This window comes from Micromonospora sp. A3M-1-15 (genome assembly GCF_024213425.1).
In the GTDB taxonomy this organism is placed as follows: Bacteria; Actinomycetota; Actinomycetes; order Mycobacteriales; family Micromonosporaceae; genus Micromonospora; species Micromonospora chersina.
Genome location: NZ_JANAVK010000002.1, coordinates 353,685 through 409,153 on the forward strand (window position 1 = coordinate 353,685; position 55,469 = coordinate 409,153).

A 55,469-nucleotide genomic window follows, 5' to 3' on the forward strand; every position below is an offset into this window, starting at 1 on the left:
CCCTGGGCCGGGGCGCCGAGCGGCACGCCCGCGCCTTCTCCTGGCACCGCACCGCCTCCGGCCTGCTCACCGTCTACGGCGAGGCGATCGCCGACCACCGTGCCCGGCTGGCCCGCCGGCTCGGTGACCCCGCGCTCACCTGCTCCTGGTGAGCGCCCGTGGCCCGGCGGCCTCCGGTGGGCGGCCGTAAAGTGGGTGCGATGAGCCGCAGGAGTGAGGTCGCCGCGCTGATCGAGGCCGTGTGCGCGGAGCGCGAGCTGGAGTGGGAGTCCACCGGCGAGACGTCGTACGCGGTGACCCTGCCGGGGACGCACAAGCTCAAGACGATCTGCAACCTCATCGTGGGCGAGCACGCGCTGCGGGTCGAGGCGTTCGTGATGCGCCAGCCCGACGAGCGTCGCGAGGAACTCTGGGCCTGGCTGCTCCAGCGCAACGCCCGGATGTACGGGGTGTCGTTCTCCATCGACGCCGTCGGTGACGTCTACCTGACCGGGCGGGTCAACCTGGCCGGGGTGGACTCCGACGAGCTGGACCGCCTCCTCGGGTCCGTGCTGACCTACGCCGACGAGTCGTTCGACAGCATGCTGGAGATCGGCTTCGGCACCGCGATCCGCCGCGAGTGGGAGTGGCGGGTCAAGCGGGGCGAGTCGACGGCCAACCTGGCGGCGTTCGCCCACCTCTTCGAGCCCTCGACCCCGGCCGGGTCGGCCGCTGGAGGTTCGGACCCGTCCTGAGGGGTATGCCGCACCGCGCGGTGCGGCGAATCGGGACCCACCGCGGGCCGAGGACGGACTGTCGAGGAGCGTGTCCCATGGCTCAGCGCAACAGCTCAAGTCGCGGCACGACTGCGACGAGAACCAAACGCCAGCCCGGCAACCAGACGGCGAACACGCCGGGCATCTCCGAATCCGAGATCTCGCGGATGAAGGTCGACGACATCCGGGGCCAGTTGCGCCGGCGCGGGGTCTCCGGGCTCTCCGCCATGCGCAAGCCCGACCTGGTGAAGACCCTGGTCCGGAAGCTGCGGTCCGAGCAGGGCGGTGCGGCCCGGAAGAGCACCGGCCCGGCCGGCCGGCCGTCGGCGACGAAGAAGACGGCGGCGGCGAAGAAGACGACCGCGGCGCGCAGGACCGCGCCGTCGCGGGCCAAGGCCGCGCCGTCCGCGAAGGCCACCGGCGCCCGGGCGAAGGCGGCCCCGGCGAAGAAGGCGGCGGCCGGGCGGGCCAAGGCGGCCCCGGCGAAGAAGACGGCGGCCGCCCGGGCGAAGGCCGCGCCCGCGAAGAAGGCCGCGAAGACCGCGCCCGCGAAGAAGACCGCGAAGGCGGCGCCGGCGAGGAAGGCCGCGGGCGTCCGGGCGAAGGCGGCGCCGACGAGGAAGGCCGCGGGCACCCGGGCGAAGGCGGCGCCGACGAAGAAGGCGGCCACCGTTCCCGGGCCGGCCCTGGCACGGGCCACGGCCGCGACGGCCACCCAGGTCCGGAGCGGCCGGTCCGCCTCCCGGTCGGTGGGTTCGTCCCAGCAGATCATGTCGCTGGACGACCGTCCGGAACGTCCGGGGCGGAGTTTGGTGACGACCAACCACGAGGTCATCCAGCGGTGGGCCCGGGCGCGCAACGCCAAGCCGGCCACCATCGCCGGCACGGAGCGGGGCGACCGTCCCGGGGTGCTGACGTTCAACATCCCCGGATACCGGGAGAGCAGCCGGATCCGCGAGGTGAGCTGGGACGACTGGTTCCGGACGTTCGACTCGCGCGGGCTGAACCTGATCTACCAGGAGCAGATGCGGGACGGCCGGCAGAGCAACTTCTTCCGGACCGAGAACCCGAATCGCGAGGACGGCTGAGGTTTACGGGAATGGCCGACGGGAACCGGCTGTTGGCCAACGAAGAGACCGGAGCAGGGACAGCCGGGTTTCCGACACGGGTGCTGTGACGGGTAAGACAGCAATCTGGGTTGAATCCGGAATCCGGGCGAACTAACTTTATTGCACCGCGCCACGCTTGGAAACGTTCGGGGGAGCGGCGGATCGATCAGATCCGCGCAAGCGAGGCGCGAGGGATCGGGTGGATCACACCGTTGGGGGACGGTGCCACCCGTGGAACCGGCGGCGCGAGCGGGCGACGCTTACGGGGGTGAGGGTCGCCCGCCGCCGCCGGGTCGTACGGTGCGAGCGCCCATCACGACGGGGGTCGTGGTGGGCGCTCGACGCCGTTCCGGGGACGTTCAGCGCCCCGCCGTCACCGTCTCCGCCCGTTCCGCCGCCGCCCGCAGCGCGGCGACCCGCCGTTCCCGCGGTGGCCCGGCCAGCAGGTGACCGGCCGCCGCGACCAGGCCCAGGGCGCCCACCACGAGCCAGTGCCGTTCGCCGAGGTGCTGGAGGCTGAGCCCGCCCAGCGCCGGCGCCACGAAGGACGCCGCCGGGAAGGTCAGGTAGAACACCGACTGGTAGCGGGCGCGCAGCTCCGGCGGGGCGAGGTCCGCGTTGATCTGCGCGTTCGGTGGCGCGGCGAGCATCTGCCCGACCGTCCACACCACGGCGGCGCCCAGGTAGAGCGTCAGGCCGTCGGCGACGGTCAGCGCGCCGAAGCCGAGCGCCATGAGCCCGGTGGAGACCGCCAGCACGGTCGACTTCCGGTACGGCTCGATGAGCCGGGGCACGAAGAGCTGCCCGACCACGATGAGCGCGCCGCCGAGCGCCACCACCAGCCCGTACGCCGAGGGGCGCAGGCCGTCGGCCCGCATCGCCAGCGGCATGATCGTCGAGGTCTGCATGGTGAGCACGGCCAGCAGGAAGGTCAGCCCCACGAAGGCAAGGAAGGTGCGGTCGGTCAGTGCGGTGTGCAGCCCGGGCCGCCGGCCCGCCACCGCCCGTGGGGTGACCGCCGGGCGGTGGGTCAGGGTCTCCGGGACCTTCAGCGCGATGACCACGGCCGCCGCCAGCGTCGCCGCGGCGTCGACCAGGAACAGCGCGAGGAAGCTCGCCTCGGCGAGCACGCCGGCCAGCAGCGAGGCCACCGCCATGCCGAGGTTGAACGCCCAGAACTGCAGGTTGAACGCGCGGGAGCGGCGTGCCTCGGGCACCACGTCCACGATGGCGGCGACGAACGCCGGGCTGGGCATCGAGTGCACCATCCCGACCAGGGCGGCCAGCACGGCGATCACCGCCAGGTGCCGGCTGAACGCCAGCCCCACCATCAGCCCGGCCGCGCCCAGGTGGGCGGCGAGCAGGGTGGACCGGCGGCCCCACCGGTCGGCCAGCACCCCGCCGAGCAGCGTGCCGGCCGCGCCGCCGGCCCCGTACGCCCCGACCACCAGGCCGGCCAGCGACGCCGAGGCGCCCCGCGCGGCGGTGAGGTAGAGCGACAGGAAGAGCATGGCGAAGGCGCCGGCCCGGTTGATCAGCAGGCCGGACCAGAGGTACCAGAAGGTGGCGGGGAGCCCGCCGGCCGTGTCGTCCCACCAGCGCCGCAGGCCGCGCACCCGTCCTCCATGAAGGTTTGTTAACCGATCCGCCCTGCTGACCGTAGTGGGCCGCCCCGGCGTGCGCCTGGTGGCGCTGGTCACCACCGCCGGAAGGCGTACCTCAGGAGCCGGCGCGGACCGGCTCGGCGGGTGCGGTGGCCGCGGCCTCGGCCGCCTCCGGCACCGGGGTCCGGACCACGGTGACCGGCGTGACCGTGGTGCCCGCGGTGCGGAGCCGGGCCGCGCGCCGCTCCCGGGCCGGGCCGGAGACCAGGTGGGCCACCGCCATCACGGCGCCGACGACGGCGCAGGCGAGCCAGAGGGTCGTGTTGCCGGCGTGCTCCCGCACCAGGCCGCCGAGGACCGGCGCGGTCGCACCGGCGAGCTGCCAGGACAGCGAGAAGGCCCCCTGGTAGCGGCCGCGCAGCGCGGCGGGGGAGAGCTCGGCGATGAGGGTGGCGTTGGACGGCGAGTTGAGCATCTCGCCGACCGTCCAGATCAGCACGGTGAGGCCGTAGAGCCAGGCGGTGTCGGCGAACGCGGTCAGCCCGAAGCCGGCGCCCATCACGAGCGCGGCGAGCGCCAGCACGTGCGAGCGGCTCCGACCCTTGATCAGCTTGGGCACGAAGAGCTGGCCGACCACGATGAGCACCCCGTTGAGCGCGATCACCGAGCCGTAGGTCGCCGGGCTCAGCCCGGAGTCGCCCATGGCGATCGGCAGCATCGAGATGTGCTGGAGGAAGACCAGCGCGCCGAACAGGTTGAGCGCCACGAAGCCCAGGAAGACCCGGTCGGTGAGGATGGTCCGCAGGGCGCCCGCGGGGGCCGCCGCGCCCTTGCTCACCGGTCCGGCGTGCGCCGACCGGGTCTCCCCGACGCGGGTGAAGATGATCAGCGCGGTGACCAGCGTGGTCGCCGCGTCGACCAGGAAGAGCAGCAGGTAGCTGGACTGGGCGGCCACGCCGGCCAGCACGGCGGCGCAGGCGAAGCCCAGGTTGATCGCCCAGTAGTTCAGCGAGAAGGCGCGCAGCCGGTCCTTCTCCGGCACCACGTCGACCATCATGGCGCCGAACGCCGGGCGGGCCGCCTCGGCGAACGTGCCGAGCAGCAGCGCGCCCAGCGCCACCGCCCAGAGCGGCCGGGCCAGGCCGAGCGCGACCATCATGGTGGCGGCGCCGAGGTGCGCGGTGAGCAGGGTGGGCCGGCGTCCCCACCGGTCGGTGAGGGTGCCGCCGATCGTGGTGCCGACCGCGCCGCCGACGCCCCAGAGCCCGATGACCAGGCCGGCCTGCGAGGCCGAGAAGTCACGCTCCTGGGTGAGGTAGATGGCCAGGAAGACCAGGACGAACGAGCCGAGCCGGTTGATCAGGGTGCCGGTCCAGAGGTACCAGAAGGTCCTCGGTAGCCCGCCTGTGGTGTCCCGGAACCAGCCCTGCACCGTCCGCATCCCCGCGCCCCCGTATTGGTAATGACCGAGCTATCCTCAGCGCCTTACAACCTAGTCCCGCCCCGGAACGCCGGTCATCAGCTTTTCCACGTGGTGGTCGTCACGACCCGTCCCCGCGTGTCCGCCGGGCCGGTACGGCAGGATGATCCGCATGACTGCGAGCGAGGGGCCCACCGTCGGGACGCTGGTCCTGCTGCGGCACGGCGAGAGCGACTGGAACGCCAAGAACCTCTTCACCGGCTGGGTCGACGTCGACCTGACGGCCAAGGGCGAGACCGAGGCGCGGCGCGGCGGCGAGCTGCTCCGCGAGCACAACCTGCTGCCCGACGTGGTGCACACGAGCGTGATGCGCCGCGCGATCCGCACCGCCGAGCTGGCGCTGAACGCCGCCGACCGGCACTGGATCGCGGTGCGCCGGTCGTGGCGGCTCAACGAGCGCCACTACGGCGCCCTCCAGGGCAAGAACAAGAAGCAGACCCTGGACGAGTACGGCGAGGAGCAGTTCATGCTCTGGCGCCGGTCGTACGACACGCCGCCGCCGCCGATCGACGACGCGGACGAGTGGTCGCAGGTCGGCGACCCCCGGTACGCGCTGCTGCCGACCGAGCTGATGCCGCGCACGGAGTGCCTCAAGGACGTCGTCGAGCGGATGCTGCCCTACTGGTACGACTCGATCGTGCCGGATGTCCTGGCCGGCCGGACGGTGCTGGTGGCGGCGCACGGCAACTCGCTGCGCGCCCTGGTCAAGCACCTCGACCAGATCTCCGACGAGGCGATCGCCAAGCTGAACATCCCCACCGGCATCCCGCTCCGCTACGACCTGGACCCCGACCTGCGCCCGCAGGTCCTCGGGGGCACCTACCTCGACCCCGAGGCCGCCAAGGAGGCCGCCGCGGCGGTCGCCAACCAGGGCCGCTGACGCCGACGACGGATGGCCCCCGGGTGACCGGGGGCCTTCGTCGTGTCCGGGTCAGCTCGCCGAGGGCGCGGTCTCGCCGGTGATCAGGTAGACCACGTGCTCGCCGGCGTTCACCGCGTGGTCGGCGAAGCGCTCGTAGAAGCGGCCCAGCAGGGTCGCGTCGATGGCGGTCTCCACCCCGTACGGCCAGTCGTCGCCGAGCAGCACGCCGAAGAGGCTCTTGTGCAGGTCGTCCATGGTGTCGTCGTCGCGGTCCAGCTCGGCGGCCAGGTCGGCGTCGGGCTTCGCGAGCACCGAGGCGATCTTCTCGGCCATCCGGTCCGCGATGGCGGCCATGTCCGTGAAGACCGGGCGCAGCTCGGCCGGCACCGCCGGTGACGGGTGCCGGCGCAGCGCCGTCTTGGCGACGTGGTCGGCCAGGTCGCCCATCCGCTCCAGATCGGCGGCCACGTGCAGGGCGGTGATCATGGCGCGCAGGTCGGAGGCGACCGGCGCCTGCCGGGCCAGCAGGTCGCAGACCCGCTCCTCCACGTGCCGGTACAGCTCGTCGATCTCGGCGTCCCGCGCGATCACCGTCTCGGACGCGGCGCGGTCCGCGGTGAGCAGGCCCCGGGTGGCCTGCCGCATGGCCGCCCGCACCCCCTCGGCCATGTCCACCAGCAGCTGGCTGACAATCTGCAGGTCGGCCCGGAACTCGTCGCGCATCGTCACTTCCTGGGGTCGGTGGTCGCCGTCCCGACCGGAGGGGCCGAGGTACGGCGTGAGCAGGTGCGCGACCCACGGTAGGCCGGAGGAACCGGCGTCGAGATGAACGCGGGTTAACGACGCGGGGCCCGCGAGTGAACATTCCCGGAAGTGAGAGTGATTCGTCCCGTTCTGACCGGTCGCCGGGTTAACAATGACCCTACGATCGCCGGGTGGAATGGGCGGTGGCGGTCGTGGTGGCCGTGGCGCTGGCGACCGGGCTGGTCGCCGGCCTCCTGCTGTCCGGACCCGTTCAGCAGTGGCGGCGCCGGTCGGCGCCGCCGGGAGGCCAGACCTCCCGCCGCAGCACAGGGAGGCCCGCGATTCCCGACGACCAGCAGGGCGGGCTCTCCGGGCTCGGCCGCAAGACGGTCGACGCGCTGCGCGCCGGCGTGGTGGTGCTCGACCCGGACGACATGCCGGTGCTCGTGAACCCGGCCGCCCGGGCAATGGGCCTGCTCCGCACCGGTGCCACACCCGGCTCCATCGCCGCGCACCCGTTGATCCGTACCCTCGCGGGGCAGGTCCGGCGCACGGGCGTGCGCCGCGAGATCGAGCTGGACCTCCCGCGGGGCCGCGACAGCGCGGGGGACAACCCGCTCGGCGTGCACCTGCGCGCCATGGGGCTGGGCGCCGGCTACATCTCGATCGAGGCGGCCGACGTCACCGAGTCGCACCGGCTGGCCCGGGTACGGCGGGACTTCGTGGCAAACGTGAGCCACGAGCTGAAGACCCCGATCGGCGCCCTCCAACTCCTCGCCGAGGCGCTGGTCGACGCCACCGAACCGGCCGGCGACGGGCCGGCCGAACTCTCCGAGGACCTGGTCGCCGCCCGGCGGTTCGCCGAGCGGATCCAGCACGAGTCCACCCGGCTCGGCCGGCTGGTGCAGGAACTGCTGGAGCTCACCCGGCTCCAGGGCGCCGAGCCGCAGCCCGCCCCCGAGCCCGTCTCGCTGGACTGGGTGATCGCCGAGGTGGTCGACCGGACCCGCACCGCGGCCACCGCCCGGCACGTGGAGATCGTCGTCGACGGGCAGCGGGGGCTCACCGCGTACGGCAGCGACAGCCAGCTCGCCACCGCGGTCGCGAACCTCGTGGAGAATGCGATCAACTACTCGGCCGAGGACACCACCGTCCGGGTGACCGCACGGGCCACCGACGAGCACGTCGAGATCGCCGTCGCCGACCAGGGCATCGGCATCGCCCCGAACGAGGTCGACCGGATCTTCGAGCGGTTCTACCGGGCCGACCAGGCCCGCTCCCGGGCCACCGGGGGCACCGGCCTGGGCCTGGCCATCGTCAAACACATCGCCAGCAACCATGGCGGTCGGGTGGATGTGTCGAGCACTCTTGGTGGGGGGTCGACGTTCACCCTCCGGCTGCCCGCCCGCCCCCCGGACGACCTGGAGGCGACACTCTCCTCCGCTGAGATCGAGGCCGGCCCGGCCGAGCTCCGGCAGGTCTGACCGACAGGAAAGGAAACACCCCGTTGAGCCGCGTACTGGTGGTGGAGGACGAGGAATCGTTCTCCGACGCCCTGTCCTACATGCTCCGCAAGGAGGGTTTTGAGGTCTCCGTCGCCGCGACGGGCCCCTCCGCCCTCACCGAGTTCGACCGGACCGGCGCCGACATCGTGCTGCTCGACCTGATGTTGCCGGAGATGTCGGGCACCGAGGTCTGCCGGCAGCTCCGGCAGCGGTCCCACGTGCCGATCATCATGGTCACCGCCCGGGACAGTGAGATCGACAAGGTGGTCGGCCTGGAGATCGGCGCCGACGACTACGTCACGAAGCCGTACTCGCCGCGCGAGCTGGTCGCCCGGATCCGGGCGGTGCTGCGGCGGCAGAGCGCCGAGGCAGCCGAGTCGGGCGCGCCGACCCTGGCCGCCGGACCGGTCCGGATGGACATCGAACGGCACGTCGTGACCGTGGACGGCGCCGGCGTGCAGCTCCCGCTCAAGGAGTTCGAGCTGCTGGAGCTGCTGCTCCGCAACGCCGGCCGGGTGCTCACCCGCGGGCAGCTCATCGACCGGGTCTGGGGCGCCGACTACGTGGGCGACACGAAGACCCTGGACGTGCACGTGAAGCGGCTGCGCTCCAAGGTCGAGCCGGAGCCGTCCGCCCCGCGCTACATCGTCACGGTCCGCGGCCTGGGCTACAAGTTCGAGCCGTGACGGGTTCGCGCCGTCCGGCGGTGCGTCGGCCGCCGCTTGTCCGGGCTGCGGCGTTCGTCCGCCCGCGTCAAGCCCGATAACCCCAGGGGGTACGCGGACCGCCGACCCCACCGGGCTTCGCCCGGCTACCGGCGCCGAGCCCCTGGGCCCGGGACCGAATGTCCGCTTCGTGGCGGCCGCGACCCGCTGAGTGGAACGCCATGGTTGTCTCCGGCGCCCGGATACACCCATGCCGTTCCACCGACCGAGGTGAGCTGCGCCGGATGTCCGTTTCCGAGGTGGCAGGCGGCACCCTGGCGGCGGAATGGCCGGCGGGTGGGGGTCGTTGTATCCCCGTGAACGACCGAGGAGGACGGCCCGCCGACGCGGGTGTCCCGGGCCCGGAATGTTGGTGGGCCGCCGGTCGTTGTAGATAGTCCCGGCGCGACGAAGAGGCCCCGCCCCGCACGCCGGATGATCCCCCAAGACTTTCCCCTTGAGTGCCCTGACGGTGCTTGCGCACCGCCGACCCCCATCGGCGTGTGCGCCAACCCCCGAATGGAGCTTCCCCCCATGAACACGATGCTGCGTAAGAGCGTTCTCGGTATTGCTGGTCTGGCCTTCACCGGTGGCATCTTCGCCGGTCCGATCGCCGCCCACGCCGCTGAGCCGGTGCACAGCACGAAGCCGGTCGCGGTGAGCGTGCAGGGCGCCCAGTCGAAGATCGACCTGAACGACGAGCAGACCGCCAACGCCAAGGCGATCATCGCCGCCACGAAGAAGGCCGGCCTGCCGGAGCGGGCCGCGGTCATCTCGATCGCCACGTCGCTGCAGGAGTCGAAGCTGGAGAACCTGGGCCACCTCGGCGACAAGAACGATCACGACTCGCTGGGCCTGTTCCAGCAGCGCCCGTCCAGTGGTTGGGGCACGCCGGAGCAGATCACCGACCCCGAGTACTCCACCCTGGCGTTCCTGAAGGGTCTGAAGCAGGTCGACGGCTGGCAGGACATGCCGCTGACCGAGGCCGCCCAGACCGTGCAGGTCTCGGCCTACCCGGACGCGTACGCGCAGTGGGAGCAGCAGGCCGCCGACATCGTCGCCCACAACTGGAACAGCTGACATCACGACACGAAGGCCGGCACCCCGAACGGGTGCCGGCCTTCGGCGTCTCCGGATCCGGGTGGCGTCAGCGGACGACCTTGATGTTGAACAGGGCGGTGCCGAGCCCGCCGTAGAGGCGCAGCCAGAGCGGGAGCAGCATCTCGGTGCCCCGGGCGGTGGTGATGTCGCCCAGGTCGATCACGTCGGTGTGGCCGAAGCTGGTGAGCAGCTCGCTGACCACCTTCTTGGCCTCCGCGTCGTCGCCGGAGACGAAGACGCTGTGGTCCCCGTCGGCGAGCTGCCGGGGGTGGGTCATCAGGTCGGCGGTGAGGGTGTTGAGCGCCTTCACCACCCGGGTACGCGGGAATGCCCGCTGGATCCGCTCGCCCAACGAGTCGTCGTTGAGCACGGACAGGGTGGGCGGGAGGCCCTTGCTGAAGTCGAGCGGGTTGGCGATGTCGAGCAGGACCTTGCCGGCCAGGTTCTCCTCGCCCGCGGCGGTCAGCGCGGGGAGGGCGCCGTCGCCACTTGTCGCGTTCACCACCAGCTCGGCGTCGGCGGCGGCGTCGGCGTGATTGGCCAGGTCGACGTCGGAGTGGGCGGTGGCCCAGTCGGCCCAGTCGCCCGCCCGGGTGGTCGCCACGTCGCGGGTGCCCACGGTGACGTCGTGCCCCAGCTCGGCCGCGCGCGCGGCGATCGCCCGACCGACCATGCCGGTGCCCAGTACTGCGATGCGCATGTCGAGTCCGTCCTCCGGAGATGGCGCGACGCCGATGCGACGCGCTCGGCGCGACCGAGGCTAACAGACAGGTCTGTCTACCATGATGCCTGAAGGCAAGGAAACGTGGCGAGAGGGCAGACGTACCGGTCTGTAAACTGGGCTGATGGCCCGTACCCCCGCCGGCTCCGCTCGGGAGCGCATCCTGGACACCGCGTTCCGGCTCTTCTACGCGCACGGGCCGCGCGGCGTCGGGGTGGACACGGTGATCGCCGAGTCGGGCGTCGCCAAGGCCACCCTCTACAAGCACTTTCCGAGCAAGGACGATCTGGTGCTGGCGTACCTGGACAAGGTCGACCAGGCCTGGTTCGGCGCGCTGCGAGCCGCCGCCCGGGACGCCGGGGACGCGCCCCGGGAGCAGCTCGTCGGCATGTTCGACGCGCTCGGCGGGGCCTGCCGGCGGGAGGGCTACCACGGCTGCGCGTTCATCAACACCGCCGCCGAGTCACCGGCCGGCAGCCCGGTGCACGCCCGCACGGTCGAGCACAAGAACGTGGTCCGGGCCTGGGTGACCGACCTGGCCCGACGGGCCGGGGCGGCCGATCCCGAGCTGCTGGCCCGCCAGCTCACCCTGCTGCTCGACGGCGGCCTGGCCAGTGGCGTGCTGGACGCCGACCCGGCGGTCGCCGAGGCGGCCAAGCGCACCGCCAGCGCCCTGGTCGACGCCGCCACCGGCTGAACCCGCACCGCCACGCGCTGGTCGAGGCCGCCGCCGGCTGGGGTCCGCACCGCGCGGTCCGACGCCACCGCCGGCTGAGCCGGGTCCGCGCCGAAGACGCGGCCGGCGTCCGCCCATACCGGGTCAGGCCAGCCAGGTGTAGCGGCGCTCGGGGCGGCCGGCCGCGCCGTACTTGAGGGTCACCTCGGCCCGTCCGCTGCCGGCGTAGTGCTCCAGGTAGCGGCGGGCGCTGACCCGGGAGATGCCGACCCGGTCGGCGCACTCGCTGGCCGAGAGCGTCCCCTCGTGCTCGCGGAGGGCGCGCTCCACCAGCTCGGCCGTCTCCGGGCTGAGGCCCCGGGGCAGGGCCGCCGTGGCGGCCGGTGAGCCGCTGCGGGACAGCACCCGGTCCACGTCCGCCTGGTCGGCGACGACGGCCGCGCGCAGCGCGGTGCGGCGGGTGGCGTACTGCTCCAGCCGGGTGCGCAGCTCGTCGAAGCCGAAGGGCTTGAGCAGGTAGTTGACCGCGCCGTAGCGGACCGCCCGGCGGACCGCCTCGGCCTCCCGGGCGGCGCTGATCACGAGCACGTCGCAGTCGTGCCGGGCGGCCCGGATCCGGGTCACCACGTCGAGGCCGAACATGTCGGGCAGGTAGAGGTCGAGCAGGACGAGGTCCGGGCGGAGCCGGTCGACAGCGGCCACCGCCTCCTCGCCGGTGCTGGCGGTGCCGACCACCCGGAAGCCGTCGATCCGCTCGACGAAACCGCGGTGGATCCGGGCCACCATGAAGTCGTCGTCGACGACGAGTACGTCGATCATCGTGCCTCCTGCCACACGTTCGCGGGCACCGACATCCGCGCGGTGAACATCGCGCCCTCGTCGGTGTTGGTCACCGCGACCTCGCCGCCCCGGCGGTGGCAGACCAGCCGGGTCAGCGCCAGGCCGATGCCGCGCTCGCCGCCCTCGGCCGCCTTGGTGGTGAAGCCGTGGGTGAACACCTCCTGCGCCAGCTCCGGCGCCACCCCGGGGCCGGAGTCGCGGACCACGATCTCCACCGAGGCGGCGTCCTGGCGCAGCTCCGCCTCGACCCAGGCGGGCCGGTCGGACGTGTGGCCGGCCACCGCCTCGACCGCGTTGTCCAGCAGGTTGCCGAGCACGGTGGCCACGTCGGCGGACAGCTCGGGAGGCAGCCGGTCGAGTCCGGTCCGTTCCGAGACCCGCAGCTCCACCCGCCGTTCGGCGGCGACCGCCGACTTGGCCATGAGCAGCGCAGCCACGGCCGTGTCGTGGATCCGGCTGGTCACCGTGAGGTCCAGCGAGGCGCGGTGGCGGCTCAGCGCGTCGACGTACCGGACCACCTCGTCGTGCTCGCCGATCTGGATCAGCCCGGAGATGGTGTGCAACTGGTTGGCGAACTCGTGGGTCTGCGCCCGGAGCAGCTCGGTGGTGCTGCGGAACCCGCCGATCTCCTGCTCCAGGCGGGCCAGCTCGGTCCGGTCCCGCAGCGTGGTGACGGAGCCGAGCCGGCGGCCGTCCTTGCGGACCGTCATCCGGTTCATCACCAGCACCCGGCCGCCCCGGACCACCACCTGGTCCCGGGCCTCGGGTCCGCTGCCCGCGCCGGCCAGCACGTCCCGCAGCCGGCCGTTGATCCGCAGCTCGGCGAGGCTGCGGCCGAGGCAGTGTTCGGGCAGGTCGAGCAGCCGCCGGCCGACGGCGTTGACCAGGGTGATCCGGTGCTGCGGGTCCAACGCGATCACCCCTTCGGCGATGCCGTGCAGCAGCGCCTCCCGGTGCTCGGCCAGCCCGGCGATCTCGCGGGGCTCCAGGCCGAGGGTCTGCCGCTTGATCCGTCGGGCCAGCAGCCACGATCCCACCACCCCGAGGGCGCACGCGATGCCCAGGTAGGTGAGCAGGTACGACGACGCGCCGACCAGCCGTTCCGACCAGGTCGGCGACTTCTCCCCGACCACCACCACGCCGAGGTACCGGCCGAGGTTCTTCTTCGTCTTCGGGTCGTCGCCGAGCACCGGCACCTGGGCCGTCAGCTCGCGCGACCCGTCGACGTCCAGCTCGCCGAACCAGCTCCGGCCCTGCGCCACGTCCGGGTCGCCGAGCCGGACCCGGCTGCCCACGAGCGTTGCGTTCGTCGAGGCGACCACCCGGCCCCGGGCGTTCGCGACGGTCACCGAGGTGACGCCGTACTGGTTCTGGATGTTCTGCACCAGCGGGGCGATCGCCTCGCCGGGTGCGGGCTGGTCGAGCTGGTCGCGGAGCAGGGGGCTGCCGCCGAGCCGTTCGCCCAGGGTGGCGACGCGGCGCCCCTCGACGCGGTTGAAGGTCGCCGCGGACTGCGCCAGCGAGACGGCGGCCACCGCCACCAGCACGAGGACGATGATCGCGAGCTGGAGGACCAGCAGCTGCCCGGCGAGCGTACGGCGCCGGGACGTGACCGCGACCACAAAGACCTCAACTTCCGCTGGTGACACAACGCAGACAAGCTGCCCGCGTGGAGGCCACCATCTTGCCGCTGGACTCATTCGAAACGGAAGAGAAACAAGATGGCAACTAGGAGAAACGTGCTGGTCATGGGGGTCGCCGCCGCCACGGCGCTGGCCCTGGCTGCCTGTGGCGCCACCGCCGACAAGAACGAGGGCGGCTCCGGCAACGACGGCAAACCGGTCAGCGGACTGCGGATCATGGTCCCGAACACCCCCGGTGGCGGATACGACACCACGGCCCGGACCGCCGCGAAGGTGATGGAGGACGCCAAGATCGCCACCGGCGTGCAGGTGTTCAACCTGCCCGGCGCGGGCGGCACGGTCGGCCTCCAGCGGACCGTGAACGAGAAGGGCAACGGCAAGCTGGCCATGCAGATGGGCCTCGGCGTGGTCGGTGCCTCGTACACCTCCAAGTCGGCGGCGACGCTGACCCAGACCACCCCGCTGGCCAAGATGATCGAGGAGGCCGGCGCCATCGTGGTGCCGAAGAACTCCCCGTACAAGACCATCAACGACCTGGTCGCGGCGTGGAAGGCCAACCCGAAGGGCCTCGCGGTCGGCGGCGGCTCCTCGCCCGGCGGCCCGGACCACCTGCTGCCCATGCAGCTCGCGAAGACCGTCGGCATCGACCCCAAGCAGGTCAACTTCGTCTCGTACGACGGCGGCGGCGAGCTGCTTCCCGCCGTGCTCGGCGGCAAGGTGGCCTTCGGCGCCAGCGGCTTCGGCGAGTTCCTCGACCAGGTCGAGGCCGGCCAGATCCGGGTCCTCGCGGTGACCAGCGAGGCCCCGATCGAGGCGCTCAAGGACGTGCCGACCCTGAAGTCCGCCGGCATCGACCTGGTCTTCACCAACTGGCGGGGCATCGTGGCGCCGCCCGGCATCAGCGACGCCGACAAGAAGGTCTGGATCGACGTGCTGACGAAGATGCACGACTCCGAGGAGTGGAAGGCCGAGCTGAAGAAGCGCGGCTGGACCGACGCGTTCGTCACTGGTGACGAGTTCGGCACCTTCCTGACCGAGCAGGACAAGGCAGTCGCCGACGTGCTCAAGCAGCTCGGGTTGGCATGAGCGGCATGACGACGCGACCGGACCGGGGCGGCGACCCGCAGCCCCGGCCCCCGGCCGTACCCGCCATCCCGGCGCAGCCGGGCCCGGAGGCCGCCGCAGCCGGACCGCCCCCGGCCGCGTCGACGGCGCCGGCAGCGGAGGAGCCGGCAGCCGCCGACCCGGCGGTGGAGGCCGTAACGGAGCCGGCCCGGCGGCCCGACCGGGCGCAGTACGGCGTGGTGGCGTTTCTCGCCCTGGTCGGCGGGTTCGTCATCTTCGACGCGACGACCCGGATCGGGAGCGCGATCAACACGGCCGACCCGATCGGCCCGAAGCCGGTGCCGATCCTGCTCGGCGTGCTGCTGCTCGTCATCGCGGTGATCTACGCGGTGGACGTGGCCCGCGGCGGCGCCGGCGAGCCGGAGGCCGGCGAGGACGTCGACCTCAGCCTTCCGATCGACTGGCGCACCGTGCTGCTGCTGGTCGGCGCGTTCCTGGTCAACGCCGTGCTCATCGACCGGCTCGGCTGGGTGATCAGCGGGACGATCCTCTTCTGGGGTTCGGCCTACGCGCTCGGCAACCGCCACTACGTGCGCAACCTGCTGATCGCCGTCGCGCTGTCGTTGATCACGTTCTACACCTTCGCCATCGGACTCGGTGTCGACCTGCCCGCCGGCGTGCTGCAAGGGATCCTGTAGATGGACAACTTCGCCAATCTGCTCGACGGGTTCGCCAACGTGCTGACCCCGATGAACCTGCTGTTCGCGCTGATCGGGGTCACCATCGGCACCGCCGTGGGCGTGCTGCCCGGCATCGGCCCGGCCATGACCGTGGCGCTGCTCCTGCCGGTCACCTACGGAATGGAGCCGGCCCAGGCCTTCATCATGTTCGCCGGCATCTTCTACGGCGGCATGTACGGCGGTTCGACCACCTCGATCCTGCTGAACACTCCCGGCGAGTCGTCGTCGGTGGTGACCGCCATCGAGGGCAACAAGATGGCGAAGGCGGGCCGGGCCGCCCAGGCGCTGGCCACCGCCGCGATCGGCTCGTTCGTCGCCGGCACCATCGCCACCGTGCTGCTGGTGGTGGTCACGCCGCCGGTGGTGCAGTTCGCGATCAGCCTCGGCGCACCCGACTACTTCGCGTTGATGCTGCTGGCGTTCGTGTCCGTCACCGCGGTGCTCGGCGCGTCGCGGGTACGCGGCTTCGCCTCGCTGCTGCTCGGCCTGGTGATCGGTGTGATCGGCATCGACCAGTCCGGCCAGCAGCGGCTCACCTTCGGGCTTCCGCAGCTCGCCGACGGCATCGACGTGGTCGTGGTGGCGGTCGGCATCTTCGCCGTGGGCGAGGCGCTCTGGATCGCCGCGCACCTGCGCCGGAAGTCCGGCGAGGTGATCCCGGTCGGCCAGCCGTGGCTCGGGAAGCAGGACTGGAAGCGGTCCTGGAAGCCGTGGCTGCGCGGCACGGCGTTAGGGTTCCCGTTCGGCGCGGTGCCGGCGGGCGGGGCGGAGATCCCCACCTTCCTGTCGTACGTCACCGAGAAGAAGCTGACGAAGCACCCGGAGGAGTTCGGCCGGGGTGCGATCGAGGGCGTCGCCGGGCCGGAGGCAGCGAACAACGCCTCGGCCGCCGGCACGCTGGTGCCGATGCTGGCGATCGGCCTGCCGACCAACGCGACCGCCGCCGTGATGCTTGCCGCTTTCGAGGGGTACGGCATCCAGCCCGGCCCGCTGCTCTTCACGCGGGAGTCCAGCCTGGTCTGGACGCTGATCGCGAGCCTCTTCGTGGGCAACCTGCTGCTGCTGGTGCTCAACCTGCCGCTCGCGCCGGCCTGGGCGCGGCTGCTGCGGATCCCGCGCCCCTACCTCTACGCCGGGATCCTCTTCTTCGCCTCGATGGGCGCGTACGCGGTCAACGCGCAGCCGTTCGACCTGTACCTGCTGCTCGCCCTCGGTCTGCTCGGCTTCGGCATGCGCCGCTTCGGGCTGCCGATCCTGCCGCTGATCGTCGGCGTCATCCTCGGCCCCCGTGCCGAGTTGCAGGGCCGGCGCGCGTTGCAGCTCTCCGGCGGTGAGCTGCACGGCCTGATCGGCGGCTGGGTGTCCTGGCTGATCTACGCCACGATCGCCGTGGTGCTCCTCTGGCCGCTGATCGGCCGGTTCGTGGTGCGTCCGCTGCGCGGAAGGGTGGTGACGGCATGACGGTGCTGGTGGGGTACGTCCCCTCGCCGCTGGGCGAGGCGGCCCTGCGGGCCGCGATCGAGCAGGCCCGGTTCCGCGACGAGCCGGTGCTGGTGGTGAACACCTCGCGCGGCGACGCGTACGTCGACCCGCGGCTGGCCCAGGAGCCGGACCTGGACCGGGTGGTCCGCGAGCTGGTCGCCGCCGGGGTGCCGCACGACGTCCGGCAGCTCATGCGGGGGCGGGACGCGGCGGAGGAGATCGCCGAGATCGCCGAGACGGAGGACGTGTCGCTGGTCGTGATCGGCATCCGGCACCGCACCCCGGTCGGCAAGCTGATCATGGGCTCGACCGCGCAGGAGATCCTGCTCCGGGTGCCCTGCCCGGTGCTCGCCGTGAAGGCCGACTGAGTGCCGCCCGGGGGCTCCGCCGTCCCCGGGTGCGCCCAGACGGGCCTCCTGCTCACGCACACCGTCGCGGTGCAGGCGGTCACGTTCATGCTCCGGCCGGCGTCGGCGTACCGGGCGCTGGAGCTGGACGTGCCGGGTGCCTGGCTCGGCGTGCTCGGGGCCAGCTTCGCCGTCGTACCCCTGGTGCTGGCCGTGCCCTCCGGGCACGCCGTGGACCGGCTCGGCGAGCGCCGCGTCGCGCTCGCCGGGTCGGCCCTGCTGGTCGCCGCCGGCCTCGGGTTCGTGCTGCTCGCCGGCTCGGTGGTCGGCCTGGTCCTGGCCAGCATGGCGCTCGGCACCGCGCACCTCTGCGCGGTGGTCGCCCAGCAGGCGCTGGTCGCCAACCGCACCCCGGCCCACCGGTACGACGCCGCGTTCGGCTACTACACCTTCGCCGCCTCGCTGGGCCAGGCGCTCGGCCCCGGCCTCATCGTGCTCTTCGGCGGGGATCGCACGATCCCCGACACCCGGGCGATCTTCGTCGGCGCCACGGTGGTGGCGCTGCCGCTGCTGGTCGTCGCGCTGTTCCTGCGCCCGTCCGGACACCACCGGCAGGCCGCCGACGGTTCCGCCGCCGGTGGGCTGCGCGACCTGCTCCGCCAGCCCGGCCTGGTCCGCGCCCTCACGGTGAGCTGCGTCGTCCTGGCGGCGGTCGACATCACCCTGGTCTACCTGCCCGCGCTCGGCGCGGAGCGCGGCATCGCCGCCGGTTCGATCGGCATCCTGCTCGGGGCCCGGGCGGTCGCCTCGATGGCGTCCCGGCTGCTGCTCGGCCGGCTCGTGGCGGCCCTGGGCCGGCGGGTCGTGCTGGTCGGCACCGTGGCGCTCTCCGCCGTCGGGCTGGCCCTGCTGCTGCCACCGCTGCCGTTCGCGGTCCTGCTGGTGGTGGTCGCGGTGGCCGGGCTCGGGCTGGGCGCGGGCCAGCCGCTGACCATGTCGTTCCTGGCCGAGGTGGCGCCGCCCGGGCTGCGCGGCCGGGCGATGTCGCTGCGGCTCACCGGCAACCGGCTCGGTCAGGTGCTCATCCCCAGCGCCGCCGGGGCGCTCGCGGCCGGCACCGGCGCGGCCGGCGTCCTCGGCTGCACCGCGGCCGGCCTGGCCGGCGCGGCAGTCGCCGCCACCCGCCTGCACCGCTCACCGCCTCCGACTCCGAATTCCTGAGTGAGAGAAGGACGACCATGGAGAACCCCACCACCGCCGACCTCTACGACCGGCACGGTGACGCCCTCGGCTCGTGCGACACCCAGCTGCGTCAGTTCGGCGGCGTCCGGGCCTTCGCCGGCCCGGCCGTCACGGTGCGCTGTTTCCAGGACAACGCCCTGGTCAAGTCGATCGTGGCCGAACCGGGGGAGGGTCGGGTGCTGGTGGTGGACGGGGGCGGCTCGCTGCACACCGCCCTCATGGGTGACCTCATCGCCGGCACGGCGGCGGAGAACGGCTGGGCCGGCGTGGTGATCAACGGTGCGGTCCGCGACGTCGTGGCCCTCGGCGCCCTGCCGATCGGCATCAAGGCGCTCGGCACGAACCCGCGCAAGAGCGCGAAGACCGGCGCCGGCGAGCGGGACGTGCCGGTGTCGTTCGGCAACTGCGTCTTCACCCCCGGCGCCGAGGTGCACAGCGACGACGACGGCGTCGTCGTGCTGCCCGGCCCAGTCAGATGATCTGCGGGGCGGGCCCTAAGCCTCGGTGGCCGGGTGCGGGGCGACCTGGCCCTGGCGGAGGCGGGCCGCGCAGAGTTCGGCCAGCTTCGCGTACGCGGGGGCGCCGATCAGCGCGGTCAGCTCCGGGCCGTAGGAGATGTACATCGGCTCGGCGCCGACGTGCGCGTCGGTGGAGGAGGTGCACCACCAGTCCAGGTCGTGACCGCCCGCGCCCCAGCCGCGCCGGTCGAACTCGGTGAGCGTGGAGATCAGCACCTTGGTGTTGTCCGGCCGCTTGTGCCAGTCCTGGTCCCGGCGGATCGGCAGCTGCCAGCAGACGTCCGGCTTGTATTCCAGCGGGTGCACCCCGTCGCGCAGCGCCTGGGCGTGCAGCGCGCAGCCGCCCCCGCCGGGGAAGTCGGCGTCGTTGAGGAAGACGCAGGGCGCGTCGACGGCGCGGGTGGCCGTCCGCCGGGCGGGGTTCTTCCCGTCGATCGTGTCGTTCTCGGTCCAGTTCTTGAAGCCCCGGCGGAAGTGCTGCCAGTTCTCCGGGGTGAGCCGCTTGACCGCCGCCCGGACCCGCTTCTCGTCGTCGCCGTCCGTGAAGAACGCGCCGTGTGAGCAGCAGCCGTCCGCGGCGCGGCCCGCGATGATGCCGTGGCAGCCCCGGCCGAAGATGCACGTCCAGCGGGAGAGCAGCCAGGTCAGGTCGGCCCGCACCAGGTGCTTCGCGTCGGCCGGGTCGACGAACTCGATCCACTCCCGCGGGAAGTCCAACCCGACCTCGCGGCTGCGCGGGTCGTCGGGGTCGTCCACCAGCACGTGAAGCTCGATCTGCCCTGTCACCCGGCCCAGCGTACGCGGGGTGACCGCGCCCGGCCGGCGAGCCGACGAAACGGTGTTGGCCCTAGGGTCGTCACCATGCGACTGGGTGTCCTCGACGTCGGCTCCAACACGGTGCACCTCCTGGTGGTCGACGCCCACCACGGCGCCCACCCGTGGCCGGCGCACTCCGAGAAGGTGGTGCTCCGGCTGGCCGAGCAGATCGGCCCGGACGGCGCGCTGACCGACGCGGGCGCCGACGGGCTGGTCAAGGCCGTCGGCATGGCCCGCGCCGCGGCGGACGGTCTGGAGGCCGACGACCTGCTGGCCTTCGCCACCAGCGCGGTCCGCGACGCCACCAACGCCGGCGAGGTGCTGGCCCGGGTCCGGGACGAGTCCGGCGTACGCCTGGAGGTGCTCTCCGGGGCGGACGAGGCGCGGATGACCTTCCTGGCGGTGCGGCGGTGGTTCGGGTGGTCCGCCGGTCGGCTGCTCGTGATGGACATCGGGGGCGGCTCGCTGGAGCTGGCCGCCGGCATCGACGAGGGTCCGGACGTGGCGGTCTCGCTGCCGCTGGGCGCGGGGCGGCTGAGCCGGGACCGGCTCAAGGTCGACCCGGCCGGCGCCGTGCCGCCGTCGGCCGAGGTGGTCGAGGAGCTGCGGGAGTACGTCGACGCCCAGCTCGACCCGGTCGTGGAGCAGCTCACCGCGGTGGGCTGGGAGCGTCCGGTGGCCACCTCGAAGACGTTCCGGATGCTGGCCCGGCTGGCCGGCGCGGCGCCCTCCGGGGCCGGGTTGTGGGCCCGCCGCAGCCTGACCCGCACCGGGCTGCGCCAGGTGCTGGGCTTCATCCGGCACATCCCGCCGGCCCAGCTGCCGGAGCTGGAGGGGGTCAGCGCGCAGCGGGCCCACCAGCTCCTCGCCGGGGCGGTGGTGGCCGAGGCGGTGCTGCGCCGGCTCGACGTGGACTGCCTGGACATCTGCCCCTGGGCGCTGCGCGAGGGGGTCATCCTGCGCCGCCTCGATCAACTCGCGCCGATGTGATCCCGGTCGGCCGTTCTACGTGCTTTGCGCAGGCTCGTCCTGATGCGCGGTGGCGGGTACGGCTACCCTGAGGGGTGTGACTTCCCGCGTTCCGGTGCTCCTGTCCACGTCCTCGGTCTTCCCTGAGCGGACCGCGGCGGCGTTCCAGCTGGCCTCGACGCTCGGTTACGACGGCATCGAGGTGATGGTCTGGACCGACCCGGTCAGCCAGGACCCGGGCGCGCTGCGGGGCCTGTCCGAGCACTACGGCGTCCCGGTCCTGTCGGTGCACGCGCCTTGCCTGCTGGTCACCCAGCGGGTGTGGAGCCCCGACCCGTGGGAGCGGCTGCGCAAGGCCGCGGAGCTGGCCGAGGTCCTGGAGGCGCCCACCGTCGTGGTGCACCCGCCGTTCACCTGGCAGCGCGACTACGCCCGCAACTTCGCCGACGGGCTCGACCGGATCGCCGGCCGGTTCGGCGGGCTGCGCTTCGCCGTGGAGAACATGTACCCGGTGCGGATGGCCGGCCGGCAGTTCGTCCCGTACGTCCCGGGCTGGGACCCGACCGACACCGGCTACGCCGCGTACACGTTGGACCTGTCGCACTGCGCGGCGTCACACACCGACGCCCTGGCCATGGCCGACCGGATGGGGTCCGGCCTGGCCCACGTCCACCTGGGCGACGGCACGGGTGAGGGGCGCGACGAGCACCTGGTGCCGGGGCGGGGCGGCCAGCCCTGCGCCGAGCTGCTCCGCTCGCTGGCCGGCCGGGGCTTCACCGGCTCGGTGGCGGTCGAGGTGACCACCCGGGGCGCGAAGAGCCGCGCGGTCCGCGAGGCGGACCTGCGCGAGTCACTCGCGTTCGCCCGGGCCAACCTGACCGCCCCCTCCCCGGTCGACGCCTGAGCCTCGGCCGGGAGGGACGGGTCAGCTGACCGGGGTGAGCGGTTCCGGCTGGGCCGGCACGGTCACCTGCTCGCCGACGGCGGCCCGCTTGCGGGCCCGGTGCGCGGCCACGTGCGAGCGGGTGGCGCAGCGCTCCGAGCAGAACCGCCGGCAGCAGTTCGACGAGGTGTCCAGGTAGACGTTGCCGCAGCGCTCGTCGGCACAGACGCCGAACCGGGCGCTGCCGTACTCGCAGAGCCAGACCGACAGCCCCCAGACCGCGCCGGCCAGGTACTCGGAGCTGACCGAGGCGCCCCGGCTGGTCACGTGCATGTGCCAGTCGGAGGAGTCGTGGCCGGAGATGCGCGGCTGCACCGGGAACGCCTCCAGCAGCGCGTTCAGCTCCGTCACCGCCTCGGCGTCGCGGCCCGAGGTGCCGTAGTCGAAGATGTCGCGCAGGCGCTTCTGCGCCCGCCGGAAGATCGTCAGGTCCCGTTCGGCGACCTCGTCGCGCATCCACGCGTTGTCGTCCGGGAAGAGGGCCCGCAGGTCGTCGAGGTCGTCCAGGCGGGCGTTGACGAGATCAACACCGGTCCGGGCGTACGCGTCGAAGTTCACGACACCAACGGTAGACGACTCACGGGGCACGCGGCGCGTCGATGTAGTGGGGCAGGAACCGCGCGTAACCGTCCGTGATGAGGCTCTCGCTCTCCCGGACGCCGACGCCGGCCGACTCGCCGTCCACGATCCAGCTGCCCAGCACCATCCGACTGCCCGCGAACTCCGGCAACGCGCGGAACTCCTGGTAGCAGAAACCCTCGTCGCCGTAGATCCCCGGGTTGGTGATCTCGGTGTCGCCGGTCACGATGCGTACCGAGCCGCCCTCCCGGCCGAGCAGCGGCTTGGCCACGTACTCGGCCATCCCGCGCGGCGAGTCCAGGTAGGCGGGCAGCAGGTAGTCGTGCCCCGGGTAGAGCTCCCACAGCACCGCCAGCAGCGCCTTGTTCGACAGCAGCAGCTTCCAGGCCGGCTCGATCCAGGTGGTCGGGGTGCCCGGCTCCAGCGCCGGCGGCCCGTACGGCTCGGCCAGCATCCACTCCCAGGGATAGAGCTTGAAGCAGGTGGTGATCGGCCGGTCGGCGGCGTCGACGAAGCGCCGCCCGTCCCAGCCGACCTGCTGGATCGGCATGAGCGTGACGTCCAGGCCCGCCTGCCGGGCGGTCTCGGCCAGGTAGCCGGCGGTGATCTGGTCCTCGCCCGACTCCTCCTCGGCCGACCACACCACGTGCACCCGCGGGTCGTGCAGGCCGGCGCCGATCTTGGCCCAGGCGCCCACCAGGCGCTCGTGCAGGCTGTTCCACTGGTCCGCGTCCGGCCGGGTGTGCTCCAGCCAGTACCACTGCACGATGCTCGCCTCGACCAGCGCCGTCGGGGTGTCGGCGTTGTACTCCAGCAGCTTCGGCGGCCAGCTTCCGTCGTACCAGAGGTCGAAGCGGCCGTAGAGGGTCGGCGGGGCCTCCCGCAGCGACCGGGCGACCGCCTCGGCGGCCCAGTCCGGGATGCCGAACTCGGCGTACCGGTTGCGGGCCACCACGTGCTCGGCGGCGGCCACCGACATCCGGTGCAGCTCCTCGGTCGCCTCCTCCAGCCGGAGCACCTCGTCCAGCTCGAAGGCGTACGCGGCGGTCTCGTCCCAGTACGACATGATCTCGCCGTCGGGCAGCTCGGTGTCGACGTACACCAGGCCCTGGGCCCGGATGGTGGCGTCCCAGTCGGGGCGCGGGGTGCTGGTCTCGCGCCGCACCTCAGCCGCCGCAGGAGGCGAGGTGGGTGCCGAAGCCGCCGCGCTCGGGCAGCGCCGCGGCGACCGGCGCCCGGGTGTCCCGGGCGGCGGCCGGCGCGGGGACCCGCAGGGCCACGGCGACCGTGTCGCCGCCCCCGCCGGCCGGGCCGAGCGCGCAGTCGTCATCGTCGTCGTCGTAGCCGTTGTTGCAGCCGGAGAGCGCGAGCGCGAGGGCGGTCAGGGCGCCGAGCTGCACGGTGGCCGACCGGAGCCGGCGTCGGGGGCGTCGTTCCACGTGATCGTTGTAGCGGATCCCCGCCAGCCGGGCGGCCCCGCGGTCCCCGTCGGAACGCTGCGTGACGTTGCCCGCCGCCCCCCGGCGCGGGCCCACCGCCGGGCGTTACGCTCGGCTCATGCTCCGTTCCGTCATCCTCGCCGCCTCCCGGTCATCCCAGGTCGAGCGGCTCGTCGCGACGGCCCCGTTCACCCGGGACGTCGTCCGCCGGTTCGTCGCCGGCGCCGGCACCGACGACGCGCTGCGCGCGACCCGCGCACTCGTCGCCGACGGCCAAGCGGTCACCCTCGACAACCTCGGCGAGGACACCGTCACCCCGGAGCAGGCGAACGCCACCCGGGACGAATACCTCAAGCTGCTGCGACTGCTGGGCGCCGCCGGCCTCACCCCGGCCGCCGAGGTCAGCGTCAAGCTCTCCGCGCTCGGGCAGATGTTCGACGAGCAGCTCGCGTACGACAACGCGCGGGCGATCTGCGCGGCGGCCGACGCGGTGGGCACCACGGTCACCCTGGACATGGAGGACCACACCACCACCGACTCGACCCTGGACATCCTCGCCAAGCTGCGCAAGGACTACCCGTCGACCGGTGCGGTGCTCCAGGCGTACCTGCGGCGGACCGAGTCGGACTGCCGCGAGCTGTCCGGCGCCGGTTCCCGGGTGCGGCTCTGCAAGGGCGCGTACAAGGAGCCCGAGTCGGTGGCGTACCAGTCCGCCCGCGAGGTCGACAAGTCCTACGTGCGCTGCATGAACGTGCTCATGTCCGGTGACGGCTACCCGATGCTGGCCACCCACGACCCGCGCCTGATCGCCATCGGCGAGGACCGGGCCCGCTGGTTCGACCGCGGGCCGGAGCGGTTCGAGTTCCAGATGCTGTTCGGCATCCGCCCCGAGGAGCAGAAGCGCCTCGTCGGCGACGGCTACACGGTGCGCACCTACGTCCCCTACGGCGACCAGTGGTACGGCTACCTGATGCGCCGGCTGGCCGAGCGCCCCGCCAACATGATGTTCTTCGGCCGCGCCCTGATGTCGAAGAAGTGAGTCAGTCGTTCGACCAGGTCCGGGTGCAGAGCACCAGCCGGTAGCCGTCCGGATCGGCGAACGTCACCCCCCAGCGGTTCCAGTACGGGCCGGCGGAGACCCTGGTCCCGCCGGCCCGTTCCAGTCGGCCGGCCAGTTCGTCGTCGACCGGCCCGTCGAGGTAGAGCACGAACAGGTCCTCCTCGGTGGGGCGCGGCGCGACGGCCGGCTGGGCGCCGCCGACCAGTTCCAGGTGCCAGCCCGCGCCCGGCCAGCCGAGCATCACGAGGTCGTGCTCGCCGGGCCCGTCGGCGGTGCTCCGGTAGAGCACGTCCAGGCCGAGGCCGTCGGCCCAGAACCGTTCGGCGGCGGCCAGGTCGCGACTCGGGCGGGCCAGGCGTACGTGGGTGTCTGCGGTGAGCGGCATGGGCGGGATCCTCCGACCTCCACCCGAGTTGAGGTCAACCCTTGACGGGTAAAGCTAATGGTATTAGCTTTACGGCTATGACAGTTAGCCAGGTGGCGCGGGACGGCGGAACCATCGCGTACGAGGTGCACGGGGAGGGGCCGCTCGTGGTCCTCGCGCACGGCATGGGGGAGAACCGGGCGGCCTTCCGCCACCTGGTGCCCCGGCTGGTCGCGGCCGGCTACCGGGTCGCCTCGGTGGACGTGCGCGGGCACGGCGACTCCAGCCCGCGCTGGCCCGGCTACGCCCCGGCCGAGGTCGGCGGCGACCTGCTCGCCGTGGTCCGGGCGCTCGGCGGCGGCCCGGCCACCCTGGTCGGCAGCTCGTCCAGCGCCGCCGCCGTGGTCTTCGCCGCCGCCGACGCCCCCGCGCTGGTCAACGGCATCGTGCAGGTCAGCCCGTTCGTCGCCCAACCCAAGCCCAACCCGGTGCTGCGGGCGGCCCAGGCGGTCGTGCTGCGCAGCCCGCGGCTGTTCGGCATGTTCCACCGCACCCTGTTCCCCTGCGGGCGGCCCGCCGACGACGCCGCCTACCGCAAGGAGATGGTCGCCGAGTTGCGCGGCCGGATGGCCGCGGTGCGCGGAGTGGTCGCGCCGGTCGACCCGCACTGGAGCGAGCGGGCCCGGGAGGTGCGGCAGCCGGTGCTGGTGCTGATGGGCACGAAAGACCCCGACTTCCCCGACCCGGGCGCCGAGGCGCGGGCCGCCCGCCGGCTCTTCGCCACCGCCGAGGCCCGCATGATCGCCGACTCCGGCCACTACCCGCACGCCGACCAGCCCGACGCCACCGCCGCCGACCTGGTCGAGTTCCTGGCGGTGACCTCCGGTGCCTAGGGCCGGCCTCACCCCGCAGACCGTGGTCCGCGAGGCGGCGGTGCTCGCCGACGAGGTCGGCCACGACCGGCTCACCCTGGCCGCGCTCGCGGCCCGGCTCGGTGTGGCGCTGCCCAGCCTCTACAAGCACGTCAGGGGCGTCGACGCGCTGCACCAGAAGCTGGCCGTGCTCGCCACCGCCGAGGTCGCCACCGAGCTGACCACCGCCGCCGCGGGCCGGGCCGGCGGCGACGCGCTGCGCGCCACCGCCACCGCCTTCCGGGAGTACGCCCGCCGGCACCCCGGCCGCTACCCGGCCACCCAGCGGGCGCCGGACCCCGACGACCCCGAGCACCTGGCCGCCGCCGAGCGGGCCGTCGGCGCGATCTACGCGATCCTGCGCGGGTACGACCTCGACGGCGACGCCGCGGTCGACGCCACCAGGATGTTCCGGGCCGCGGTGCACGGGTTCATCACCCTCGAGGCGGCCGGCGGGTTCGGGCTGCCCCGGGACATCGACCGTTCGTTCGACGAGATGGTGGCCGCGCTGGACACCGCGTACCGCAACTGGAGGTCCCGGTGAAGGCCGCCCTGCTCACGCTCATCTTCCTGCTGGAGCTGGCACTGCTCGCGGCCGCCGGCTGGTGGGGATTCACCCTCGACGCCGGCTGGCCGGTACGGCTGCTCGCCGGCCTCGGCGCCCCGCTGGCGATCGCCGTGGTCTGGGGGTTCTTCTGCTCGCCCCGCGCCACCGTGGCGCTGCCGGCGCCGGCCAAGCTGGGCGTGCAGGCCGCCTGCTTCCTCACCGGCGGCCTGCTGCTCGCCCTGGCCGGCCGGCCGGTGCCCGGCGCGCTGCTGGTGGCCCTCTGGGCGCTGGACAAGACCCTCCTAACCCTGTCCGGCGAGAAGATCTGACCAGCACCAGCCGATCCTGGATCTTGGACGATTGCGGCCCTTGTGGGGGCCGTTTCCTACCAAGATCTCGGCCGGGTGGCGACCGTGGATCGGGGTTGGCGCGACGCGCGGGGGGACTCTTTCCGGATCGCCCGATTGGTCGTACCCTTCGCCGGTGACCGACGGTGACGAGCGGCCCGCCGGAGCGGCGGCGAGCGGCGACGAGCGGCCGGCCACCGTGCCGCGGGACGGCGACGGTGCGGCCGGCCACCCGTCCGTCACCGGCACCGACGACCCCGGCCAGGCAGCCGCGTCGAACGGCGCCACGGCAGCCAAGGACGACGACGCAGCCCGCGACCCCGGTCCGGCCGACGACGAGGGTCCCGCCGGGCACGAGGGTCCCGCCAGAGGCGGCGGGCCGGCCGTTCAGGGCGCGCCTGCCGCTGCGGAGGACTCCGCTTCGGATCCCGGGCCGCAGTCGCACCCGGCCGGTCACCCGGGCACCACTCCCGGCGTACACCCGCTCGTCGCCGGTGGTGAGCCCCCGGCGCGGCGGCGGTGGCGGCTCTGGGCCGTGCTGGGGCTGGTGCTCGTGCTTGTGGCGTGCGGGGTTCCCGGCGTACTCCTGCTCGGGCTGGTGCGGGACGCGGCCGGACGGCCGGCGGCGGGCCGGGACGACCGCGGCACGGCGGCCGAGCGGCAGCTTGGCGCCCGGATGGCGGCTCAGCTCGACCGGCAGGCCGCCGCGCTGCTCAACGGTGACCGGGCTGGCTTCCTCGCCGTCGCGGAGCCCGCCGCCCGACCCGCGCTCACCCGGCGGTACGCCGCGCTGCGCGCGCTCCGGGTCACCGCGTGGCGGCCGGTGGCGGACGGGGTGCCGGCGGCGGTCGACCGGCGGCCGGGGGAGTGGCGGCTGACGGTGACCGTCGGCTACTGCTTCGTGGTGCCGGGCTGCACGCCGAGCAGCGTCGAGTTGGGCACCCGGTGGCGGGTGACGGGGGACGACGAGCCCCGGCTGACCGCTGTCGAGGAGTCCCGCGCGGCGCCGGCCGGCGCGCGGCCCTGGGAGGTCAGCGACCTGGCCGTGGCGGTCGGGAAGCGGGCCGTCGTCGCGACCACGCCGGCGCTGCGGGCCAAGCTGCCCGGCCTGCTCGCCCAGGCCGAGGCCGCCGCCACGGTCGCCGACCTGTACGCGGTGGACGGCTTTCCGCCGGACCGCTACCTGGTCTACTACGCGGGCCGCACCGAGTGGCAGCGCTGGTACGGCGGCGGCCGGCCGAAGTGGACCGCCGGCTACGCGGTCGGTGTCGGCGGCGGGCACCACGACGTCGTGCTGAACGCGCAGAGCCTGACCCCGAGCGGCGTCGACGACCTGCTCCGGCACGAGCTGACCCACGCCGCGTCGCTGCCCGACGGGGGGTACGCGGACCGGTCGAGCTGGTGGCTGGTGGAGGGGTTGGCCGAGTACGCGGGCGCCGACGGCCAGCCGGTGGACCGCTACGAGGGCCTGGCCGAGGCGCGCAAGCTGGTCCGGGGCGGCTGGAACGGCCGGCTCGACGCGCTGGCCCCGGCCGACGACGCCTCCGACGACCGGGTGGGCGGCGCCTACGGCATCGGTTACCTGGCCGTGCGCCACCTGGTCGACCGGTTCGGGGAGCAGCGGGTGCTGGACTTCTTCCGGGCCGTGGTGCACGAGCGCCGGTCGATGTCCGAGGCCGCCGGCGAGGTGTTCGGCGAGCCCTGGCCGGGGCTGCACGACGACTGCGTGGCCTACCTGCGCGCGGCCGCCGGCTGAGGCGTCGACGCTGGTCGACGGGTCGTAGCATGGGCCGGGTGGCCCGCACCCCCTCGCCGCGGCTGCCCGCGGCCCGCCGCCCCCGCCTCGTCACCGCCCTCCTCGCCGCCGTCGCGCTGACCGGCACCACCGCCGCCTCGTGCGGCGACGACAAGCCCGCCGTCACCGTGGCCCAGGTGGGCCGCTCCGCGGTGACCGAGGTGATCGACGCGCCGGCCACGGTGACCGCCCGGGCGGCCGCGACCCTCACGGCGCCCGCCGACGGCACCCTGGCGAGCCTGCGTGTCCAGCCCGGACAGCGGGTCGCCCGGGGGCAGGTGCTCGCTGTGATCGACTCGCCGTCCGCGCGGGACCGGCTGACGCAGGCCCGCGAGGCGCTCCGGGCCGCGAAGCGGGCGGGTCGGGGCGTCGGCACCGGCGACCTGGGCGGCCGCCGGCGGGACACCGACCGGGCCGCCACCGAGGCGTTCGCCGCCGCGCGCAAGGCCGCCGGGAAGATCGGCGACCCGCAGCTGCGGGCCGCGCTGCTGCTCCAGGTCGAGTCGGCGCAGCAGCAGTACGCGTCGGCCGCCCGCGCCGCCGACCGGGCGGTCAGCGCCGTGCAGCGCGGGGTGGCCGGGCTGAACAGCGCCGTCGGCGCGCTGTCCACCGCGCAGCGCCTCCAGGCCCAGCAGGCGTACGACCTGGCGAAGGCGACCGTCGACGCGCTGACCCTGCGCGCCCCGATCCCCGGGGTGGTGCAGCCGGGCGGGACCCGGGCGGCCGCCCCGACCGACCTCACCGGGCTGCTCGGTGCGGCCGGCGGCGCCGTGTCGGGTGTCGACCCGTCGGCCCTCGGCGCGGCCGGGCAGAGCGGCCCGCCGGCGGGGGTGGACGACGCGGTGCCGGCCGGTGGCCGGGTGACGGCGGGCACGCCGGTGCTGACCGTGGTGGACACCGGTCAGCTCGGCCTGCTCGCCGAGGTGGACGAGACCGACGTGCTGCTGGTCCGGGCCGGGCTGGCCGCCACGGTCGAGCTGGACGCGGTGACCGGCGCCACGTACGACGCCACGGTCCGCTCGGTGGACATGTTGCCGACCAGCTCGGCGCGGGGCGGGGTCACCTACCGGGTGCGGCTCGGCCTCGGCGCGGGGCGGCTCGGCGAGGGGGAGGCCGCCCCGGCGCCCCGTCCCGGCATGAACGCCGTGGTCCACCTTCGGGTCCGTGAGGCGGCCGACGCGGTGGCCGTACCCGCCTCGGCCGTCTTCAACGCCGACGGGCGGGACGCCGTCTGGCTGCTGCGCGACGGGAAGGCCGACCGGGTGCCGGTGACCGTGGGCGTGCAGGGGCAGGACCTGGTGCAGATCGTCAGCGGCGTGCGCGCCGGCGACCGGATCGTCGTACGCGGCGCCGACCAGGTCCACGACGGCCAGGAGCTGCCGTGAGCGTCGCCGCGATCGAGGCGGTCGACGTGTCCCGCACGTACGAGCTGGACGGGGTGTCGGTGCCCGCGCTGCGCGGGGTGTCGCTCACCATCGCGCAGGGCGAGTACGTGGCGGTGATCGGGCCCTCCGGCTCGGGCAAGTCCACGCTCATGCACCTGCTCGGCGGGCTGGACCGGCCGACCGGGGGCCGGCTGGTGATCGGTGGGCGGGACGTGGCCACCCTGACCGCGCCGGAGCTGGCGACCCTGCGCAACGAGACCATCGGCTTCGTCTTCCAGGCGTTCCACCTGCTGCCCCGGACGTCCGCCGTGGACAACGTGGCCCTGCCCCTGGTCTACCGGGGCGTGGGGGCGCGACAGCGGCGGGAACGCGCGGCGGCGATGCTCGGCCGGGTCGGGCTCGGCCACCGGCTGACCCACCGCCCCAACCAGCTCTCCGGCGGCGAGCAGCAGCGGGTGGCGATCGCCCGGGCCCTGGTCACCGACCCGGCGGTGCTGCTCGCCGACGAGCCCACCGGCAACCTGGACAGCGCCACCGGCGAGGCGGTGCTGGAGCTGCTGGAACAGCTGAACGCCGAGTCCGGGGTGGCGCTGGTCATGGTGACCCACGACCCCGAGGTGGCGGCCCGGGCCCGCCGGCGGATCGCCGTCCGGGACGGGCTGATCCGGTCCGACACCGTTCATGATCGACCGCTGTCGGGCGGCGTCGGTCGACCTGAGACACTGGACGCCGCTCCCAGCGCGGAGCCCCGGTCCGCGTCCGGAAGCGGCCCGGGGCACCCGTCCGGTGGCTCCGGTGGCGCCACCGGAGCCACCGGACGCCTTCCGCGCACCGGCGGGACCGGCGCGCAGGCCGGGGGTGCCGGATGAGGGTGGCCGAGGCCTGGCGGGTGGCGCTGGACGCCCTGCGGGCCAACCGGATGCGCAGCGCGCTGACCATGCTCGGGGTGATCATCGGGGTCGCCTCGGTGGTGCTCCTGGTCGCCATCGGCACCGGCACCAAGCAGAAGGTCGAACAGCAGGTGGAGGGGCTCGGCTCCAACCTGCTCCTGGTGGTGCCCGGCAAGCTCGACGTCGGCACCGCCCCGGTGGTGTCGCCGCTGGACCTCAAGGACGTCGACGCCGTCTCCCGGGTGGTCGGCGACCCCGGCCGGGTGGCCGTCACCATCGCCTCCGGCGCGACGGCGCGGGCCGGCGCGCGGTCCGACTTCACCACCGTGCAGGGGGTGCTGGAGACCACCCCGACGGTCTTCACCCGCTCGCTGGCCCGCGGCCGCTACCTGACCGGGGCCGACGTGGACACCAGCCGCCGGGTGGCGGTGCTCGGCGCGTCCGTGGCCCGGGCGCTCTTTCCCGACCGGGACCCGCTCGGCCAGCAGGTCACCCTGGCCGGGGTCCGGTTCCGGGTGATCGGCGTCTTCACCCCGCTCGGGCAGAGCCTCGGCGTCGACCGGGACGACGAGGTGCACATCCCGGTGACCGCGGCGCAGCGGCTCTGGGGGACCCAGCGGATCGACGGCATCGCGGTCAAGGCGCCCGACCGGGAACGGATCGACCAGCTCGGCGAGCGGATCGTCGCCGAGCTGTCCCGCCGGCACCCGGACACCGAGTTCAGCGCGGTCACCCAGCAGCAGATCCTCGGCGTGCTCGGCGACATCCTCGGCGTGCTCACCGGGGTGCTGGCCGCTATCGCCGGCATCTCGCTGCTGGTCGGCGGCGTCGGCGTCTCCAACATCATGCTGGTCTCGGTACGAGAGCGGACCCGCGAGATCGGCCTGCGCAAGGCGGTCGGCGCGCGGCCTCGGGACATCGGCGTGCAGTTCCTGCTGGAGGCGGTGCTGCTCACCTCGATCGGCGGGCTGACCGGGATGGCGCTCGGGGTGGGCACCGCGCTGCTGGTCGACGCGGTCTCCCCGATCCCGGCGGCGATCACCTGGTGGTCCCTGGCGCTCGCCTTCGGTGTCTCGGCGGCCGTCGGCATCGTCTTCGGGGTGGTGCCCGCCCAGCGCGCCGGCCGGCTCGACCCCGTGGTGGCGTTGCGCGCCGAGTGAACCGGGACGAGCCACCCGTCCGGGCGAAAAACACCAGCTCAACGCGGGGAGGACGAGGCGTCTTCCATGATCAAAGGAAGGAAGGGATCGCGCCGGTCACAGCCGCCCCGCTACCGTACTGGTAACACGCGCGTCGCTCGTCGTGGCGGGAAGCAACCTGCTCGGCGGCACGCGCCGGGCATGGGAATGGGTCGGTGAGCCATGGCCGGGTCGCAGTCCGACGCTCGACTGTCGGATGTCAGGTTCCTGACCGTCGCCGAGGTGGCGACGGTCATGCGGGTGTCCAAGATGACGGTCTACCGTCTCGTGCACAGCGGTGAGTTGACCGCGGTACGGGTCGGCCGGTCGTTCCGGGTGCCCGAGCACGCCGTGCACGAATACCTCCGGGGCGCGTTCCAGGAAACCGCCTGACACGTCGCGCGGCCAGGCGGGCGAGTGCGACGTAACGGGCATCGACGGGGGCGCGTTGGTCCTGCTGACGCACTCCGGCTACCCTGGACCCCGACCGTGACCGCACCTGGTGTGCCCTGCCCACCACGCTGGTCCGGTCCGTTGTCCGCAAGCGGTCACCGACGCCACGTCCCGTGGTGTCTCCCGGTCCGCCCCGCACGTTGCATCGAAAGGCTGTCGTATGGGCTCGGTGGTCAAGAAGCGCCGCAAGCGCATGGCTAAGAAGAAGCACCGCAAGCTGCTGCGCAAGACCCGCGTCCAGCGTCGTCGTCTCGGCAAGTGACCGGGGCCGGGCTGCGGCCCGGCACCCGGCGCCACTTGCCACCTGCCGACCCTCGGAGGCTCAGGTGATCAGGCCGTGGACGTCCCGGCTCGATCACGCCTGCCAGCCGAGGCGCACGACATGACCCCCGGCGGCACCACAGGTGCTCCGGGGGTCGTCGTCGTGACCGGGGTCGGCCGCTACCTCGGCGCGCACGTCGCCGCCCGGCTCGCCGCCGACCCCCGCATCGAGCGGGTCATCGGGGTCGACCCGGCCACCCCCAACCCCGAGCTCGACGACCTGCTCTCCGGGGTCGAGCGGGTCCGCCTCGACCTCGACTCGCTCGGCGGCCTCCTGGTCGACCTCGACGTCGACGCCGTGGTGCACCTGGCGCTGGTCACCTCCCCCGACCCGCAGCAGGGCGGCCGATCGGCGATGAAGGAACAGAACGTCATCGGCACCATGCAGCTCCTCGCCGCCTGCCAGCGGGCGCCCCGGCTGCGCAAGCTCGTGGTCCGCTCGTCGACCGCCGCGTACGGGGTGTCGTTCCGCGACCCGGCCGTCTTCACCGAGGAGACCGAGCCGCGCGAGGTGCCGCGCGGCGGTTTCGGCCGCGACATCCTCGACATCGAGGGGTACGTCCGCGGATTCCGCCGCCGCCGGCCCGACGTCACGGCGACCGTGTTGCGTTTCGCGCCGTTCATCGGCTCGACCGCCGACACCACGCTCACCCGGTACTTCGCCCAGCCGGTGGTGCCCACCGTCTTCGGCCGCGACCCGCGGTTGCAGTTCGTCCACTTCGACGACGCCCTGGAGGTGCTGCACCGGTCGGTCGCCGAGGAGCACGCCGGCACCTACAACGTCGCCGGGCCGGGGGTGCTCTCGCTGTCGCAGGCCATCCGCCGCGCCGGCCGGGTGGCCGTGCCCGTGCTGGAGCCGGGCCTGTCCGGGGCGGCCGCCATCGCCCGCAGCATGGGCTTCGGCCGCTACGGGTTGGACCAGGTCGACCTCTTCGTGCACGGTCGGGTGGTGGACACCACCAGACTGGAGCGCGAGTACGGCTTCACGCCCCGCTCGACGGCGGCCGCGTTCGACGACTTCATCCGCGCCCACCACGGCGGTGTCGTGGTGACCCGGGACCAGCTCGCCACGGCCGAGCAGTTGGTGCTGGAGGGCATCCGGCAGGTCCGGGCCGCCGTGCGGGAGCGCTCGTGAGCGCGGGCGAGGAGCGGGGCGAGGCGCGGTACGACGTACCGCTGACCGTGCCCGTGCCGGACGCGGAGCCGGCGCGGCGCAACGGGCACCGGCGGGCCACGGCGGCCGCCGCCGAGCCGGCGATGAAGGCGGCGCCCCCGGCGACTGACGAGCCGGACACGTCCGCCGACGAGCCGGCCCCGGCCCCGCGGACGGGCGCGCCGGGCGACGCCGCCCCGAAGAGAACCGTGGCCAGAAAGACCGTGGCGAAGAAGGCCGTCGCCAAGAAGGCCGTCGCGAAGAAGGCGGTGACGGAGAAGCCGGCGGACGGGCCGGTCGCGGGCGACGCGACCCCGCCCGGGCCGGCGGTGGCGGACCGGCCGGGGGACCACTGGGACCGGAAGGTGGCCAAGGGGCTGGCCTTCCTGCGGCGGCGGCTGGCCGGCGACTACGAGGTGGACGAGTTCGGCTTCGACCCGGACCTGACCGACGCCGTCTTCCACCCGCTGGTCCGGCTGCTCTACCGGGACTGGTTCCGCACCGAGGTCAGCGGCGTCGAGCACGTGCCCGCCGAGGGGGCCGGCCTGGTGGTCGGGAACCACTCCGGCACCGTGGCGCTGGACGCGCTGGTGCTGTCGACCGCGCTGCACGACCGGCACCCGGCGCGCCGCTACCTGCGACTGCTCGGCGCCGACCTGGTCTTCCGGATGCCGGTGGTCTCCGAGATCGCCCGCAAGACCGGCGGCACGGTGGCCTGCAACCCCGACGCGGAGCGGCTGCTCGGCAACGGCGAGCTGGTCGGCGTCTTCCCGGAGGGCTTCAAGGGGGTCGGCAAGCTCTACGCCGACCGCTACAAGCTCCAGCGCTTCGGGCGGGGCGGCTTCGTCTCGGCGGCGCTGCGGACGGGCACGCCGATCGTGCCGGTGGCGATCGTCGGCGGCGAGGAGATCTACCCGATGCTCGCCGACATCAAGCCGCTGGCGAGGCTGCTCAAGCTGCCCTACTTCCCGGTCACGCCGACCTTCCCCTGGCTGGGGCCGCTGGGCATGGTGCCGCTGCCGAGCAAGTGGCTGATCGAGTTCTGCCCGCCGATCCCGACCGCGCACCTGCGCGACTCGGCCGACGATCCGCTGGTCGTGTTCAACCTCGCCGACCAGGTGCGGGAGACCATCCAGCAGACCCTGCACCGGCTGCTCGAACGCCGCCCGGACCCGTTCGGCCCCTGAGCCGCGGGCCGCGCGTCAGTCGACGCGCTGCCGGCGGCGGTGCAGGGCCAGCCCCGCCGTGACGGCACCGGCGACCAGCCCGGCGGCGGCCGTGGACGGCACGGCGATCTTCACGGCCCGCCGGCCGGTGCGGAAGTCGCGGACGTCCCAGCCCCGCTCGCGGGCCTGCCGGAGCAACGCCGGATCCGGGTTGATCGCCACCGGGCGCCCCACGGTGGAGAGCATCGGCAGGTCGTTGGCCGAGTCGCTGTACGCCGCGCAGCGGCTCAGCTCCAGCCCCTCCACCGCCGCGAGCTGGGTGATCGCCTCGGCCTTGGCCGGGCCGTGCATGAGGTCGCCGACCAGCCGGCCGGTGTACGCCCCGTCGACCACCTCGGCCACCGTGCCGATCGCCCCGGTCAGGCCGAGCCGGGTGGCGATCACCCGGCCGATCTCCACGGGGGCCGCGCTGACCAGCCACACCCGCTCGCCCGCGTCGAGGTGGCGCTGGGCCAGCTTGCGGGTGCCGGCCCAGATGCGCGGGGCCATCAGCTCGTCGAAGATCTCCTCGGTGAGGCGTTCGACGTCGTCGACCCGCCAGCCCTGGACGAAGGCGAGCGCCGCCTCCTTGGCCTGCGACATGTCGCCGGCGTGCTCGGTGGCGAGCAGCCGGAACTTCGCCTGCTGCCAGGCGAACCGGGCGAGGTCACCGGTGGTGAAGTACTTCCGGGCGGCCAACCCGCGGGCGAACCAGTAGATCGAGGCGCCCTGCATCATCGTGTTGTCCACGTCGAAGAACGCGGCGGCCGTCGGGTCGGGGGTGGGGGTGGCCGGGGGTGCCTCCGGGGTCTCCGACCAGCCGGCGGTGTGCCCGTGGACGTCGGTGCTGACCGTCACCTTGCGGCTCCGGGTCACGGCGACCTCCCCTCGACGACCGCGTACGCCCTCCGTACCGAGCCTATCCGGCGCCGTGTGACGGGCGGATGTCCGGCGGGAGAAGTGTGGCGTGAACGGCTGTCCCGGGCGGGTTCAGCGGTCGCCGGGGCAGGTCGTCGGGGCGGGCCCGAGCGCGTCGCTGGCCGCCGGGGCCGGCAGCCCGCAGGCGATCGCCTCGCGGAGCGCGCCGGCGCGTCGGCCGGCCGCGTCGAGCAGGGCGAGCGAGCGGCGGGTGCGGTCCCGGTCGGCGTGGTCGGACCGGTCGAGCAGCCCGCTGACCGCCCGGCGCTGGCCGCCGAGGAACGTGTCGACGGCGTCCAGCGCCGCCGGGTCGGAGCGCTGCGCGGCCACCGTGGTCAGGAGGCGTACGCCCTGCCGGGTGTCGGCGTCCATGTCGTCCAGCACGGCGCTGAAGCCGAGCCGGTCGTCGCGGACCGTGGCGGCCTCGTCGAGCCGGGTGCGGGCGAAGTCGAGGAAGAGCTGACCCCGGCTGATGTCGGAGCTGGCCAGGGCGAGCTGGGCGCGCTCGGTCGAGCGCTTCATGCCGTAGAGGGCGTCGCCGGGCACCGCGTTCTCGCTGGCGGCGGAGATGCCGGAGAGGGCGATCGCGCCGGCGGCCACGCCGACCAGGATCGCGCCCCGGGCCCGGGCCCGTCGCCCGGTCATCGCCGGCAGCAGGGAGCCACGGACGCCGGTCTTCGCCGGTGCGGTGACGCCCTCGCGCTCGGCGGTGGCCACGAGCATCGCCCGCAGCCCGGTGCGGAATTCGGTGTCCACCTCGACGTCCGGCCGGTCGGCGGTGAGCCGCCGGCTCACCGCGACGAGCGCGGCGAGTTCGTCGTCGGCCCGGGAACGGACGTGGTGCCGCCGGCCGCCGTTGGCCTCGTCGAGGAGTTGCGCGAAGCGCTCGGCACGCCGACGGGAGAAGAGGTCGCTGTCCACCGCAGGCACCCCCTCTCGCTGGTCACGGCCGCTCTGGCCGTCGTCGTCACCAGCGACCGGTGGCAGCGTGTGGCCGACGGTCGACCGGGACGGCCGACCTGACCCGCCGGACCGGGTGGCCCGGGGGACGCCGGGACAACCACTGGTCGCACCCGGAGAAACGGTTCGCGCCGCTAGCCGGTTACGGCCCGGTCGGTGGCGAAATCACCAAGAGTGATCGCCGTCACGAGGTTCGGAGGGCGCGCCGGTCCGCGCCCGGGGTGCTCGCCGGGCGGGTGCGGACGGGTCGGGTCAGGGCTGGAAGCCGTCCGGCAGCAACCGGGCCAGGGCCCGGACCGCCCGGTACTGCAACGCCTTGATGGCGCCCTCGTTCTTGCCCATGGCGCGGGCCGTCTCGGCCACCGAGAAGCCCTGGAGGAAGCGGAGCACGATGCACTCCTGCTGCTCCGGGTTGAGCTGCTTGACGGCGGTGAGCAGGGCGACGTTGGTGATGTGCTCGACCACCGCGGCCTCCGGGCTGCCCTCGGGCCCCCGGTCCTCCCGGTCGGCGTCGAGCACGTCGCCGGTGGTCACCTCCAGCCGGTAGCGGCCGGACTTGAAGTGGTCGGCGACCAGGTTGCGGGCGATGGTGACGAGCCAGGCCCCCAGGTCGCGCCCCTGCCAGGTGAAGCTGCCGATCCGCTTGAGCGCCCGGAGGAACGTGTCGGAGGTGAGGTCCTCGGCGAGCTGGCGGTTGCCGACCCGGAAGTAGACGAACCGGAAGACGGTGTCGACGTACCGGTCGTAGATCAGGCCGAACGCCTCGGCCTCGCCGGCCTGCGCCCGCTCGACCAGCGCCCAGACCTCGATAGCCGGGTCGGACGGGTCGGGGCGGCTCGGAAAGCCGGTGGCCGGGGCGGCGGCGGCCGGGACGGCCGGCAGCACCGCCGTGTCGCCGGTGGTCACCGCGGGCAGGACGGCGGTCTCGGCGGCCGAGGGCTCGCTGTTCGCCGCGGCCTCACCGCGCCGGCCCTGGGCCGGCATGGTGGGCCGGGACGGCGCGCCGAGCCGGCCGGCGGCGGGCTTCGCGTTGCCGCCGGGCGTCGCCGGGCGCGGCGGCGCCTCGTTGTGGTGCGTCCGGTTGCGGACCCGCCGCCCCTCGCCGCGCACCGCGAGACCGCGCGTCCCGTCGGACGCGGCCCGTGGAGCGGGCTCCAGGCGCTCGTTGACGGGTGTTCGCTGGGTCGGGCCGGTCACTCCGGCCGGCCGGTCCGCATAACCGAAGGTGGTCACCGCGCCTCCCCGATGCAGGCGGGGCACGGCCGCACCGGCCGCCGCGACGTCGCGGCGGGACCGGGTACGCCCCGACCGGGCGCGGCCGTTCCGGGACGTGCCGACGGGCGGCACGTCTCCTTGAGGTGCTGGTCCAATGCGCTCACAGGCACGGGGGCCTCCTCGGGCTGAGGGGTGTCGACTCACGGCAAATGGGGTGAGCCGACCCGAGTGATGATAGGGCCAACGTCACCCACGCGTGGCAAGTCCGTTACACAGAGCGGAAGTATTTCCGGTCCCGTCGCACAAATGGCGGACGCGTTGTCCGTCGTGTGCGGTTGACTTTCGCGTCGCCACCTGGTCCGGAGTGGAAAGTCCTGGTCGGAGCCAATTTTGTTGCGGCCTCGGCGTGTCGCGGCGGCGGCCCGGCCGGTGCGGTTCCGGCTGCCCGGACAATCCCGTCGGCCGACCGGTGGAGGGCCCCTTCCCACGTTCGGGAATTCCTTTTGGCGGGGTGGCCAGTCCCGTCGAGGGGACCGCGGCCCGGCGTGTCCGGTGGGGCCGGACTCGTTGCCCGCCACGCGGCCTCCCCGGCGCTCGGGCGTGGCCGGGCGGACGCGGCTGTGCCAGACTCAGCCACCGTGCAGGACGCAGCCCACAGCTCCGCGCCGAACCTCGCCGACCGGCTCCGCCGCGCGGCCGCCGTCGACGGTGACCGTCCCGCGCTGCACTGGCGCGACCGGACGCTGACCTGGTCCGCTCTGGACGCCTCGGTGACCGCGACCGCCCGCGCCCTGGCCGCGGCGGCGCCACCGTCCGCTCCGGACGGCCATCCGCCCCGGGTGGCGATCGCCTTCGGCAACACCCCGGACTTCGTGGTCACCTACCTGGCCGTGCTCCGCGCCGGCCTGGTGGCGGTGCCGGTCAACCCGGGCTTCACGCCCCGGGAGCTGCGGCACGTGCTCGCCGACTCCGGGGCCGCCGTGCTGGTCGGCGCGGCCGAGGTGGTCGACCGCGTGCCCACCGGCGACCTGCCCGCGCTCACCGCCGTGCACACCACCCCGCCGGTCACCGGCGGTGACGGGGCGGCCGGCTACCCGGCCAGGGACGGGGACGACCTCGCCGTCCTGCTCTACACCTCCGGCACCGAGGGCCGGCCCAAGGGGGCGATGCTGTCGCACCGGGCCCTGGCCGCCAACCACGACCAGGTCGACCGGATCGACCCGCCGGTGGTCGGCCCCGACGACACCGTGCTGCTCGCGCTGCCGCTCTTCCACGCGTACGGGTTGAACTCCGGGCTGGGGGCCGTGGTGCACCACGGCGCGACCGGGGTGCTCGTCGACGAGCCGGGCCCGACCGGGGTGCTCGACGAGATCGCCCGGCACCGGGTCAGCGTGCTGGTGGGCGTACCGTCGATGTTCCTGGCCTGGGCCGACGCGGCGGGCGACCACCCCGGGGCGCTGGACTCGGTGCGGGTCGCGGTGTGCGGCGCGGCGCCGCTGCCGCCGGCCGCCGGGGCGCGCTTCACCGAGGTGACCGGGCACCCGGTGCACGTCGGGTACGGGCTCACCGAGACCGCGCCGGTGCTCACCTCCACCCTGGTCGGGGGCGAGCCGAAGCCGGGCTCCATCGGCCGCCCGCTGCCCGGCGTCGAGCTGCGCCTGGTCGGGTCCGACGGCGCGGAGCTGTGGCGCGACGGGGTGCCCACGGCCGAGGAGGACGCCGACGAGCTGCACCTCTCCGACGACCCGGCGGGCACCGACCCGGGACAGATCGTGGTGCGCGGCGACAACCTCTTCGACGGCTACTGGCCGGACGGGCGCGGCGGGCCGGCCCCGGACGGCTGGTGGCCCACCGGCGACGTGGCGTACGCCGACTCCGACGGGGACCTCTTCCTGGTCGACCGGCTCGGCGAGCTGATCCTGGTCAACGGGTTCAACGTCTATCCGCACGAGGTGGAGCTGGTGCTCCAGGCGCACCCCGGGGTGGCCGAGTCGGCCGTCCTGGGCATGCCGCACCCGCGGACCGGCGAGACTGTCCGGGCGTACGTGGTGCGGGCGGACGGCTCGACGGTGACGACGGAGGAGCTGCTCGGCCACTGCGCGCGTAACCTGGCCCGGTTCAAGTGCCCGACCGCCGTCGAGTTCGTCGACCGCCTGCCCCACTCGGCGATCGGCAAGGTACGCAAGACCGAGCTCCGCCCGGCGGCGCCCCCGGTGCCCGCGCCCGCGCCGCCGACCGAGATCCGCACGGAGGTATCCGATGTCCAGTGACGCCCGGCTCACCCTGATCACCCGGCCCGGCTGCCACCTCTGCGAGGACGCGAAGGCGGCGCTCGACCGGGTGGTGGCGGTGACCGGCGACCGCTGGATCGAGAAGGACGTGACGGGCGACCTGGAGCTGGAACGCGAGTACGGCGACCGGCTGCCGGTGGTGCTGCTCGACGGCAAGGAGCACGGCTACTGGCGGGTCGAGGAGGAGCGGCTGCTGCGGGACCTCACCACCCCGCAGCTCTGAGCCGCCCCTTACAGTGCAGCGATGACCGCTGCGCGCCGCCACCTGGTGTGGGACTGGAACGGAACCCTCCTCGACGACCTCGACCTGGTGGTGCGGGCCACCAACGTCGCCTTCGCCAGCGCCGGCGGTCCGGTGGTCACCGCCGACGAGCACCGGGTGCGGTTCCGCCGCCCGATCGCCGACTACTACGCCGAGATGCTCGGCCGGGCGATCGACGACGAGTCGTTCGGCCGGCTCGACCGGGTCTTCCACGAGGCGTACCGGGCCGGGTTGACGAGCTGCGCGCTGGCCGCCGACGCCACCGCCGCGATCGCCGCCTGGCCGGGCAGCCAGTCGCTGCTGTCCATGTGGTTCCACGACGAGCTGGTGCCCACGGTGCACACGTACGGGCTGACCCCGCACTTCGCCCGGGTGGACGGGCTGCGCGCCGCGGTCGGCGGCGGCCCGAAGGCGGAGTGGCTGGAGAAGCACCTCGCCGAGCTGGGCCTCGACGGCCGTGAGGTGGTGCTGATCGGCGACTGCCTGGACGACGGCGACGCCGCCGCCTCGGTGGGGGCCGCCTGCGTCCTCTACACCGGTGGCCTCTCCGACCCCGCGCGCCTGCGCACCTCCACGCACCCGGTGGCCGACACCCTCACCCGGGCGGTCGCCCTCGCGCAGACCTTCTGATCCCGCCGGGCGCCTCAGGCGCGGAGGTGGGTGAGGACGGCCAGGACCCGCCGGTGGTGGTTGGTGGCGTCGGGGGGCAGGTCGAGCTTCGTGAAGATGTTCCGGACGTGCTTCTCGACAGCGCCGTCGCTGACCACCAGGGCGCGGGCGATGGCGGTGTTGGAGCGGCCCTCCGCCATCAGGGCGAGCACCTCGCGTTCGCGGGGGGTCAGCTCCGCCAGCGGGTCGTTGCGGCGGCGCCGGACCAGAAGCTGGCTGATCACCTCCGGGTCCAGCACCGTGCCGCCGCCGGCGACCCGGGCCAGCGCGTCCAAGAACTCGTCGATCGCGGCCACCCGGTCCTTGAGCAGGTAGCCGATCCCGCCCCCGCCGGCCCCACCGCCCGTGGTGGCGAGCAGGTCGTCGGCGTACGACACCTCGACGTACTGGGAGAGCACCAGGACCGGCGTACGAGGCACCCGCCGGCGCGCCTCCACGGCCGCCCGCAGCCCCTCGTCGGTGTGCGACGGCGGCATCCGCACGTCCACCACCGAGACGTCCGGCCGGTGCGCCACCACCGCCTCGACCAGGGCGTCCCCGTCACCGACGGCGGCCACCACCTCGTGTCCCGACTCGGTCAGCAGCCGGACCAGCCCCTCCCGGAGCAGTACGGCGTCGTCCGCGATCACCACCCGCATGGGTCCGGTGTCTATCACGTCCTGGATCCACAGCGCGGCCGTGTTCCGGTCCGGCGTGCCGCCCGGCGGCGGTGTCACCGGGGGAGTTCCGCGTGGATCCGGGTCGGCCCGCCGGTCGGGCTGGCCACCTCCAGGGTCCCGCCGGCAGCCCGGATCCGGTCGGCGATGCCGCTCAGCCCGTGACCCTTGGCCAGGTGGGCGCCGCCGACACCGTCGTCGGCCACGGTGATCTCCAGCCGGCCGACCTTGCGGGTCACCTCGACCCGGCAGGCGGCGGCCCGGCTGTGCTTGGCGACGTTGGTCAGGGCCTCGGCCACCACGAAGTACGCGGTGCTCTCCAGCCCGGGGTCGAGCCGCCCGCCGGCGGTGCCCAGCTCGTCGTCGACCACCAGTTCGGTGGGGACCAGGGCGCGGGCGGCGAGCGCGGCCAGGGCGCTGGGCAGGCCCCGGTCGACCAGGATCGGCGGGGCGATGCCCCGGGACAGGGCGCGCAGCTCGTCGAGGGTGTCCCGGGTCTGGCTGACCGCCTCGTCCAGGGTCCGGCGGGCCGCCTCCGGGTCGGCGGCGAGCTGCTGGCGGGCCCGGCTCAGGTCCATGGCGAGGCGGACCAGGCGCTGCTGCGGGCCGTCGTGGATGTCCCGCTCCAGCCGGCGCAGGGCGGACGCCTCCGCGGACGCCGCGGCCCGCTTCTGCTCCTCCAGCGTGGTGATCCGCTGCCGCATCTCGGCCACGCCGGTGAGCAGCGAGTAGGCCAGGGCGGCCTGGATCCGGGCGCAGGCCCGGGCCACCAGGGGCAGGGTGAACAGGGCGAACAGCCCGATCGCGGTGTTCAGTGCGACCCGCGCCCCGGCGCCGTCGCCCATCCCGAGGAGCTGGCTGAGGTCCTGGTCGCCGGGGCCGCGCGGGATGGCCCAGTCGTATGCGCCGTAGAGCGTGCCGGTGACTGCCAGCGCCCACCAGACCACCACCACCACGAAGGTGGGCAGGGTCACCAGCAGCCGGATGAAGGCGTGCAGCAGGTCGAGCCAGGACTGCGGGTCGCGCATCGGGGTGAGGACCCGCCGCCAGAAGCCCGCGCCCCGCTCGGGCGCCAGGTACACCGGGCGGACCCGGGGCTGGCGCAGCACGGCGGGCAGCCGCAGCCGTTCCAGGTCGGCGAGCCCCCGGGCCGTGTACAGGGTGCCGGTGAGGACCGGCAGGCCGAGCGTGGTGACCAGCAGCCCGGCGGTGAGCGAGATGCCGGCCACGGCCAGCACGAAGCCGACCAGCGCCAGCGGGAGGCTGAAGAGCACGTAGCCGGAGTCGCGCAGGAGCTGGCGGACGAGGCCCCGGACGGGTGTGGTGGGGGTGGGCGCGGCGCCCAGCGGTACGGCGGTCATGCTCCGAGGCTATGGGCCGGGGCGGGCCCGACCCATCCCGTGCACGGGCCTCTCCGGGGTGGGGTTCTCCCTACCTCCGCGCCTCCCGGACGTGAGACGCGCCTCTCCCCGACGGTGACACAGCGCTACCGGGCGCGCGCGATTGGTCAGAGAAGTCGGGATTGAGCAATAATCGCCACGCGGCGCCGAGGGAGCTCCGTCTATCGATCTTGTCGGAATGGAGGGGCAGGTGGAGGCGCGTCGCGAGCTATCAAGATCGCGATTTGTGCACCTCTTCACAAGCGCCTACTCTGTAGTTCCGACGCGCCCTGCTAGCACAGCCGGCAACATCGGTCGCCAGCGGGAGTCCCGGAACGGCCGGTCACCGTCGCTGGTCGAGGATCGCACCGCACGGAGTCTCATGAGTCAGCACCGTCACCCTGGCGCGCCCGGCCGAGCCGGTGCCGTGCCGGCGCTCCCGGAACTGCCCGAGGCGACCGTCGCGCGGCTCCCGGAATACCTCCGCGCCCTGCACGCGATCGCCGAGACCGGCCACGAGACGGTCTCCAGCGAGGGGCTGGCCAACGCCGCCGGGGTCAACTCGGCGAAGCTCCGCAAGGACCTCTCCCACCTCGGCTCGTACGGCACCCGGGGCGTCGGCTACGACGTGACCCTGCTGATCGAGCAGATCGAGTCGGTGCTCGGGCTCACCCAGTGCCGCTCCGTCGCGCTGGTCGGCGTGGGTAATCTCGGTCACGCCCTGGCCGGCTACGACGGCTTCGCCAGCCGCGGCTTCCGCATCGCCGCCCTTTTCGATGCCGATCGCGCCCGGGTCGGCGAGGAGATCAACGGGCTGGTCGTCCAGCACGTCGACGACCTGGCCCGGGTCGCCGTCGAGGAGTCGATCTCGATCGGCGTGATCGCCACCCCCGCGCCGGCCGCCCAGGCGGTCGCCGATCAGCTCGTGGCGGTCGGCGTGACGAGCATCCTCAACTTCGCTCCCTGCGTACTCTCGGTTCCGGAGGGGGTCGACGTGCGCAAGGTCGACCTCGCGATCGAGCTGCAGATCCTGTCCTTCCACGAGCACCGCAAGGCGTCGCTGACCGCGCTCCCCGGCGGGCTCGCGGCCACCGACACCCAGGAGGCGATCGGCACGTGAAACTGCTCGTCGTCGGCGCGTCCTACCGCACCGCCCCGGTCGCCACGCTGGAGCAGCTGGCGGTCCCGCCCGCGGACCTCACCCGCACCCTGGACCGCCTGGTCGCCCAGCCGTACGTCGCCGAGGCCGTGCTCGTCTCCACCTGCAACCGCGTCGAGGTGTACGCGGCCGTCTCCGGCTTCCACGGCGGCCTCGGGGACATCTGCGCGGTCCTGGCCGAGCAGGCCGGCGCCCCGCCGGCGGCGCTCGCCACCCACCTCTACGTGCACTACGACGCCGCCGCCGTGGACCACGTCTTCCGGGTCGCCGCCGGGCTGGACTCGATGGTGGTCGGCGAGGCGCAGATCCTCGGCCAGCTCCGCGACGCGTACCACTCGGCCAGCGGCGCCGACTCCGCCGGGCGGCTGCTGCACGAGCTGATGCAGCAGGCGCTGCGGGTGGGCAAGCGCGCGCACGCCGAGACCAACATCGACCGGGCCGGTCAGAGCGTCGTCACCGCCGCCCTCGACCTGGCCGCCGGCCTGCTCGACGGCGACCTGACCGGCCGGCCCGCCATGATCGTCGGCGCCGGGGCGATGGGCTCGCTGAGCGTGGCCACCCTCTCCCGCCTGGGCGCCGGCCCGCTCACCGTCACCAACCGGGGCGCCGCCCGGGCCGTCCGGCTGGCCGAGTCGTACGGCGCGGCCGCCGTGCCGATGGCCGAGCTGGTCGACGCGCTCACCACGGTGGACATCGTGGTGGCCGCCACCGCGGCGACCGAACCGGTCCTGACCCGCGACGTGGTGACCCGGGCGCTGGCCCGCCGCGACCCCGCCCGGGGTCCGCTGGTCCTGCTCGACCTGGCCGTCCCGCGCGACGTCGAGGAGGGCGTCGCCGCGCTGCCCGGCGTCGAGGTGATCGACATCGACCGGATGGCGGCGATCCTCGCCGACGGCCCGGCCGCCGCCGACGCCGCCGAGGTGACCCGGATCGTTGCCGGCGAGGTCGAGGCCTTCCTGAGCTGGCTGCGCGGCGCCGACGTGGCCCCCACCGTGGCGGCCCTGCGCGGGCGCGCCGACGACGTGGTCACCGCCGAACTGCGCCGGCTCGCCCAGCGCCGCCCCGAGTTCACCGACGACCAGCGCGCCGAGGTCGCCCGCACGGTCCACCGGGTGGTGCAGCGGCTGCTGCACCAGCCGACCGTCCGGGTCCGCCAGCTCGCCGCCGAGCCCGGTGGCGACCAGTACGCCGCCCTGCTGCGCGAGCTGTTCGACCTCCAGGTGCCGCAGACCTCCCCGGTCGACACCGTCCCCGACGTGATGGAGGCCGAGATCGCCATGCCGGCCGACACCACCCCGCCCACCGGAGGTGCGCGATGACCGCCCCCCTGCGCCTCGGCACCCGGGGCAGCGCCCTGGCGATGGCCCAGTCCGGCCACGTCGCCGAGGCCCTCACCGCGGCCACCGGCCGCCCGGTCGAGCTGGTCGAGGTGGTCACCGCCGGCGACCGCTCCACGGCCCCGGTGCACCGCCTCGGCGTCGGCGTCTTCGTCTCCGCGCTGCGGGACGCGCTGACCGCCCGGGAGATCGACTTCGCCGTCCACTCGTACAAGGACCTGCCCACCGCGGCGGCGCCCGGCCTGCACATCGCCGCCGTGCCGCAGCGGCAGGACCCGCGGGACGCGCTGGTCGCCCGTGACGGCCGCACCCTCGCCGAGCTGCCGCCCGGCGCCCGGGTGGGCACCGGCGCGCTGCGCCGCATCGCCCAGCTGCACGCCCTCGGCATGCAGCTGGAGGTCACCCCGATCCGCGGCAACGTCGACACCCGCCTCGGCCGGGTGCTCGGCCTCGACGCGGACCTCGACGCCGTCGTGCTGGCCCGGGCGGGACTCGCCCGCCTCGGCCGGACCGACGTCATCACCGAGACGCTCGATCCGATGCTGATGCTGCCGGCACCCGCCCAGGGCGCGCTGGCCGTGGAGTGCCGGATCGACGACCAGGACCTGGTCGAGCTGCTCGGCGTGCTCGACCACGCACCGTCCCGCGCCGCGGTCGTCGCGGAGCGGGCACTGCTGGCCACCCTGGAGGCCGGGTGCAGCGCACCCGTCGCCGCCTATGCCGTTATCGCCGAGGGTGAGCCGACCAGCTCGCTCGCCGGTGGCGAGGGTGGCGATGAGATCTACCTGCGCGGGGCGGTGATCAGCCCGGACGGCACCCGTGACATCCGGCTGTCCCGCACCGGAACGCCCGCCGACGCGGCGGAGATCGGCAAGGCACTCGCCGCCGAACTCCTCGAACTCGGCGCCGACTCGATCCTCGGCCAAGAAGGACACGCCGGCCCGGGGACCCAGCAATTTGGGAGCACAGAATGACCCGCACCCGTAAGCCCGTAGGCCGGATCGCGTTCGTCGGGGCCGGTCCCGGCGACCCGGGCCTGCTGACCCGCCGGGCGCTGGACGCCCTGGTGGACGCCGACCAGGTGGTGTACGACCGGGGAGTCCCCGAGTCGCTGCTCGACCACGTCCGCGCCCAGGCCAGGTCCGACGCCGAGTTCAGCCCCGCCGAGGGTGTGCCGGGGGACGTGGCGAAGGTGCTGATCTCCGCGGCCCGGTCCGGCCAGAACGCCGTGCACCTGGTCGCTGGTGACCCGTTCGGCCACGACTCGGTGGTCAAGGAGGTGCAGGCGGTGGCGCGTACCGCCGCGCACTTCGAGGTGGTGCCGGGCGTCGGCCAGGCCGAGGGCGTGGCCACCTACGCCGGCGTGCCGCTGCCGGGGGTGCGCACCGCCGCCGACGTCGAGGACGTCACCACGCTGGACTTCGACGCGCTGGCCGCCGCCGTCGCCCGCGGCTCGCTGGCCATCGCGGTGGACGCCGGTGACCTGGCCGCCATCCGGGACGGCCTGCTGGCCGCCGGGGTGGAGGGCACCACCGCCGTCGGGGTGACCGGCGACGGCACCGGCGAGACGCAGTACACCACCACGTCGACCGTGGACTCCTTCGTCGCGGCGGCGCTCGGCTTCACCGGCCGGGTGGTGCTCACCGTCGGCGCGGGCGTCTCCGACCGCGACAAGCTGAGCTGGTGGGAGAACCGGCCGCTGTACGGCTGGAAGGTGCTCGTACCCCGCACCAAGGAGCAGGCCGGCGCCATGAGCGCGCGGCTGCGCGCGTACGGGGCGATCCCGTGCGAGGTGCCGACCATCGCGGTCGAGCCGCCGCGCACGCCGGCCCAGATGGAGCGGGCGGTCAAGGGCCTGGTCGACGGCCGGTACGCCTGGGTGATCTTCACCTCGGTCAACGCGGTCCGGGCGGTCTGGGAGAAGTTCGCCGAGCACGGCCTGGACGCCCGCCACTTCGGCGGCGTCAAGATCGCCTGCATCGGCGAGGCCACCGCCGAGGCGGTCCGCGCCTTCGGCATCCAGCCGGAGCTGATCCCCTCCGGGGAGCAGTCCTCCGAGGGCCTGCTGGCCGAGTTCTCGCCGCACGACGAGATCCTCGACCCGGTCGGCCGGGTGCTGCTGCCGCGCGCCGACATCGCCACCGAGACCCTGGCCGCCGGGCTCACCGAGCGGGGCTGGGAGGTCGACGACGTGACCGCGTACCGGACCGTCCGGGCCGCGCCGCCGCCGGCCGAGATCCGCGACGCGATCAAGTCGGGCGGGTTCGACGCGGTGCTCTTCACCTCGTCCTCCACCGTCCGGAACCTGGTCGGCATCGCGGGGAAGCCGCACGCGCGTACCGTTGTTGCCGTTATCGGGCCCAAGACGGCGGAGACCGCCACGGAGTTCGGCCTGCGGGTCGACGTGCAGCCGCCGCACGCCTCGGTGCCCGACCTGGTGGAGGCGCTCGCCGCCTACGCCGTCGAGCTGCGCGAGAAGCTCGCCGCCATGCCGGCCAAGCAGCGCCGGGGCTCGAAGGTGCAGGGCCCGACCGCCCTGAGGTTCCGCTGACAGGAGGCCCTCCATGTCGTACCCCGAGATCCGACCCCGCCGACTGCGGCGCACCGCGGCCGTGCGGCGGCTGGTCTCCGAGACCCGCGTCGACCCGGCCGAGCTGGTCGTGCCGATGTTCGTCAAGGAGGGGCTGACCGAGCCGCGGGCCGTGGCGTCGCTCCCGGGAGTGCTCCAGCACTCCCGGGACTCGCTGCGCAAGGCCGCCGTCGAGGCGGTCCAGGCCGGGGTCGGCGGGATCATGCTCTTCGGGGTGCCGGCGTCGCGGGACGAGACCGGGTCGGGCGGCATCGACCCGAACGGCATCCTCAACGTGGCCATCCGCGACGTGATCGCCGAGGTCGGCGACGCCACCGTGGTGATGAGCGACCTCTGCCTGGACGAGTTCACCTCGCACGGGCACTGCGGCCTGCTCACCCCGGACGGCGGCGTGGACAACGACGCCACGCTCGCCGCGTACGCCGACATGGCGGTCGCCCAGGCCGACGCCGGGGTCCACGTGGTCGGGCCGTCCGGGATGATGGACGGCCAGGTCGGCGCGGTCCGCCGGGCCCTGGACGCCGCCGGGCACCAGGACGTCTCGGTGCTCGCGTACGCCGTGAAGTACGCCTCCGGCTTCTTCGGCCCGTTCCGGGACGCCGTGGAGTCGGCGCTCGAGGGCGACCGGTGCACCTACCAGCAGGACCCGGCGAACCTGCGGGAGTCGCTGCGCGAAGTCGAGCTGGACGTGGCCGAGGGCGCCGACATGGTGATGGTCAAGCCGGCCCTGCCCTACCTCGACGTGGTGGCGGCGGTCCGGGCCGCGGTCAACGTCCCGGTCGCCGCCTACCAGGTCTCCGGCGAGTACGCCATGGTCGAGGCGGCCGCCGCGAACGGCTGGATCGACCGCGAGCGGGTGATCCTGGAGACGCTCACCTCGATCCGCCGGGCCGGCGCGCAGATCATCCTCACCTACTGGGCGGTCGAGGCCGCCCAGCTGCTCCGCCAGCGCTACTGAACGCCGACCGTCACCACCCGGGCCAGCTCCGCGACGGAGTAGACCTTCCGGGGCGGGTCCGGTAGCTGCGCCCAGACCACCCGCACGGTGGTGTCGTCGACCCAGGCGGCACCCCAGGTCCCTCCGCCCGTCATCCCGTAGGTCGGGCTGGCCGTCCCGAGCGGCTGGTCAGCCCGGAGCTGCCCGGTAACGGTCTCCAGGATCGCCAGCCGGTAGTCGAGGTCCCGACCGTTCGGGCGGCGGTAGGGGACCGCGACGAGGCTGCCGTCCGGGGAGAGCCGGACCGACGGGGCACACTCCCCGGCCACGGTCAGCCGCGACAGCCGGCTCCCGCCGGCGAGTCGACGCACGTCGAGCTGGCAGCGGGTCATGTCGGCCGGGCCGGTCACCGACACCACGCGGCCAGCCGTCACGTCGGCCGCGCGGAACGGCAGCTCGCCGTCGACCTTCGTCGGCACCCGGATCAGGGTCTTCTCCCGGCCTGTGGTCAGCTCGTGGGACACCAGGCCCACGCCGTCCCGGGCCAGGTAGGCATACCGCGCGTCGGCACCGGCCAGTCCGAGGGCCTGGCCCCTGACCCGGATCTCCCGGCTGACCTCGACGTGTCCCTCCGCGCTGAGCACCGTGAGTTTGATGGAGAGACCGGCCACGTCCGGGCCGTCCGTCCGCCGCACGCCGGGCATGAGGTCGGTGAACGTGAGCCCGACCAACCGTCCGTCGGACAGCGCCACGGTCTCCTGCCAGCCGGCGGGGACCCGGTGCCGGACCACCGAGCCGTCGCTGCGCAGCTCGTCCGCGACCCCAGGGAGCAGACCGATCTCCGCCCCGGTCCGGTGCGGTCGCACGGTGCCGCCATCACCTTTCAGCATCAGCCGCTGCGCCGGCACCGGTGTCGGCGGTGGCAGGTCGGGAGCGGCCGGTGACGTCGACGGCGCGGCAACCGTCGCGGCCGGCCGGTGCTCGTGGACCAGCAGCGGCACGGCACCCCCGGTCAGGGCGATCAGCGCCACCAGCCCGGCCGCCCCGGTCACGCCCCGCCGACGACGCCGGGCGCGGGCTCGCCGGCGGATGGCCGCCAGGTCCGCCGGGTGCGGCCCGGTGGCGCGAGCGGCGCGGTGGACCAGCTCGGCAAGGTCTTCGGGTACGGCGTCCACGGTCACTCCTCCTCGGCCAGCGCGGCCCGCAGTTCGGCCAGCCCCCGGGAGAGGCGGCTGCGGACGGTGCCTTCGGTCAGGTCCAGCACGGCGGCGGTCTCGGCGGTGGAGAGATCCAGCAGCACCCGGCAGACGATCACGGTGCGCCGGCTCACGGGCAGCAGTTCCAGGGCCGACCGGGCGGCCAGCCCGGCGGGATCCGGGGCGGCCGCGGCCGGATACCGGTCCTCGGCCGGTGGCCGTTCCCGGCGCACCTTCCGCCACCAGGAGGTGGCCCAGTTCAGGCCGACCCGGAAGACCCACCCACCCGGGTTGTCCAGCCGGCGCACCCGGTCCCACCGGGCGTACGCCCGGGCCATCGCCTCGTCGGTCGCCTCCCGGGCCACCGCGGTGTCCCCGACGGCCAGTGCGAGCGCGCGGTGGATCCGGTCCACGTGGTCCCGGTAGAACTGCTCGAACGGCAGGTGCGGGGGCGTGTCGCGTGAACGCGGCAACACGTCCGGCGGACCGGCCGGCGCCGAGGGCTGGCTTCCCATGTCCGGTACACGCTCCGGGGGTGGAATTCGTTCCCGGCTCCGGCTCGGCGCGGGGCTGGAACGACCGACCGGTACCGGCATTCGAGGCCGACGGCTCGGCCCGAGGTGGGAATGGCGGCCGCGCACGGTCACTCTGCGTCTCCCGAACCCGGGCCCCCGCCCCTCACCCGCGCTCGCTTTGCTCTGCAGCCATCCGCGCAGCGGCAACTCTCCGTGTCCGTTGCGTATGGGGCTGCAGGGCAAAGCGGGGTGGAGGGGGTGGGGCCACCACGGCGAACGCGCCTGCCTCGTCCATATTGCGACCGTTTCGGAGTCCCGAGCGGCTCGGATCCGGCCAAGGGCGACGAACATTCGCTGACGCTCCACCATCCTCACGCTCAGTGCTGGTTTTCCGGCCCCGGGACAGGGCTGCGGGCGGATGGTCGGCTGGCGCGGCCTGTCCACAGCCTCCGTGGTTGTCCACAGCCGGACCGGTCGGGGTTGCCGATTTCCGGGCGAGGGAAGAGCGTGGCCGCATGAGCGCCCCCGCCAACCCTGACGAGCCGGCGGTCACGACCGACGAACCTGTCGAGCCGCCCACGATGCTCACCGACCCCTTCGACATCCCGTGGCCCGCCGCCGGCGTCGTTCGGGCGGTCCGCCGACGGGCCGACGTCAGCCAGCGGGAGCTCGCCCGCGTCGCCCGGGTCCATCCGTCGACCGTCGGGCGGATCGAGGCCGGCACGCTGACCCCGAGCATCGCCATGCTCCGTCGGATCATCGGCGTAGCCGGGTTCCGTCTCGCCGTGGTCGACGAGTTCGGCCGGGTGCTTGCGCCGATGCGGGACCGCGACGACCTGCGAGACGGCGCCGAGCGCCGATATCCGTCCCACCTGGACGTGATCGCCGACCCGGAGCCGGGGGAGTGGTGGGCCGACCTCTACGGCCTGGCCCGCCCGCCGGAGACCTTCTACCGCGACCGGGCCTACCGGGACGCCCTGCGCCGGCGCAGCCAATGGGAGGTGCGGGTGGCCAAGTTCCGGGCCGTACCGCCGCCGCGCGACCCGCAGCGGTGCGGCTACCGCAACGGCCCGCCACCCGGCTGGTGAGCCGGGCGACGGGCCGCTTCGCGGTACCGCCGTCAGTCGTCGTCGCGGATGGTGCCCACGCCGACCGGGTCGGCGAGCCGGAGGCCCGGCACGCCCGCCACGTACAGCTTGAGCTGCTCGTCCGCCTCGCGCTTCCGGTCACCGCGGACGGTCACCGGGAAGGTCAGCGAGGTCTGGCCGGCGGCCAGGGTCTGGCAACCCACGTACGGGTCGTAGTCCGACCCGGCCTGCGCCGTCGTGCCGTACGTGGTGGCGCAGAGCAGGGCCGGCTCCGAGAGCGGGCGGGAGACGGTCACCGTGAACGTCATGGTGCTGTCGCCCTTGTCGCCCTCGGCCACCGCGGCGTCGGAGACGCTCAGCGACGCGCGGGAACGGAACCGGGCCACCTGCGGGTCGTGGTCGCTGGCCCCGCGGTCACCCAGGCCCTCGGCGTCGGTGGGGTAGTCGGCGTTGATGTGCGCCGTGCGTACCTGCACCAGGTCCTCGTGCAGCGGGTCGTTGACGAAGAGGTTGTCCAGCGTCTGCGCCTGCCCGTCGTAGGTGTACGAGTACGCCGCCGCCGGCACGTCCGCCACCAGGTCGTCCCAGAGGTTGTGCAGGCCGGCCTGGTACAGCGGGGCGAGCTGGTCCGACGGCGTCGGGTTCGCCGCCGTGGCGATCGGGTCGTCCGGACGCGGGAAGACGTTGAGGTCCCCGCCGTAGATCACCCGCGCGTTCGGGTCGGCCGCCTCGACGGCCTGGACCAGCGCCGCCCCGTACGCGGCCTGCTCCCGCCGCTGCCCGACCCGGCTGTCCGGCCCGGACGAGAAGTGGTTGGTGGCCGCCCAGAGCGTGAAGTGCTCGGTCGAGCCGGGCGCCGCCGCCACCGTGAACTTGGCCAGCTGGGCCGCCCGGGTGTAGACGTTGCTGCCGTCCACCCCGGTCGAGCGGTCCACGTCGGCCGGAAGGACGGCGTTGAACCCCTTCGGGTTCTGCACGTCGGCGTTCGACGGCAGGGCCGCCGAGCGGTACTGCACGGTCGGCGCCGAGCCCAGCACCGGGTCGCCGGCGCTCGCCTCGGCCAGCGTCAGCCGGTCGGTGCGGTAAAGGAACGCCGAGGCGATGCCCCGGGCGTCCGCGCCGGTCCGGTCGTACGCCGCCGCGTAGGCGGGGCCGCCGTTGGCCGTGATGGCCAGCGCCAGCTCCTGGACGGTGTCCGGCGCGCCGTCGGCGTTGTTCGTGTCGCCGCAGACCAGCTTGCCGTCGGCCACCGCGCAGATGTCCTGGTCCTCGGCCTCCTGCACGAGCAGCAGGTCCGGGCTGTGCAGGGCACCGATGATCTGCCGCGCCTGCACACCCAGCTTCTCGGTGTACGCCGCCTCGCTGGCCGGCACGTAGTCGAACGGCGGGCTGACCCCGGCGCAACCCGAGTTGCCGGCGAAGTCGCAGCCGTCGAACGGGTCGTCCCGGTAGTCGTACAGGTTCTCCACGTTGTAGGTGGCGACCGCGACCTCGCTGCCCCGGTCGGCCGGCTGCGGCGGGTTGTTCTCCGCCGGGTCCGCGCCGCCGGTCAGGGTGAGCTGCTCGGGCTGCACGCTGTACTTGCTGAACGCGTACGAGATGGCGCCGTAGGCGTCCTCGGTCAGCGTGTCGAAGGTACGGGCCTCCGGCAGCAGCGCCTTCGAGTCCCCGGCGGTCGCCTTCACGCCGCCGGCGCCCAGCAGGATGCGCTGGTAGTTGCCGTTGTCGAAGAGCGTGCCCGGGATGTCGTCCAGCGGGTGCGCGTCCCGGAACACCCGGCGGGCGTACGGGTCGGACCGCTTCATGATCGGGTCCTCGCGGTCCAGCACGTAGACCTCGGAGTCCAGGGTGGACGCGAAGATGTGCCGCGGGGCGGAGACCCCGCTGCCGGAGCGGACCCGCATCCGCTCGCCCTCGTGCCGCTCCCAGAACAGGCCGGCGGCGGCCGCGTCGGCCGGCGGCCGGGCGTCGTCCACGCGCACGGCGGTGTCCACGTCGAGCCCGGAGTCGAGCTTGCGCACCAGGGAGGCGCTGGAGAGCTGGGTCTGGTTGAAGTACTCGGAGACGCGGCCGCGGAGCACCACCTCGTCGCCGACGGTCGGGGCGTAGCCGCCGATCAGCGTGGTGAACGAGCCCATGAAGACGAAGATGCCGTCCGAGGTGAGCGGGTCGCCGTCCTCGGCGCCGGTGCGGCTCTGCAGGTAGAAGCCCCACTGGTCGGCCCCGGCGGAGGTGCGGGTCAGCGACTTCTGGGTGATCACGCCGCGTACGTCGTAGAGCATGGAGCTGGTGCCGTTGCCGCTGGCCGGGGCGAGCGGCGACCGGTCCGTGCGGCCGTCCTCGTCGTCACCGGTGCGACCCTGCACCTCGCCCACCGACAGCACGGCGGTGGCCTGCACGGTCAGCGTGCAGGTCGCGGTGCCGCCCTCGGCGTCGGTCGAGGTCACGGTGACCGAGTAGGCGCCGGCCGGGAGGCCCGTGGCGGTCAGCGTCGCGGTGGCCGTGCCACCGGCCGCGGTGGCCGGGGTGAACGCGGTACGGCTGATCGAGCCGCTCGCCGGCGTCGGGTTGACCGCGGTGACCGCGAGGTCGGTGACGGTGTCGTCGGCGTCGGTGGCGGTGACCTGGCGGGTCGCGGTGGCGCCGGCCTCCAGGGTCAGCGCGCCGCCACAGGTCAGCGTCGGCGCCTGGTCGACCGGGCCGCCGCCGTCGATGGTGTGGCTGCCCAGCCCGTCGAAGGTGTCGGCGGCGAAGCCCGCCCACTGGACTGCCGGGTCGAACGGGTCGGCCGAGTCGGTGTCGCC

Annotated in this window: 56 protein-coding genes (2 of these 56 cut by a window edge); 37 read left to right on the plus strand and 19 right to left on the minus strand. The window is 74.0% G+C overall.

Translation table 11 applies throughout. From position 1 onward, the window contains the following. The 3 genes from mshA to NLX85_RS33400 all read left to right on the plus strand — a co-directional run. Positions 1 to 152: the 3' end of a D-inositol-3-phosphate glycosyltransferase gene (gene mshA, locus NLX85_RS11375; protein WP_254334353.1), read on the plus strand. It extends 1,210 nt beyond the left edge of the window; 152 of the gene's 1,362 nt are visible here — the last part of the coding sequence; its start codon lies beyond the left edge, outside the window; its stop codon occupies positions 150 to 152. Between the two features lie 48 nt (positions 153 to 200). After that, complete coding sequence (locus NLX85_RS11380) at positions 201 to 734, plus strand: YbjN domain-containing protein (protein ID WP_189198226.1); 534 nt, start codon at positions 201 to 203, stop codon at positions 732 to 734. A gap of 77 nt (positions 735 to 811) precedes the next feature. Then, on the plus strand, positions 812 to 1,843 hold the full coding sequence (locus NLX85_RS33400) for a hypothetical protein (protein WP_308210711.1): 1,032 nt from the start codon (positions 812 to 814) through the stop codon (positions 1,841 to 1,843). Positions 1,844 to 2,223: 380 nt separating this feature from the next. Here the strand turns inward: NLX85_RS33400 and NLX85_RS11395 are convergent, their stop codons facing one another. Next, positions 2,224 to 3,480: an MFS transporter gene (locus NLX85_RS11395; RefSeq protein ID WP_254334357.1), complete on the minus strand. Its 1,257-nt coding sequence runs from the start codon at positions 3,478 to 3,480 to the stop codon at positions 2,224 to 2,226. A 103-nt stretch (positions 3,481 to 3,583) separates the two neighbouring features. Continuing rightward, on the minus strand, positions 3,584 to 4,909 hold the full coding sequence (locus NLX85_RS11400; RefSeq protein ID WP_254334359.1) for an MFS transporter: 1,326 nt from the start codon (positions 4,907 to 4,909) through the stop codon (positions 3,584 to 3,586). A 151-nt stretch (positions 4,910 to 5,060) separates the two neighbouring features. Here NLX85_RS11400 and NLX85_RS11405 point away from each other — a divergent pair, with 151 nt between their 5' ends. Further along, the gene (locus NLX85_RS11405; protein ID WP_254334361.1) at positions 5,061 to 5,828 is read left to right on the plus strand and encodes a phosphoglyceromutase; all 768 of its coding nucleotides are present in this window, start codon (positions 5,061 to 5,063) and stop codon (positions 5,826 to 5,828) included. A gap of 51 nt (positions 5,829 to 5,879) precedes the next feature. Here the strand turns inward: NLX85_RS11405 and phoU are convergent, their stop codons facing one another. Continuing rightward, positions 5,880 to 6,533: a phosphate signaling complex protein PhoU gene (gene phoU / locus NLX85_RS11410; RefSeq protein WP_189198221.1), complete on the minus strand. Its 654-nt coding sequence runs from the start codon at positions 6,531 to 6,533 to the stop codon at positions 5,880 to 5,882. A 212-nt stretch (positions 6,534 to 6,745) separates the two neighbouring features. On the opposite strand from phoU, the gene NLX85_RS11415 reads away from it, so the two are divergent. From NLX85_RS11415 to NLX85_RS11425, 3 genes are all read left to right on the plus strand, one after another. Continuing rightward, a complete protein-coding gene (locus NLX85_RS11415; RefSeq protein WP_254334363.1) occupies positions 6,746 to 8,038 on the plus strand; it encodes a cell wall metabolism sensor histidine kinase WalK in 1,293 nt (430 codons plus the stop codon). A gap of 23 nt (positions 8,039 to 8,061) precedes the next feature. Beyond that, complete coding sequence (locus NLX85_RS11420; RefSeq protein ID WP_091317550.1) at positions 8,062 to 8,745, plus strand: response regulator transcription factor; 684 nt, start codon at positions 8,062 to 8,064, stop codon at positions 8,743 to 8,745. Positions 8,746 to 9,297: 552 nt separating this feature from the next. Then, a complete protein-coding gene (locus NLX85_RS11425; protein WP_254334364.1) occupies positions 9,298 to 9,843 on the plus strand; it encodes a hypothetical protein in 546 nt (181 codons plus the stop codon). Positions 9,844 to 9,910: 67 nt separating this feature from the next. On the opposite strand, the gene NLX85_RS11430 is transcribed toward NLX85_RS11425, so the two are convergent. Continuing rightward, entirely contained in the window at positions 9,911 to 10,564 is a 654-nt protein-coding gene (locus tag NLX85_RS11430; RefSeq protein WP_254334366.1) for an NADPH-dependent F420 reductase, read from the minus strand. 145 nt (positions 10,565 to 10,709) lie between these two features. On the opposite strand from NLX85_RS11430, the gene NLX85_RS11435 reads away from it, so the two are divergent. Further along, a complete protein-coding gene (locus NLX85_RS11435) occupies positions 10,710 to 11,282 on the plus strand; it encodes a TetR/AcrR family transcriptional regulator (protein ID WP_254334368.1) in 573 nt (190 codons plus the stop codon). A gap of 123 nt (positions 11,283 to 11,405) precedes the next feature. On the opposite strand, the gene NLX85_RS11440 is transcribed toward NLX85_RS11435, so the two are convergent. After that, a complete protein-coding gene (locus NLX85_RS11440; protein ID WP_254334370.1) occupies positions 11,406 to 12,080 on the minus strand; it encodes a response regulator in 675 nt (224 codons plus the stop codon). After that, on the minus strand, positions 12,077 to 13,723 hold the full coding sequence (locus NLX85_RS11445) for an ATP-binding protein (RefSeq protein WP_254334372.1): 1,647 nt from the start codon (positions 13,721 to 13,723) through the stop codon (positions 12,077 to 12,079). The genes NLX85_RS11440 and NLX85_RS11445 overlap by 4 nt, the downstream gene beginning before the upstream one ends. Before the next feature lie 99 nt (positions 13,724 to 13,822). On the opposite strand from NLX85_RS11445, the gene NLX85_RS11450 reads away from it, so the two are divergent. The 6 genes from NLX85_RS11450 (at position 13,823) to rraA (ending at position 19,099) form a co-directional block, all read left to right on the plus strand. Next, positions 13,823 to 14,830, plus strand: coding sequence for a tripartite tricarboxylate transporter substrate binding protein (locus tag NLX85_RS11450; RefSeq protein ID WP_254334374.1), 1,008 nt, complete (start codon positions 13,823 to 13,825; stop codon positions 14,828 to 14,830). 5 nt (positions 14,831 to 14,835) lie between these two features. Next, positions 14,836 to 15,507, plus strand: a complete 672-nt coding sequence (locus tag NLX85_RS11455) for a tripartite tricarboxylate transporter TctB family protein (RefSeq protein WP_254334376.1) — start codon at positions 14,836 to 14,838, stop codon at positions 15,505 to 15,507. Then, on the plus strand, positions 15,508 to 17,010 hold the full coding sequence (locus tag NLX85_RS11460) for a tripartite tricarboxylate transporter permease (protein ID WP_254334378.1): 1,503 nt from the start codon (positions 15,508 to 15,510) through the stop codon (positions 17,008 to 17,010). Further along, positions 17,007 to 17,399: a universal stress protein gene (locus NLX85_RS11465; protein WP_091317572.1), complete on the plus strand. Its 393-nt coding sequence runs from the start codon at positions 17,007 to 17,009 to the stop codon at positions 17,397 to 17,399. Before NLX85_RS11460 ends, NLX85_RS11465 begins: the two co-directional genes overlap by 4 nt. Positions 17,400 to 17,468: 69 nt before the next feature. Beyond that, entirely contained in the window at positions 17,469 to 18,599 is a 1,131-nt protein-coding gene (locus NLX85_RS11470) for an MFS transporter (protein WP_254334379.1), read from the plus strand. Positions 18,600 to 18,616: 17 nt separating this feature from the next. After that, the gene (rraA, locus tag NLX85_RS11475) at positions 18,617 to 19,099 is read left to right on the plus strand and encodes a ribonuclease E activity regulator RraA (protein ID WP_254334380.1); all 483 of its coding nucleotides are present in this window, start codon (positions 18,617 to 18,619) and stop codon (positions 19,097 to 19,099) included. Between the two features lie 15 nt (positions 19,100 to 19,114). Here rraA and NLX85_RS11480 read toward each other — a convergent pair whose 3' ends face one another. Then, entirely contained in the window at positions 19,115 to 19,924 is an 810-nt protein-coding gene (locus NLX85_RS11480; protein WP_254334381.1) for a hypothetical protein, read from the minus strand. Positions 19,925 to 19,999: 75 nt separating this feature from the next. On the opposite strand from NLX85_RS11480, the gene NLX85_RS11485 reads away from it, so the two are divergent. Together NLX85_RS11485 and NLX85_RS11490 are read left to right on the plus strand one after the other, a co-directional pair. Further along, on the plus strand, positions 20,000 to 20,944 hold the full coding sequence (locus NLX85_RS11485) for a Ppx/GppA phosphatase family protein (RefSeq protein WP_254334382.1): 945 nt from the start codon (positions 20,000 to 20,002) through the stop codon (positions 20,942 to 20,944). A gap of 76 nt (positions 20,945 to 21,020) precedes the next feature. Then, entirely contained in the window at positions 21,021 to 21,827 is an 807-nt protein-coding gene (locus NLX85_RS11490; RefSeq protein ID WP_254334383.1) for a sugar phosphate isomerase/epimerase, read from the plus strand. 21 nt (positions 21,828 to 21,848) lie between these two features. Here NLX85_RS11490 and NLX85_RS11495 read toward each other — a convergent pair whose 3' ends face one another. From NLX85_RS11495 to NLX85_RS11505, 3 genes are read right to left on the minus strand one after another with little or no spacing between them, the layout of a single operon-like run. Beyond that, the gene (locus NLX85_RS11495) at positions 21,849 to 22,424 is read right to left on the minus strand and encodes a CGNR zinc finger domain-containing protein (protein ID WP_091317585.1); all 576 of its coding nucleotides are present in this window, start codon (positions 22,422 to 22,424) and stop codon (positions 21,849 to 21,851) included. 19 nt (positions 22,425 to 22,443) lie between these two features. After that, on the minus strand, positions 22,444 to 23,610 hold the full coding sequence (locus NLX85_RS11500) for a glutathionylspermidine synthase family protein (RefSeq protein ID WP_254334384.1): 1,167 nt from the start codon (positions 23,608 to 23,610) through the stop codon (positions 22,444 to 22,446). A gap of 1 nt (position 23,611) precedes the next feature. Continuing rightward, positions 23,612 to 23,884, minus strand: coding sequence for a hypothetical protein (locus NLX85_RS11505; protein WP_254334386.1), 273 nt, complete (start codon positions 23,882 to 23,884; stop codon positions 23,612 to 23,614). A 118-nt stretch (positions 23,885 to 24,002) separates the two neighbouring features. Between NLX85_RS11505 and NLX85_RS11510 the strand changes: the two genes are divergently transcribed. Continuing rightward, positions 24,003 to 24,923 carry a proline dehydrogenase family protein gene (locus NLX85_RS11510; RefSeq protein ID WP_091317591.1) on the plus strand — a complete coding sequence of 307 codons (921 nt, stop codon included), beginning with the start codon at positions 24,003 to 24,005 and terminating at the stop codon, positions 24,921 to 24,923. 1 nt (position 24,924) lies between these two features. On the opposite strand, the gene NLX85_RS11515 is transcribed toward NLX85_RS11510, so the two are convergent. Continuing rightward, positions 24,925 to 25,329, minus strand: a complete 405-nt coding sequence (locus tag NLX85_RS11515; RefSeq protein WP_254334393.1) for a VOC family protein — start codon at positions 25,327 to 25,329, stop codon at positions 24,925 to 24,927. 77 nt (positions 25,330 to 25,406) lie between these two features. Here NLX85_RS11515 and NLX85_RS11520 point away from each other — a divergent pair, with 77 nt between their 5' ends. The 11 genes from NLX85_RS11520 (at position 25,407) to NLX85_RS11570 (ending at position 35,475) form a co-directional block, all read left to right on the plus strand. Then, positions 25,407 to 26,201 (plus strand): alpha/beta fold hydrolase, encoded by a 795-nt coding sequence (locus tag NLX85_RS11520; protein WP_254334394.1) that lies wholly within the window; start codon positions 25,407 to 25,409, stop codon positions 26,199 to 26,201. Next, positions 26,194 to 26,763: a TetR-like C-terminal domain-containing protein gene (locus NLX85_RS33405; protein ID WP_254334395.1), complete on the plus strand. Its 570-nt coding sequence runs from the start codon at positions 26,194 to 26,196 to the stop codon at positions 26,761 to 26,763. The genes NLX85_RS11520 and NLX85_RS33405 overlap by 8 nt, the downstream gene beginning before the upstream one ends. After that, on the plus strand, positions 26,760 to 27,095 hold the full coding sequence (locus NLX85_RS11530; protein WP_254334396.1) for a YrdB family protein: 336 nt from the start codon (positions 26,760 to 26,762) through the stop codon (positions 27,093 to 27,095). Before NLX85_RS33405 ends, NLX85_RS11530 begins: the two co-directional genes overlap by 4 nt. A 154-nt stretch (positions 27,096 to 27,249) precedes the next feature. Continuing rightward, positions 27,250 to 28,869: a hypothetical protein gene (locus NLX85_RS11535; protein WP_254334397.1), complete on the plus strand. Its 1,620-nt coding sequence runs from the start codon at positions 27,250 to 27,252 to the stop codon at positions 28,867 to 28,869. Between the two features lie 29 nt (positions 28,870 to 28,898). After that, positions 28,899 to 30,293: an efflux RND transporter periplasmic adaptor subunit gene (locus tag NLX85_RS11540; RefSeq protein ID WP_254334398.1), complete on the plus strand. Its 1,395-nt coding sequence runs from the start codon at positions 28,899 to 28,901 to the stop codon at positions 30,291 to 30,293. After that, positions 30,290 to 31,162 (plus strand): ABC transporter ATP-binding protein, encoded by an 873-nt coding sequence (locus tag NLX85_RS11545; RefSeq protein ID WP_254334399.1) that lies wholly within the window; start codon positions 30,290 to 30,292, stop codon positions 31,160 to 31,162. The genes NLX85_RS11540 and NLX85_RS11545 overlap by 4 nt, the downstream gene beginning before the upstream one ends. Beyond that, positions 31,159 to 32,343, plus strand: a complete 1,185-nt coding sequence (locus NLX85_RS11550) for an ABC transporter permease (protein WP_254334401.1) — start codon at positions 31,159 to 31,161, stop codon at positions 32,341 to 32,343. The genes NLX85_RS11545 and NLX85_RS11550 overlap by 4 nt, the downstream gene beginning before the upstream one ends. 201 nt (positions 32,344 to 32,544) lie before the next feature. After that, on the plus strand, positions 32,545 to 32,754 hold the full coding sequence (locus NLX85_RS11555; RefSeq protein ID WP_046564428.1) for a helix-turn-helix domain-containing protein: 210 nt from the start codon (positions 32,545 to 32,547) through the stop codon (positions 32,752 to 32,754). Between the two features lie 220 nt (positions 32,755 to 32,974). Next, positions 32,975 to 33,076 carry a 30S ribosomal protein bS22 gene (locus NLX85_RS11560; protein ID WP_007465623.1) on the plus strand — a complete coding sequence of 34 codons (102 nt, stop codon included), beginning with the start codon at positions 32,975 to 32,977 and terminating at the stop codon, positions 33,074 to 33,076. 120 nt (positions 33,077 to 33,196) lie between these two features. Then, a complete protein-coding gene (locus NLX85_RS11565) occupies positions 33,197 to 34,270 on the plus strand; it encodes an NAD-dependent epimerase/dehydratase family protein (RefSeq protein WP_254334403.1) in 1,074 nt (357 codons plus the stop codon). A 122-nt stretch (positions 34,271 to 34,392) separates the two neighbouring features. Further along, entirely contained in the window at positions 34,393 to 35,475 is a 1,083-nt protein-coding gene (locus tag NLX85_RS11570; protein WP_374628090.1) for a 1-acyl-sn-glycerol-3-phosphate acyltransferase, read from the plus strand. Positions 35,476 to 35,490: 15 nt separating this feature from the next. Here NLX85_RS11570 and NLX85_RS11575 read toward each other — a convergent pair whose 3' ends face one another. The 3 genes from NLX85_RS11575 to NLX85_RS11585 all read right to left on the minus strand — a co-directional run bounded on the left by NLX85_RS11575 (position 35,491) and on the right by NLX85_RS11585 (position 38,604). Continuing rightward, entirely contained in the window at positions 35,491 to 36,369 is an 879-nt protein-coding gene (locus NLX85_RS11575; protein ID WP_254334404.1) for an HAD family phosphatase, read from the minus strand. 114 nt (positions 36,370 to 36,483) lie between these two features. Next, positions 36,484 to 37,332, minus strand: coding sequence for a DUF5667 domain-containing protein (locus NLX85_RS11580; protein ID WP_254334411.1), 849 nt, complete (start codon positions 37,330 to 37,332; stop codon positions 36,484 to 36,486). Between the two features lie 291 nt (positions 37,333 to 37,623). After that, a complete protein-coding gene (locus tag NLX85_RS11585) occupies positions 37,624 to 38,604 on the minus strand; it encodes an ECF subfamily RNA polymerase sigma factor, BldN family (RefSeq protein ID WP_254334413.1) in 981 nt (326 codons plus the stop codon). Positions 38,605 to 39,224: 620 nt separating this feature from the next. Between NLX85_RS11585 and NLX85_RS11590 the strand changes: the two genes are divergently transcribed. Genes NLX85_RS11590 through NLX85_RS11600 form a run of 3 tightly spaced genes read left to right on the plus strand, consistent with a single transcriptional unit; the run spans position 39,225 to position 41,769 of the window. Next, positions 39,225 to 40,856: an AMP-binding protein gene (locus NLX85_RS11590; protein WP_254334415.1), complete on the plus strand. Its 1,632-nt coding sequence runs from the start codon at positions 39,225 to 39,227 to the stop codon at positions 40,854 to 40,856. Continuing rightward, positions 40,846 to 41,100 (plus strand): glutaredoxin family protein, encoded by a 255-nt coding sequence (locus NLX85_RS11595; RefSeq protein WP_254334417.1) that lies wholly within the window; start codon positions 40,846 to 40,848, stop codon positions 41,098 to 41,100. Before NLX85_RS11590 ends, NLX85_RS11595 begins: the two co-directional genes overlap by 11 nt. Before the next feature lie 21 nt (positions 41,101 to 41,121). Continuing rightward, positions 41,122 to 41,769 (plus strand): HAD family hydrolase, encoded by a 648-nt coding sequence (locus NLX85_RS11600; RefSeq protein ID WP_254334419.1) that lies wholly within the window; start codon positions 41,122 to 41,124, stop codon positions 41,767 to 41,769. Between the two features lie 14 nt (positions 41,770 to 41,783). Here NLX85_RS11600 and NLX85_RS11605 read toward each other — a convergent pair whose 3' ends face one another. Beyond that, on the minus strand, positions 41,784 to 42,446 hold the full coding sequence (locus NLX85_RS11605; RefSeq protein WP_148430902.1) for a response regulator transcription factor: 663 nt from the start codon (positions 42,444 to 42,446) through the stop codon (positions 41,784 to 41,786). Positions 42,447 to 42,520: 74 nt separating this feature from the next. Further along, positions 42,521 to 43,825, minus strand: a complete 1,305-nt coding sequence (locus NLX85_RS11610) for a sensor histidine kinase (protein ID WP_254334421.1) — start codon at positions 43,823 to 43,825, stop codon at positions 42,521 to 42,523. A gap of 400 nt (positions 43,826 to 44,225) precedes the next feature. Here NLX85_RS11610 and NLX85_RS11615 point away from each other — a divergent pair, with 400 nt between their 5' ends. The 5 genes from NLX85_RS11615 to hemB are packed head-to-tail and all read left to right on the plus strand — an operon-like array spanning position 44,226 to position 49,887. Next, the gene (locus NLX85_RS11615) at positions 44,226 to 44,963 is read left to right on the plus strand and encodes a redox-sensing transcriptional repressor Rex (RefSeq protein WP_254334422.1); all 738 of its coding nucleotides are present in this window, start codon (positions 44,226 to 44,228) and stop codon (positions 44,961 to 44,963) included. After that, positions 44,960 to 46,321: a glutamyl-tRNA reductase gene (locus NLX85_RS11620; protein WP_254334424.1), complete on the plus strand. Its 1,362-nt coding sequence runs from the start codon at positions 44,960 to 44,962 to the stop codon at positions 46,319 to 46,321. Before NLX85_RS11615 ends, NLX85_RS11620 begins: the two co-directional genes overlap by 4 nt. Beyond that, complete coding sequence (gene hemC / locus NLX85_RS11625) at positions 46,318 to 47,313, plus strand: hydroxymethylbilane synthase (RefSeq protein WP_254334426.1); 996 nt, start codon at positions 46,318 to 46,320, stop codon at positions 47,311 to 47,313. The genes NLX85_RS11620 and hemC overlap by 4 nt, the downstream gene beginning before the upstream one ends. Next, positions 47,310 to 48,890, plus strand: a complete 1,581-nt coding sequence (locus NLX85_RS11630; protein ID WP_254334428.1) for a uroporphyrinogen-III synthase — start codon at positions 47,310 to 47,312, stop codon at positions 48,888 to 48,890. Before hemC ends, NLX85_RS11630 begins: the two co-directional genes overlap by 4 nt. A gap of 13 nt (positions 48,891 to 48,903) precedes the next feature. Next, complete coding sequence (gene hemB, locus NLX85_RS11635) at positions 48,904 to 49,887, plus strand: porphobilinogen synthase (RefSeq protein WP_254334429.1); 984 nt, start codon at positions 48,904 to 48,906, stop codon at positions 49,885 to 49,887. Here the strand turns inward: hemB and NLX85_RS11640 are convergent. Both NLX85_RS11640 and NLX85_RS11645 read right to left on the minus strand, forming a co-directional pair. Next, the gene (locus NLX85_RS11640) at positions 49,881 to 51,041 is read right to left on the minus strand and encodes a hypothetical protein (protein WP_254334431.1); all 1,161 of its coding nucleotides are present in this window, start codon (positions 51,039 to 51,041) and stop codon (positions 49,881 to 49,883) included. The two genes, hemB and NLX85_RS11640, sit on opposite strands and share 7 nt — an antisense overlap. Positions 51,042 to 51,043: 2 nt before the next feature. After that, positions 51,044 to 51,577 carry an RNA polymerase sigma factor gene (locus NLX85_RS11645; protein ID WP_254334433.1) on the minus strand — a complete coding sequence of 178 codons (534 nt, stop codon included), beginning with the start codon at positions 51,575 to 51,577 and terminating at the stop codon, positions 51,044 to 51,046. A 515-nt stretch (positions 51,578 to 52,092) separates the two neighbouring features. Here NLX85_RS11645 and NLX85_RS11650 point away from each other — a divergent pair. Next, complete coding sequence (locus tag NLX85_RS11650) at positions 52,093 to 52,665, plus strand: helix-turn-helix transcriptional regulator (RefSeq protein WP_254334435.1); 573 nt, start codon at positions 52,093 to 52,095, stop codon at positions 52,663 to 52,665. A 32-nt stretch (positions 52,666 to 52,697) separates the two neighbouring features. Here NLX85_RS11650 and NLX85_RS11655 read toward each other — a convergent pair whose 3' ends face one another. After that, on the minus strand, positions 52,698 to 55,469 hold the 3' portion of the coding sequence (locus NLX85_RS11655; RefSeq protein ID WP_254334437.1) for a lamin tail domain-containing protein. The gene runs 501 nt beyond the window's last position; 2,772 of the gene's 3,273 nt are visible here — the last part of the coding sequence; its start codon lies beyond the right edge, outside the window; its stop codon occupies positions 52,698 to 52,700.

Excerpts from the sequence above, each read along its gene's own strand:
- NLX85_RS11380 (WP_189198226.1), top strand. The coding sequence starts at position 201 with ATGAGCCGCAGGAGTGAGGTCGCCGCGCTGATCGAGGCCGTGTGCGCG.
- NLX85_RS33400 (WP_308210711.1), top strand. The coding sequence starts at position 812 with ATGGCTCAGCGCAACAGCTCAAGTCGCGGCACGACTGCGACGAGAACC.
- NLX85_RS11400 (WP_254334359.1), bottom strand. The coding sequence starts at position 4,909 with ATGCGGACGGTGCAGGGCTGGTTCCGGGACACCACAGGCGGGCTACCG.
- NLX85_RS11405 (WP_254334361.1), top strand. The coding sequence starts at position 5,061 with ATGACTGCGAGCGAGGGGCCCACCGTCGGGACGCTGGTCCTGCTGCGG.
- phoU (WP_189198221.1), bottom strand. The coding sequence starts at position 6,533 with ATGCGCGACGAGTTCCGGGCCGACCTGCAGATTGTCAGCCAGCTGCTG.
- NLX85_RS11425 (WP_254334364.1), top strand. The coding sequence starts at position 9,298 with ATGAACACGATGCTGCGTAAGAGCGTTCTCGGTATTGCTGGTCTGGCC.
- NLX85_RS11430 (WP_254334366.1), bottom strand. The coding sequence starts at position 10,564 with ATGCGCATCGCAGTACTGGGCACCGGCATGGTCGGTCGGGCGATCGCC.
- NLX85_RS11435 (WP_254334368.1), top strand. The coding sequence starts at position 10,710 with ATGGCCCGTACCCCCGCCGGCTCCGCTCGGGAGCGCATCCTGGACACC.
- NLX85_RS11440 (WP_254334370.1), bottom strand. The coding sequence starts at position 12,080 with ATGATCGACGTACTCGTCGTCGACGACGACTTCATGGTGGCCCGGATC.
- NLX85_RS11450 (WP_254334374.1), top strand. The coding sequence starts at position 13,823 with ATGGCAACTAGGAGAAACGTGCTGGTCATGGGGGTCGCCGCCGCCACG.
- NLX85_RS11455 (WP_254334376.1), top strand. The coding sequence starts at position 14,836 with ATGACGACGCGACCGGACCGGGGCGGCGACCCGCAGCCCCGGCCCCCG.
- NLX85_RS11460 (WP_254334378.1), top strand. The coding sequence starts at position 15,508 with ATGGACAACTTCGCCAATCTGCTCGACGGGTTCGCCAACGTGCTGACC.
- NLX85_RS11465 (WP_091317572.1), top strand. The coding sequence starts at position 17,007 with ATGACGGTGCTGGTGGGGTACGTCCCCTCGCCGCTGGGCGAGGCGGCC.
- rraA (WP_254334380.1), top strand. The coding sequence starts at position 18,617 with ATGGAGAACCCCACCACCGCCGACCTCTACGACCGGCACGGTGACGCC.
- NLX85_RS11485 (WP_254334382.1), top strand. The coding sequence starts at position 20,000 with ATGCGACTGGGTGTCCTCGACGTCGGCTCCAACACGGTGCACCTCCTG.
- NLX85_RS11510 (WP_091317591.1), top strand. The coding sequence starts at position 24,003 with ATGCTCCGTTCCGTCATCCTCGCCGCCTCCCGGTCATCCCAGGTCGAG.
- NLX85_RS11515 (WP_254334393.1), bottom strand. The coding sequence starts at position 25,329 with ATGCCGCTCACCGCAGACACCCACGTACGCCTGGCCCGCCCGAGTCGC.
- NLX85_RS11520 (WP_254334394.1), top strand. The coding sequence starts at position 25,407 with ATGACAGTTAGCCAGGTGGCGCGGGACGGCGGAACCATCGCGTACGAG.
- NLX85_RS11540 (WP_254334398.1), top strand. The coding sequence starts at position 28,899 with ATGGGCCGGGTGGCCCGCACCCCCTCGCCGCGGCTGCCCGCGGCCCGC.
- NLX85_RS11550 (WP_254334401.1), top strand. The coding sequence starts at position 31,159 with ATGAGGGTGGCCGAGGCCTGGCGGGTGGCGCTGGACGCCCTGCGGGCC.
- NLX85_RS11555 (WP_046564428.1), top strand. The coding sequence starts at position 32,545 with ATGGCCGGGTCGCAGTCCGACGCTCGACTGTCGGATGTCAGGTTCCTG.
- NLX85_RS11560 (WP_007465623.1), top strand. The coding sequence starts at position 32,975 with ATGGGCTCGGTGGTCAAGAAGCGCCGCAAGCGCATGGCTAAGAAGAAG.
- NLX85_RS11565 (WP_254334403.1), top strand. The coding sequence starts at position 33,197 with ATGACCCCCGGCGGCACCACAGGTGCTCCGGGGGTCGTCGTCGTGACC.
- NLX85_RS11570 (WP_374628090.1), top strand. The coding sequence starts at position 34,393 with ATGAAGGCGGCGCCCCCGGCGACTGACGAGCCGGACACGTCCGCCGAC.
- NLX85_RS11595 (WP_254334417.1), top strand. The coding sequence starts at position 40,846 with ATGTCCAGTGACGCCCGGCTCACCCTGATCACCCGGCCCGGCTGCCAC.
- NLX85_RS11600 (WP_254334419.1), top strand. The coding sequence starts at position 41,122 with ATGACCGCTGCGCGCCGCCACCTGGTGTGGGACTGGAACGGAACCCTC.
- NLX85_RS11605 (WP_148430902.1), bottom strand. The coding sequence starts at position 42,446 with ATGCGGGTGGTGATCGCGGACGACGCCGTACTGCTCCGGGAGGGGCTG.
- NLX85_RS11610 (WP_254334421.1), bottom strand. The coding sequence starts at position 43,825 with ATGACCGCCGTACCGCTGGGCGCCGCGCCCACCCCCACCACACCCGTC.
- NLX85_RS11615 (WP_254334422.1), top strand. The coding sequence starts at position 44,226 with ATGAGTCAGCACCGTCACCCTGGCGCGCCCGGCCGAGCCGGTGCCGTG.
- hemC (WP_254334426.1), top strand. The coding sequence starts at position 46,318 with ATGACCGCCCCCCTGCGCCTCGGCACCCGGGGCAGCGCCCTGGCGATG.
- NLX85_RS11630 (WP_254334428.1), top strand. The coding sequence starts at position 47,310 with ATGACCCGCACCCGTAAGCCCGTAGGCCGGATCGCGTTCGTCGGGGCC.
- hemB (WP_254334429.1), top strand. The coding sequence starts at position 48,904 with ATGTCGTACCCCGAGATCCGACCCCGCCGACTGCGGCGCACCGCGGCC.
- NLX85_RS11645 (WP_254334433.1), bottom strand. The coding sequence starts at position 51,577 with ATGGGAAGCCAGCCCTCGGCGCCGGCCGGTCCGCCGGACGTGTTGCCG.
- NLX85_RS11650 (WP_254334435.1), top strand. The coding sequence starts at position 52,093 with ATGAGCGCCCCCGCCAACCCTGACGAGCCGGCGGTCACGACCGACGAA.